This is a genomic window from Streptomyces sp. AM8-1-1, assembly GCF_032229325.1.
GTDB classification, from domain to species: domain Bacteria; phylum Actinomycetota; class Actinomycetes; order Streptomycetales; family Streptomycetaceae; genus Streptomyces; species Streptomyces achmelvichensis.
The window spans coordinates 4788987-4846657 of the sequence record NZ_CP135086.1 but is presented as its reverse complement, the minus strand read 5'-3'; the positions used below and the strand labels follow the sequence as shown (position 1 = coordinate 4846657).

Annotated in this window: 46 protein-coding genes, 1 tRNA gene and 1 pseudogene (2 of these 48 cut by a window edge); 19 read left to right on the top strand and 29 right to left on the bottom strand. The window is 70.6% G+C overall.

Translation table 11 applies throughout. The features are described 5' to 3' along the window. Positions 1-1951 carry the 3' portion of a site-specific integrase gene (locus RPQ07_RS21895; RefSeq protein WP_313945873.1) on the top strand. The gene continues 77 nt to the left of window position 1, outside the view, so 1951 of the gene's 2028 nt are visible here — the last part of the coding sequence; the start codon falls outside the window, past its left edge; its stop codon occupies positions 1949-1951. Next, the gene (locus RPQ07_RS21890; protein WP_313945872.1) at positions 1948-2547 is read left to right on the top strand and encodes a DUF6262 family protein; all 600 of its coding nucleotides are present in this window, start codon (positions 1948-1950) and stop codon (positions 2545-2547) included. Before RPQ07_RS21895 ends, RPQ07_RS21890 begins: the two co-directional genes overlap by 4 nt. 70 nt (positions 2548-2617) lie before the next feature. Here RPQ07_RS21890 and RPQ07_RS21885 read toward each other — a convergent pair whose 3' ends face one another. The 4 genes and pseudogenes from RPQ07_RS21885 to RPQ07_RS21870 all read right to left on the bottom strand — a co-directional run. Further along, a complete protein-coding gene (locus tag RPQ07_RS21885; protein ID WP_313945871.1) occupies positions 2618-3970 on the bottom strand; it encodes a hypothetical protein in 1353 nt (450 codons plus the stop codon). A 72-nt stretch (positions 3971-4042) separates the two neighbouring features. Further along, positions 4043-4813: an HNH endonuclease family protein gene (locus RPQ07_RS21880; RefSeq protein ID WP_413777763.1), complete on the bottom strand. Its 771-nt coding sequence runs from the start codon at positions 4811-4813 to the stop codon at positions 4043-4045. Between the two features lie 10 nt (positions 4814-4823). Then, on the bottom strand, positions 4824-5258 hold the full coding sequence (locus RPQ07_RS37810) for a hypothetical protein (protein WP_413777762.1): 435 nt from the start codon (positions 5256-5258) through the stop codon (positions 4824-4826). A gap of 118 nt (positions 5259-5376) precedes the next feature. Beyond that, positions 5377-5559 (bottom strand): annotated as a pseudogene (locus RPQ07_RS21870) (helix-turn-helix domain-containing protein); the annotation flags it as partial. A gap of 188 nt (positions 5560-5747) precedes the next feature. Between RPQ07_RS21870 and RPQ07_RS21865 the strand changes: the two are divergent. Continuing rightward, positions 5748-6248 (top strand): GNAT family N-acetyltransferase, encoded by a 501-nt coding sequence (locus RPQ07_RS21865; protein ID WP_313945869.1) that lies wholly within the window; start codon positions 5748-5750, stop codon positions 6246-6248. A gap of 51 nt (positions 6249-6299) precedes the next feature. On the opposite strand, the gene mfd is transcribed toward RPQ07_RS21865, so the two are convergent. The 3 genes from mfd to RPQ07_RS21850 form a co-directional block, all read right to left on the bottom strand. After that, complete coding sequence (gene mfd, locus RPQ07_RS21860) at positions 6300-9830, bottom strand: transcription-repair coupling factor (RefSeq protein WP_313945868.1); 3531 nt, start codon at positions 9828-9830, stop codon at positions 6300-6302. 535 nt (positions 9831-10365) lie between these two features. Next, positions 10366-12936 (bottom strand): ABC transporter permease, encoded by a 2571-nt coding sequence (locus tag RPQ07_RS21855; protein ID WP_313945867.1) that lies wholly within the window; start codon positions 12934-12936, stop codon positions 10366-10368. Next, positions 12933-13721: an ABC transporter ATP-binding protein gene (locus RPQ07_RS21850; protein ID WP_313945866.1), complete on the bottom strand. Its 789-nt coding sequence runs from the start codon at positions 13719-13721 to the stop codon at positions 12933-12935. Before RPQ07_RS21850 ends, RPQ07_RS21855 begins: the two co-directional genes overlap by 4 nt. Positions 13722-14065: 344 nt before the next feature. Between RPQ07_RS21850 and RPQ07_RS21845 the strand changes: the two genes are divergently transcribed. Continuing rightward, positions 14066-15628, top strand: a complete 1563-nt coding sequence (locus tag RPQ07_RS21845; protein WP_313945865.1) for an MFS transporter — start codon at positions 14066-14068, stop codon at positions 15626-15628. Positions 15629-15712: 84 nt separating this feature from the next. Here the strand turns inward: RPQ07_RS21845 and RPQ07_RS21840 are convergent, their stop codons facing one another. From RPQ07_RS21840 to RPQ07_RS21830, 3 genes are all read right to left on the bottom strand, one after another. Beyond that, positions 15713-16603 (bottom strand): cellulose-binding protein, encoded by an 891-nt coding sequence (locus RPQ07_RS21840; RefSeq protein ID WP_313945864.1) that lies wholly within the window; start codon positions 16601-16603, stop codon positions 15713-15715. Between the two features lie 154 nt (positions 16604-16757). After that, complete coding sequence (locus tag RPQ07_RS21835) at positions 16758-19319, bottom strand: SUKH-4 family immunity protein (RefSeq protein WP_313945863.1); 2562 nt, start codon at positions 19317-19319, stop codon at positions 16758-16760. A gap of 7 nt (positions 19320-19326) precedes the next feature. Beyond that, entirely contained in the window at positions 19327-20340 is a 1014-nt protein-coding gene (locus RPQ07_RS21830) for an SMI1/KNR4 family protein (RefSeq protein ID WP_313945862.1), read from the bottom strand. Positions 20341-20558: 218 nt separating this feature from the next. Here RPQ07_RS21830 and RPQ07_RS21825 point away from each other — a divergent pair, with 218 nt between their 5' ends. Further along, positions 20559-21083, top strand: a complete 525-nt coding sequence (locus RPQ07_RS21825; RefSeq protein ID WP_313945861.1) for a YwqJ-related putative deaminase — start codon at positions 20559-20561, stop codon at positions 21081-21083. A 10-nt stretch (positions 21084-21093) separates the two neighbouring features. After that, the gene (locus tag RPQ07_RS21820; RefSeq protein ID WP_313948974.1) at positions 21094-21585 is read left to right on the top strand and encodes an SUKH-3 domain-containing protein; all 492 of its coding nucleotides are present in this window, start codon (positions 21094-21096) and stop codon (positions 21583-21585) included. Between the two features lie 37 nt (positions 21586-21622). Here the strand turns inward: RPQ07_RS21820 and RPQ07_RS21815 are convergent, their stop codons facing one another. Further along, the gene (locus tag RPQ07_RS21815) at positions 21623-22978 is read right to left on the bottom strand and encodes a sensor histidine kinase (RefSeq protein ID WP_313945860.1); all 1356 of its coding nucleotides are present in this window, start codon (positions 22976-22978) and stop codon (positions 21623-21625) included. 154 nt (positions 22979-23132) lie between these two features. Between RPQ07_RS21815 and RPQ07_RS21810 the strand changes: the two genes are divergently transcribed. The 7 genes from RPQ07_RS21810 (at position 23133) to RPQ07_RS21780 (ending at position 28806) form a co-directional block, all read left to right on the top strand. Next, entirely contained in the window at positions 23133-23990 is an 858-nt protein-coding gene (locus tag RPQ07_RS21810) for a hypothetical protein (protein ID WP_313945859.1), read from the top strand. A 27-nt stretch (positions 23991-24017) separates the two neighbouring features. Then, positions 24018-24089: transfer RNA gene (locus RPQ07_RS21805), tRNA-Gln, on the top strand. Between the two features lie 104 nt (positions 24090-24193). Continuing rightward, entirely contained in the window at positions 24194-25639 is a 1446-nt protein-coding gene (gene glmU, locus RPQ07_RS21800) for a bifunctional UDP-N-acetylglucosamine diphosphorylase/glucosamine-1-phosphate N-acetyltransferase GlmU (RefSeq protein ID WP_313945858.1), read from the top strand. 109 nt (positions 25640-25748) lie between these two features. After that, entirely contained in the window at positions 25749-26726 is a 978-nt protein-coding gene (locus tag RPQ07_RS21795; protein WP_313945857.1) for a ribose-phosphate diphosphokinase, read from the top strand. Positions 26727-26966: 240 nt separating this feature from the next. Continuing rightward, the gene (locus tag RPQ07_RS21790) at positions 26967-27563 is read left to right on the top strand and encodes a 50S ribosomal protein L25/general stress protein Ctc (protein WP_313945856.1); all 597 of its coding nucleotides are present in this window, start codon (positions 26967-26969) and stop codon (positions 27561-27563) included. A gap of 132 nt (positions 27564-27695) precedes the next feature. Continuing rightward, complete coding sequence (gene pth / locus RPQ07_RS21785) at positions 27696-28289, top strand: aminoacyl-tRNA hydrolase (RefSeq protein WP_313945855.1); 594 nt, start codon at positions 27696-27698, stop codon at positions 28287-28289. Positions 28290-28344: 55 nt separating this feature from the next. Beyond that, positions 28345-28806 (top strand): hypothetical protein, encoded by a 462-nt coding sequence (locus RPQ07_RS21780; RefSeq protein ID WP_313945854.1) that lies wholly within the window; start codon positions 28345-28347, stop codon positions 28804-28806. 122 nt (positions 28807-28928) lie between these two features. On the opposite strand, the gene ppc is transcribed toward RPQ07_RS21780, so the two are convergent. Beyond that, entirely contained in the window at positions 28929-31658 is a 2730-nt protein-coding gene (gene ppc / locus RPQ07_RS21775) for a phosphoenolpyruvate carboxylase (RefSeq protein ID WP_313945853.1), read from the bottom strand. Positions 31659-31875: 217 nt separating this feature from the next. Between ppc and RPQ07_RS21770 the strand changes: the two genes are divergently transcribed. Continuing rightward, on the top strand, positions 31876-32856 hold the full coding sequence (locus tag RPQ07_RS21770) for an acyl-CoA desaturase (protein WP_313945852.1): 981 nt from the start codon (positions 31876-31878) through the stop codon (positions 32854-32856). Further along, on the top strand, positions 32853-33536 hold the full coding sequence (locus RPQ07_RS21765; RefSeq protein WP_313945851.1) for a TetR/AcrR family transcriptional regulator: 684 nt from the start codon (positions 32853-32855) through the stop codon (positions 33534-33536). The genes RPQ07_RS21770 and RPQ07_RS21765 overlap by 4 nt, the downstream gene beginning before the upstream one ends. 159 nt (positions 33537-33695) lie before the next feature. Here RPQ07_RS21765 and RPQ07_RS21760 read toward each other — a convergent pair whose 3' ends face one another. Further along, the gene (locus RPQ07_RS21760; protein WP_313945850.1) at positions 33696-34061 is read right to left on the bottom strand and encodes a VOC family protein; all 366 of its coding nucleotides are present in this window, start codon (positions 34059-34061) and stop codon (positions 33696-33698) included. Further along, complete coding sequence (locus RPQ07_RS21755) at positions 34061-34885, bottom strand: trans-aconitate 2-methyltransferase (RefSeq protein ID WP_313945849.1); 825 nt, start codon at positions 34883-34885, stop codon at positions 34061-34063. The genes RPQ07_RS21760 and RPQ07_RS21755 overlap by 1 nt, the downstream gene beginning before the upstream one ends. A gap of 131 nt (positions 34886-35016) precedes the next feature. On the opposite strand from RPQ07_RS21755, the gene tamR reads away from it, so the two are divergent. Further along, complete coding sequence (tamR, locus tag RPQ07_RS21750; RefSeq protein ID WP_313945848.1) at positions 35017-35514, top strand: MarR family transcriptional regulator TamR; 498 nt, start codon at positions 35017-35019, stop codon at positions 35512-35514. On the opposite strand, the gene RPQ07_RS21745 is transcribed toward tamR, so the two are convergent. From RPQ07_RS21745 to galT, 4 genes are all read right to left on the bottom strand, one after another. Next, the gene (locus RPQ07_RS21745; protein ID WP_313948973.1) at positions 35473-36261 is read right to left on the bottom strand and encodes a response regulator transcription factor; all 789 of its coding nucleotides are present in this window, start codon (positions 36259-36261) and stop codon (positions 35473-35475) included. The genes tamR and RPQ07_RS21745 overlap by 42 nt on opposite strands. 640 nt (positions 36262-36901) lie before the next feature. Continuing rightward, positions 36902-38008: a galactokinase gene (gene galK, locus RPQ07_RS21740; RefSeq protein WP_313945847.1), complete on the bottom strand. Its 1107-nt coding sequence runs from the start codon at positions 38006-38008 to the stop codon at positions 36902-36904. Then, positions 38005-38970: a UDP-glucose 4-epimerase GalE gene (gene galE, locus RPQ07_RS21735; RefSeq protein WP_313945846.1), complete on the bottom strand. Its 966-nt coding sequence runs from the start codon at positions 38968-38970 to the stop codon at positions 38005-38007. Before galE ends, galK begins: the two co-directional genes overlap by 4 nt. Then, positions 38967-40010, bottom strand: coding sequence for a galactose-1-phosphate uridylyltransferase (galT, locus tag RPQ07_RS21730; protein ID WP_313945845.1), 1044 nt, complete (start codon positions 40008-40010; stop codon positions 38967-38969). Before galT ends, galE begins: the two co-directional genes overlap by 4 nt. 211 nt (positions 40011-40221) lie before the next feature. Between galT and RPQ07_RS21725 the strand changes: the two genes are divergently transcribed. Together RPQ07_RS21725 and RPQ07_RS21720 are read left to right on the top strand one after the other, a co-directional pair. Then, a complete protein-coding gene (locus tag RPQ07_RS21725) occupies positions 40222-41892 on the top strand; it encodes a sodium:solute symporter family protein (RefSeq protein ID WP_313945844.1) in 1671 nt (556 codons plus the stop codon). A 21-nt stretch (positions 41893-41913) separates the two neighbouring features. Further along, the gene (locus RPQ07_RS21720) at positions 41914-42192 is read left to right on the top strand and encodes a hypothetical protein (RefSeq protein ID WP_313945843.1); all 279 of its coding nucleotides are present in this window, start codon (positions 41914-41916) and stop codon (positions 42190-42192) included. Positions 42193-42220: 28 nt separating this feature from the next. Here RPQ07_RS21720 and RPQ07_RS21715 read toward each other — a convergent pair whose 3' ends face one another. From RPQ07_RS21715 to rsmI, 11 genes are all read right to left on the bottom strand, one after another. After that, positions 42221-42961, bottom strand: coding sequence for a helix-turn-helix transcriptional regulator (locus RPQ07_RS21715; protein ID WP_313945842.1), 741 nt, complete (start codon positions 42959-42961; stop codon positions 42221-42223). 226 nt (positions 42962-43187) lie between these two features. Further along, positions 43188-44987 carry a PQQ-binding-like beta-propeller repeat protein gene (locus RPQ07_RS21710; RefSeq protein ID WP_313945841.1) on the bottom strand — a complete coding sequence of 600 codons (1800 nt, stop codon included), beginning with the start codon at positions 44985-44987 and terminating at the stop codon, positions 43188-43190. A 58-nt stretch (positions 44988-45045) separates the two neighbouring features. Continuing rightward, positions 45046-46794 (bottom strand): PQQ-binding-like beta-propeller repeat protein, encoded by a 1749-nt coding sequence (locus RPQ07_RS21705; RefSeq protein WP_313945840.1) that lies wholly within the window; start codon positions 46792-46794, stop codon positions 45046-45048. 565 nt (positions 46795-47359) lie between these two features. Next, positions 47360-49159, bottom strand: coding sequence for an ABC-F family ATP-binding cassette domain-containing protein (locus RPQ07_RS21700; RefSeq protein ID WP_313945839.1), 1800 nt, complete (start codon positions 49157-49159; stop codon positions 47360-47362). Between the two features lie 47 nt (positions 49160-49206). Then, the gene (locus tag RPQ07_RS21695) at positions 49207-50544 is read right to left on the bottom strand and encodes an acyltransferase (RefSeq protein ID WP_313945838.1); all 1338 of its coding nucleotides are present in this window, start codon (positions 50542-50544) and stop codon (positions 49207-49209) included. A gap of 137 nt (positions 50545-50681) precedes the next feature. Beyond that, entirely contained in the window at positions 50682-51593 is a 912-nt protein-coding gene (locus RPQ07_RS21690; protein WP_313945837.1) for a 4-(cytidine 5'-diphospho)-2-C-methyl-D-erythritol kinase, read from the bottom strand. Next, the gene (gene rsmA, locus RPQ07_RS21685; RefSeq protein WP_313945836.1) at positions 51590-52447 is read right to left on the bottom strand and encodes a 16S rRNA (adenine(1518)-N(6)/adenine(1519)-N(6))-dimethyltransferase RsmA; all 858 of its coding nucleotides are present in this window, start codon (positions 52445-52447) and stop codon (positions 51590-51592) included. Before rsmA ends, RPQ07_RS21690 begins: the two co-directional genes overlap by 4 nt. After that, on the bottom strand, positions 52444-53817 hold the full coding sequence (locus RPQ07_RS21680; protein ID WP_413777844.1) for a ubiquitin-like domain-containing protein: 1374 nt from the start codon (positions 53815-53817) through the stop codon (positions 52444-52446). Before RPQ07_RS21680 ends, rsmA begins: the two co-directional genes overlap by 4 nt. A gap of 429 nt (positions 53818-54246) precedes the next feature. Further along, positions 54247-55146 (bottom strand): TatD family hydrolase, encoded by a 900-nt coding sequence (locus RPQ07_RS21675; RefSeq protein WP_313945834.1) that lies wholly within the window; start codon positions 55144-55146, stop codon positions 54247-54249. 33 nt (positions 55147-55179) lie between these two features. Then, positions 55180-55608, bottom strand: a complete 429-nt coding sequence (locus tag RPQ07_RS21670) for a hypothetical protein (RefSeq protein WP_313945833.1) — start codon at positions 55606-55608, stop codon at positions 55180-55182. Positions 55609-55736: 128 nt separating this feature from the next. Continuing rightward, positions 55737-56624 (bottom strand): 16S rRNA (cytidine(1402)-2'-O)-methyltransferase, encoded by an 888-nt coding sequence (gene rsmI, locus RPQ07_RS21665; protein WP_313945832.1) that lies wholly within the window; start codon positions 56622-56624, stop codon positions 55737-55739. A 53-nt stretch (positions 56625-56677) separates the two neighbouring features. Between rsmI and RPQ07_RS21660 the strand changes: the two genes are divergently transcribed. Next, positions 56678-57671, top strand: the 5' portion of a protein-coding gene (locus tag RPQ07_RS21660) for a dolichyl-phosphate-mannose--protein mannosyltransferase (protein WP_313945831.1). The gene runs 728 nt beyond the window's last position; only the first 994 of its 1722 coding nucleotides appear in the window; its start codon is at positions 56678-56680; the stop codon falls past the right edge of the window.

The following is a 57671-nucleotide window of genomic DNA, read 5'->3' as shown; positions in this document are numbered from 1 at the left end:
GAACCCTGCGGACTTCGACACCACGCACACCCCGGATCCGTCTCGCCGCAGGCCCAACGCCTCCGCGAACGGGGTGATGCCCGGCGTCTCCCAGTTCTCGCTCTCGGGTGTGAGCCCCGCGGTCCGCCAGGAGCTCTTGTACGGGCTACAGCAGCGCGACGACGCCGGAATCAGCCTGGTCCCCCAGCGGGTACGCCGCATCGTGGCCGGCCTCCCCGCCGGACTCGGCTCGCTCCTCGACCTGGACGCCTCCTTCTCCTCCGGGCTTCCAGCCGCGACCTCCGGCGTCCTGAACGGTGTTCTCCAGCACGTCCGACGCGCACGCGTCGAGTTCGAGGGCACCGATCCGACCTCGGGCGACGTATGGGAGTGCGCTCTCATCGGGCTGACGGCGGGGCGCGGTCGCAGGTACACCGCTGTCCACGGCGACATCGACTTCCGCCCGGTGCGGCAGCGTTGGCTGCGGGAGCTGGTCAAGGAGTACGGCCGCACGGCGCGCCCCAACGTCATGGACCTACGGCAGACCGTCTACGCGGCGACCATCGCGTCCTCCGCGCTGGCAGGCCGCCCCCACGGGGATGAGCCGGGGTTCCTCGCCATGGCTGACATGAACGCCGTAGTGGACATGTTCCGCATCACCAAGCGGCCCGAGGACGGTCACGACTACTCCACCAGCCACCGCAGAGCCCTGCTCCGCCACTGGCGCACGTTTCTGGACTACGCCCGTCAGGCCGGGATGATGGATCACGTGCCCGGCGGGTTCGCGCTCAACCCCCGCTTCCACAGCATCGCCGCCGTGGAAGTGACCGAGGACGATCTCGGCCGTGCGATCCCCGAGCACGTCATCGCCCAGCTCGACGCGCACCTCGATCTGCTGGGCACCTCGACGGGGTACGCGAGCGGCGGCTGGGCAGCCGCCGACTTCGCGCGGATGTACCAGGTGGTCTACGCGGTCCTCCGGGACACCGGCCGGCGTCCGGGTGAGGTCACCAGCCTGCGCCGCGACTGCCTGGAGCGGGTCGACGGCAAACCGACGCTGATCTACGACAACCACAAACGGCGACGCCACGGCCGTCGGCTGCCGATCTCGGAGAGCACCGCCCAGCTGATCGAAACCTGGCAGAAGGAGCTCGATGCGCTACCGGCCGTACCGGCCTGCGCCCAGTGGCTGTTTCCCTCGCCCGGACAGCGCAACCGTCCGCGTCGCGGGCATCTGAACACTTCGCATTTCTGCAACCGGATCTTCCGGAACTGGATCGACGAACTGATCCCAGACCTTGTGGACGACCGGCTCGACGAGGACGGCGCCCCGCTCGCTTACGACCGGACCCAGGTCGTCCCGTACGGCTTCCGCCACGCTTACGCCCAGCGCCATGCGGACGCGGGCACTCGCCCCGACGTCCTGCGGGAACTCATGGACCACCGTTCACTGGACGTGACCATGGGGTATTACAAGGTCTCCCTCAGCCGAAAGCAGGAGGCCGTGCGCACTGTCGCGGCACTGGCCGTCGACCGGCACGGAGCAGCCCGCGGATTCGGCGATCCCCTCGCCTACCAGGTGGAGAGCGTCGGGGTTCCCTACGGCGGCTGCACCGAGCCGAGCAACGTCAAGGCCGGCGGCGGGCACTGCCGCATCCGTTTCCAATGCGCCGGATGCGACTTCTACCGCCCCGATCCCTCCTACCTGCCTGCGCTGGAACAGCAGGTCGCGGATCTGCGAGCCGACAAGGAGGCCGCCCTCGCGATGGAGGCCGCCGACTGGGTCGTACGCAATCTCGACGACCAGATCCGCGCCTATTCGAAGTCGGCCGACGAGATGCGGCGGAAGCTCGACGCCCTGCCCGCCGAGGAGCGGGCCGCCGTCGAATCCGCCTCGCGCGAGCTGCGTAAGGCCCGTTCGGCAGCGGCCTTCATCCCTCTGCAGGCGCTGACGACACGGAGCTCGGAATGAAGACTCCTGCTGCTTCCGGCGGCAACGACCGGAACGCCCGGGTCGAGCGGCTGCGCGTCAGCCGCGCCAAGGACAGCGAAGACAAGACCAGGCGTGCACTCGACGCCGTGGACGGCCTTCTCCGTTCGGGGCGACGGATCACCGTCGCCCAAGTAGCCCGGGAGGCCTCGGTATCCACGTGGTTCGTCTACAACCAACCTCAGGTGCACCAGGCCGTTCAGGACGGCATCACCGCCCAGCGAACGCGAGGTCGCCAGAACTCCCACACTCCAGAAGCGTCCCAGGTGTCTCCGGCCGGGTTGCGGACGGATCTCGCACTGGCCCGCGAAGAGATCAAGGACCTCAAGAAGGAGCGCGATCGGCTCCGTAACCGGGTCAGGCTGTCTCTGGGCGCCGAATTGGAGGGCGTGAACCAGCACGAGCTGGTCGAGCGGGTACAGGAGATCGAGCAGCGGAATACCGCGCTGGAGCAAGCTCTGTCAGGGGCGGGGGACCGGATCGCCGCCCTGGAGGACCAACTGCGTGAGGCGGAGGACGACCTCACCGCCGCACGAGCCAGTCTGCGCCGTGCCATGCGGGCTGTTCCGTCCCCGTAACTCGTGTTCCACCACCACCTGCGACTGTCCGGCCTGAGTGTCGTCTGCCGGGCAACCGTGAGAGGTGGAATCAGAACGGGGGATCGTTGAAGAACGAGCCAGTCCGGACAGGTGAGGCCGGCTCGGCATCGCGCTGCTGAAGGAGTGCAACGGCGTCGTTGACGCGCCCCAGGTCGACGAGGTGGCCGGCAAGTTCGTTGCTGTTCGCGGAGGCGTGCTGTTCGAGAACGGCAACAGCCTCCTCGGTGCGTCCGGCGCCGACGAGCAGCTCGGCGATGTGCGGCGCCGCGTACGAGGTGGATCCCTCGGGGTGGGAGCAGGCCTGTGCGACCGCTGCATCGACGCCATCGCTGGCGGCGATGAGCGGCAACCGTATCCAGTACAGGTCCCAGTCCTCCTCGCCCCCGCGGGTGGCGGCGAGGGCGTCGAGGTGCGCCAGGCCGTCCTCGGGGCAACCCTGTGCGAGGCACAGGTTGGACCACGTATGCAGGATCCAGTCGTCACCGTTGTGGGCCTCGGCCAGGACTCGCATCACATCGACCGCTTCGCCCCCTCGGCCATGCCGTGCCAGGAGCTCCGCCAGTCGCACCGTGCCGTGGCACCGGAAGTCCTGCGAGTCGCCCGACTGCCGGTACACGGCGATCGCGCCTTCCACGTCACCGCGCTCCTCCAGTGCCTCAGCCAGACGCTGCGCGGCGTGACCGAGACGATCGGTCACCGCGTACGCGCGCAGTTCCTCGATCCGACCGTGTCTCGCCAGCAGGTCGGCCAGCTGATCCCGGTTGTTGACCGAGGTGATGTACCGGGTGCGCAGCAGGACGATCGCCTCGGCGACGCGGCCCTGGCGTTCGCGGATCGTGGCAAGGAGCCCGATGGCGTCGTCGGGGTCGAGACCGTGGCAGCACCATGGACTGTCACAGCGGTGCTGGTCCGGGATACGGGCAGCCAGCAGCGCGGCGACGTCTTCGTCCCGGCCTGCTCCCTCGGCGATGTCGACCAGAGCGGCGGCAAGAAGCCGGTCCTCAATTCCTGCGCCCAGCCGAGTAACTGCCTCGTCCGTACGACCGTGCCGCGCCAGCAGGCGCGCGAAATACTCCAACACGAGCCCTCCCGTGCTCGCGTACGGCAGGGCCAGCGCAATCGCTTCCTCTGCCCGCCCCCAGCTCTCCAGCAGCTCCGCCTGGGTCCGTGCTGCCGGCCACCAGCCAGTGGCAACGTACGGAGAAAGCACCTCCAGCGCCTCGGATTGCCGACTCTGGTCACTGAGCAGCTGCGCCCAGGCCCGCGCGCAGAACCATTCCCCGCGACGGGCTTGGGCCTCCACCTCGTCACTGTGGCCGAGCTCAAGAAGCCGGGAGACCAGGAGTGGAGGAATGCAGCCGGACAGAGTCCGGGCCTGACGGTCGAGATCGGCAGCGTCCATGACTGCGAACCTTAGCCACCACGTCCGAGAGGGGCCCCGCGCCCCGAAACCGGGGCACCCATGGGGTTCCGGTCAGCCCTGGCACTGTTTCAGCATCATCGCCTTGTCCGCCGTCGTCACCGGGAGCTCGTACTTGTCGGCGACCTGCGCGAACCGCACCGCGTACGAGCACCGGATCTTCTTGTTCGGCGGCAGCCAGGACGCGGGCCCCGAGTCACTCTTCGCCGAGTTGGCGCGCCCTTCGACTGGAAGCAGATTGAGCACGTCGTTCGCCAGTTGCTTGCGCTTGCTCTCCGGCCATCGGGCGGCGCCCATCTGCCAGCTGTAGGACAGCGGGACCACGTGGTCTATCTGCACCTCGGCGGCCTTGGCCTTCTTCCAGGCGATGTCCTTGCCGGTGTACGGGTCGTACAGGTCCATCGCAACGACCACGCAGTCGGACCCTGAACGGAACTTCACGTGTTGCCCATGGAGTTTCAACAAGTCGTTCCGCGTGTCACAACCATTCCTCGCCAGCGGCACCCCATCCGCCGTGTCCATCCACGCGTAGCCGAACTTGTCCCGCTCATAGTCCGTCTTCGGCCCACGGCCCTTCGTGGTGAGTCCTTGGATGAGCTTGCGTGCGTCGACCTTGTCCGCCTCCGACGTGAGCTCAGCGAGCCCCGGCTTCGTCCCGTCGGGATTCGCCAATGGGCTCACCACGCGGCCGGGAGCGGCGTCCGGTCCAGATCCTGGGGCAGGGGTGCCCGACTGCAGGTCATCACATCCGGTGACAAGCACAGCGGAAATGGCGGCCGTAATCATGGCCTTCCTCCCGCCTGTCCGCAGGAGCCTGTGACTCATGTGCCTCTCCCTACGCACAGCCGACCACACCCTGCACACGCTGCGAGAACAGATCCATCACGGCACGAACCATAGAGATAATGCGGGTGTCGCAGCCGTTGCGGGCGAGCGGGACACCGTCGGCGCTGTCCATCCAGGCGTAGCCGAAGCGGTCCCGGTCGTACCCCGTCCTGGGGCCCCGGCCCTTCGTGGCCACCTTCTCGATCAGCCGGCGGGCGGTGGCCCGGTCGCCTTCGGAACTGATGGGGGCGAGCCCCGGCTTGGTGCCGTCGGGGTTGGCGAGCGGGCTGGTGCCGGATCCCGTGCCGGGTACGACGGCCGATTCGGTGGCCTTGGGGTCCCCGGGCAGCGCGGTGCCCTCGCAGGAGGTGAGCAGTGCGGCGGCGACGGCGGCGGTGAGGCCGGCGGCGAGTGTGCGCGATATACGGCCCCGGGTTCTGTTCACGTCCGTAGGGTACTGACCCGGTCTCACGTCGCGGAGGGAGCAGCCCGGTTCCTGCCGCACGATCCGCTGCGCGCCGGAGCGGGCGGGGTTCGCGGGGCGCGAGGGAGGGCCGGGCCGCTCACACCTTGCCGATGCCGAGGGTGGTCTCGCCCGGCAGCAGACCGGAACCCAACACCCTTACCCACAGCGGGCCGAGCAGCTCGGCCAGCCGGTCACGCTCCTCGTCGCCGACCGTTCTCCACGGCACGGCGGCCAGTTCGTCCGTACGGTGCTCGATCTCGGCCCGCAGCGCCCGCCCGGAGAAGAGGCGTTCCGGGCGCTGACGAGCGTGATGTTCGGCCGCTGACGCCCCGGGTCCACGGGGCAGGCCCAGCGCGTGCCCCGTGCACCTGAACCTGCACCGTGCCGGGCGGTGCGCGGAAGCCGCCCGGCAACTGCTCACCCGTTAATCAGGCCCGGTCGGGGCGCGCGGCTGCGTACCGTACCCCCATGCCCGAACTCCAGCGCCTGCGCGCCGACCACGCCCCCGCTCTGCTCGCCTTCGAGCTGGAGAACCGGGACTACTTCGCCGCCTCCGTACCCGACCGCGGCGACGACTACTTCGCGCAGTTCGACGCACGGCACGCGGCACTGCTCGCCGATCAGGCCGCCGGGCTGGACCACTTCCATCTGCTGGTCGGCGCCGACGGGGAGGTGTTGGGGCGGGTCAACCTGGTCGACGTGACGGACGGGTCCGCCGAACTCGGCTTCCGGATCGCCAAGAGCGCCGCCCGCCAGGGCCTCGCCACCTCCGCCGTCCGCCGGATCTGCGTGCTGGCCGCCGGCGAGTACGGGCTGACGAGCCTGCGGGCCCGGGCGACGCACGACAACGCGGGCTCGCGGGCCGTGCTGACCCGCGCCGGTTTCGTACCCACCGGCGAGATCACCCTGTCCGGGCAGCCGGGAACGAGCTACGTACGCCAGCTGACCGCGGCCGACGCCGCCGGGTGACGGGACCCCGCGCCGGCGCCGGGGAGCAGCCGCCCCGGCGCCGGACTCGACCTAGGACCCCAGAATCGTCGTCAGGAACTCCCCGGTCCAGCTCAGCAGTTCGCGTCCCACCACCGGCTTCCCGCCGATCTTGCCCGTCGTCGGCCGCGGTACCAGGATCTGGTGGATCGCCGGCTTGATGATCGTGCGCGGGTACAGACGCTTGAGGCGCAGCTCCTGCGACTCCCTCAGCTCCACCGGGGCGAAGCGGATGTTCGGGCCCTGGAGCACGATCTCGCCGACGCCGCACGCGCGTGCCAGCATCCGCAGGCCCGCCACCAGCAGCAGGTTCTCGACCGGCTCGGGCAACTTGCCGTAGCGGTCGGTGAGTTCCTCGCGGACCGCCGTGATGTCCTCCTCCGAGTTCGCGGAGGCGATCGCGCGGTACGCCTGGAGCCGCAGGCGCTCGCCGGGGGCGTAGTCGTGCGGGACGTGGGCGTCGACCGGGAGCTCGATCTTGACCTCCAGCGGCGGTTCCTCCTCCACGCCGCCGTCCAGCGAGGCACGGTAGTCCGCCACCGCCTCGCCGACCATGCGCACGTACAGGTCGAATCCGACTCCGGCGATGTGACCGGACTGCTCGCCGCCGAGCAGATTGCCCGCGCCGCGGATCTCCAGGTCCTTCATCGCCACGTACATGCCCGCGCCCATCTCGGTGTGCTGGGCGATCGTCGCGAGACGCTCGTGCGCGGTCTCGGTGAGCGGCTTCTCCGGCGGGTAGAGGAAGTAGGCGTAACCGCGCTCGCGGCCACGGCCGACCCGGCCGCGCAGCTGGTGCAGCTGCGAGAGACCGAAGTTGTCACCGCGCTCCACGATCAGGGTGTTGGCGTTGGAGATGTCGATGCCCGACTCGACGATCGTGGTGGACACGAGGACGTCGAACTTCTTCTCCCAGAAGTCCACGACGACCTGCTCCAGCGCCGACTCGCCCATCTGACCGTGCGCCGTCGCGATCCGCGCCTCGGGGACGATCTCCCGCAGCCGGGCCGCGGCCCGGTCGATGGACTCGACGCGGTTGTGGATGTAGAAGACCTGGCCCTCGCGCAGCAGTTCACGCCGGACGGCCGCGCCGATCTGCTTCTGCTCGTAGGGGCCGACGAAGGTCAGCACCGGGTGCCGCTCCTCCGGCGGGGTGGTGATCGTCGACATCTCGCGGATGCCGGTGACCGCCATCTCCAGCGTTCGCGGGATCGGAGTCGCCGACATCGTCAGGACGTCGACGTTGGCGCGGAGCTTCTTCAGCTGCTCCTTGTGCTCGACGCCGAAGCGCTGCTCCTCGTCCACCACGACCAGGCCCAGGTCCTTGAACTTGGTCTCGGAGGAGAACAGCCGGTGCGTGCCGATGACGATGTCGACCGAGCCGTCCCGCAGCCCTTCCAGGGTCGCCTTGGCCTCGGTGTCGGACTGGAAGCGGGACAGGGCGCGTACGTTCACCGGGAACTGGGAGTAGCGCTCGGAGAACGTCCCGAAGTGCTGCTGCACCAGCAGCGTCGTCGGCACCAGCACGGCGACCTGCTTGCCGTCCTGGACCGCCTTGAACGCGGCGCGCACCGCGATCTCCGTCTTGCCGTAACCGACGTCGCCGCAGATCAGCCGGTCCATCGGGACCGTCTTCTCCATGTCCTCCTTGACCTCGGCGATCGTGGAGAGCTGGTCGGGCGTCTCCACGTACGCGAACGCGTCCTCCAGCTCGCGCTGCCAGGGCGTGTCCGCCCCGAAGGCGTGGCCGGGCGCGGCCATGCGGGCGCTGTAGAGCTTGATGAGGTCCGCGGCGATCTCCTTGACCGCCTTCTTCGCGCGCGCCTTCGTCTTCGTCCAGTCCGCGCCGCCGAGCCGGTGCAGCGTGGGCGCCTCGCCGCCGACGTACTTGGTCACCTGCTCCAGCTGGTCGGTGGGGATGTAGAGCCGGTCGCCGGGCTGGCCGCGCTTGGCGGGGGCGTACTCGACGAGCAGATACTCGCGGGTCGCGCCCTGGACGGTGCGCTGGACCATCTCGATGTAGCGGCCCACACCGTGCTGCTCGTGGACGATGTAGTCGCCCGCCTCCAGCGTGAGCGGGTCGATGGTCTTGCGCCGCTTCGCCGGCATCCGCCGGCCGTCCTTGCCGGCCGCCTTCTGGCCGGACAGGTCGGTCTCGGTGAGGACCGCGAGCCGCAGGCCCGGGTCGATGAAGCCGTAGTCGATCGAGCCGCACGCGACATGGACGACGGACGGCGAGATGTCGGTCAGCGCCGAGTCCAGGCGGGCGGGAATGCCCTCGCCGCCGAGCACCTCGACGGTGCGGGCCGCCGGGCCGTGCGCCTCGGTCACATAGACCGTGCGCCAGCCGTCCGCCAGCCAGCCCTTGGTGTCGGCGAGGGCCCGCGCGGTGTCGCCGCGGTAGGTCTCCGGAGCGTGCATGCCCAGCTTGAGGGTGTCGTCCGACAGTTCCTCGTCGGCGGCGAACTGCGAGACCGACCACCACATCATGCCGAGCTCGCGGGCCCGGTCCCGGACATCGGCGATGCCCCACAGCGATGCCGCGCCGACATCGATCGGCGCCTCGCCGCCGCCCGCCGTCGCCGCCCACGACGCCTGGAGGAACTCCTGCGAGGTGGCCACCAGGTCGGCGGCGCGGGTCCGCACCCGCTCCGGGTCGCACACGACGGTCATCGCGCCCTGCGGCAGCACGTCCAGGAGCAGTTCCATCTCGTCCACGAGGACGGGCGCGAGGGACTCCATGCCCTCGACCGCGATGCCCTCGGCGATCTTGTTCAGCAGCTCGCCGAGCTCCGGGTGCCGCTCGGCGAGAACCGCCGCCCGCCGGCGCACCTCGTCGGTCAGCAGCAGCTCGCGGCAGGGCGGCGCCCACAGTCCGTGCTCGGCAATCTCCAGCGAACGCTGGTCGGCGATCTTGAAGTACCGGATCTCCTCGACGTCGTCGCCCCAGAACTCCACCCGCAGCGGGTGCTCCTCGGTCGGCGGGAAGACGTCCAGGATGCCGCCGCGCACGGCGAACTCGCCGCGCTTCTCGACCAGCTCCACCCGGGAGTAGGCAGCGGCCGCGAGCGCGTCCACGATCTCGTTCAGATCGGCCTGCTGCCCGGTGCGCAGCGCCACCGGCTCCAGCTCGCCGAGGCCCTTGACCTGCGGCTGGAGCACGGAGCGGATCGGTGCGACGACGACCGAGACCGGGCCCGCGGCCGGATCGTCCTTCGACGGGTGGGTCAGCCTGCGCAGCACCGCGAGCCGGCGGCCCACAGTGTCGGAGCGGGGCGAGAGCCGCTCGTGCGGCAGCGTCTCCCACGAGGGGTACTCGGCGATGCCCTCCTCCGGCAGCAGCGAGCGCAGCGCCGCCGCCAGGTCCTCCGCCTCCCGCCCCGTCGCGGTGACGGCGAGCACCGGACGTCCGGCCTCGCGGGCCAGCGCCGCCACGGCGAAGGGGCGCGCCGCCGGCGGTCCGACCAGGTCCAGATGCATACGGTTGGCATCCCGTGCGGCCCGCACCGCTTCGGCGAGCGCAGGGTCGGTGACGACGGCATCGAGCAGACCGTGCAGGCTCATCAAGGGCTTCCATCCCGGGGAGTGGGCAACGCGAATAACCCGGCTCGTCTGTCGCGCCCCACTGTCGAGGGCAGGGGGAGGGCCGGGGGTCTCCAGCGTACGACGCTGCTCCGACACTCGCGTCCGGAATCCACGCTGCGCGGTGCGGCCCGGACCGGGGTGACCAGGCGTGTCCGCACCGCCGGGCCCGGCCGCCCGGCGCCGGAGCCGCGTTGACCGGCGCGAGGACTCCCCGCGGGCCGCCCGCACCGGCTGCCGGCTACCGGCTGCCGGCCGGCGACCCGCTACCCGCTACCTGCTGCCTGCTGCCTGCCGCCGGGAGTCCCGCCGGCCCGCCCCGCGCAAGGCGATCACCGTGGAGACCGCGAGGCGATCACCGTCGAGACACGGCCCTGGACCGCAGCCCCGCGAGCGCAGCCCCGGACCGCCGCCCCCGGCCGCCCGACCCGACCCGCCCGGCACACACCGCGGCCCCGGAGTGTCCGGTGGACACCCCGGGGCCGCCCCCCGTTCCATGCGCCCGGAGGCCGTGGTGCTACTCCGTGGCGATGGCGTTGAGGACGTTCATCCGTCCCGCGCGGAAGGCGGGGACCAGGGCCGCGAACAGCCCCACGAACGCCGACCCGACGAACACGGTCAGGATCGTCGGCCACGGGATCTCCAGGACCCCCAGGCCCTCCAGTGCCAGCAGCTTCTGGGCCGCCGTGCCCCAGCCCATGCCCAGACCGAGGCCGAGCAGCGCACCGAAGAGGGCGATGACCACGGACTCCAGCCGGATCATGCGGCGCAGCTGACGCCGGGAGAGACCGATCGCCCGCAGCAGGCCGATCTCACGGGTCCGCTCGACCACCGAGAGCGCCAGGGTGTTCACCACCCCGAGCACCGCGACGATGATCGCGAGGGCGAGCAGACCGTAGACGATGTTCAGCAGCTGGCCGACCTGGTCCTTCAGGTCCTGCTTGAAGTCGGTCTGGTCCTGCACCTTGTACTGCGGGTACGCGGCGAGCGAGGACTTGAGCGCCGTGTAGGCCTCCTTCTCCTTGCCGTCGTCGGCGGAGGCGAACAGGATCAGGTTCTTCGGCAGCTTGTCGGCCGGGATGTACTGCTCGGCCGTGGCCGTGCTGGTGTACTTCACGCCCTTGTCGACGTTGCCGTCGTCGGAGGTGATGGCCGCGACCTTCAGCTTCGCGCTCTCGCCGCCCTTGAAGGCGACGGTGAGCGTGTCGCCCACCTTCACGCCGTGCTCCTCGGCGTAGGTGTCGCCCACCGACATGGCGTTCTTGCCGTACGCGGCGGACAGTTCGCCGCCCACGGTCTTGCGGCGCAGGTCCTGGGCGTACGTGGCGTCGGCGGCGACCAGTTCGTCGTCGACGGTCTTGCCGTCGGGCGAGGTGATCTTCGCGTTGACACCCTTGTACTGGGTGACGTGCGCGATGCCGGGCGTCTTCTCCAGCGCCTTCTGCGCCTGCGGCACGATCGGCTGGCCGTTGGAGGACTGGACGATGAAGTCCGCGCCGACCGACTTGTCGAGCTCGTCCGTCGCGGAGGCGACCATCGAGGAGCCGACCACCGACAGGCAGGCCACCAGGGCGAGCCCGATCATCAGGGCGGCACCGGTCGCTCCCGTACGGCGCGGGTTGCGCAGCGCGTTGCGCTCGGCCATCCGCCCGACCGGGCCGAACATCCGCAGCACGAGCGCGCTGATCACCCGGACCACGACACCGGCGAGCAGCGGTCCGACGACCACGAAGCCGATGAGCGAGAGGACCACACCGAGGCCGAGGAACATCGAGCCCTCGGCGGCCTTGTCGGCCTGCGTCGCGACCAGCAGGGCCGCGGCGCCGGCGCCGGTCAGGAGCAGTCCGATCGCGGCCCGGACCTTGCCCGCCCTGCCGTCGGCCGGGGTTCCGGCGTCACGCAGCGCGGCCATCGGGGAGACCTTGCCGGCGCGCCGGGCCGGCACATAGGCGGCGACGACGGTGACGACGATGCCGAGGACCATGCCGACGACCGGGGTCGTCACCTTCACCGTCAGATCGTCGGTGGACAGGTTCATGCCCATGGAGCCCATGAGCTTCATCAGTCCGACGGCGAGGCCGACACCGGCCGCGATGCCCGCGACCGAGCCGACGATGCCGAGGAAGAGCGCCTCGATCAGGACGGAGCGGTTCACCTGGCGGCGGCTGGAGCCGATGGCCCGCATCAGACCGATCTCGCGGGTGCGCTGGGCGACCAGCATCGAGAAGGTGTTGACGATCAGGAAGATGCCGACGAGGAGGGCGATCCCGGCGAAGCCGAGCATCGCGTACTTCATGACGTCGAGGAAGGAGCCGACCTCCTCACGGCCCGCGTCGGCGGCCTCCTTCGCGGTCTGCAGCTTGTAGGGGGCGTCGAGCGTGGCGGCGATGTTCTTCTTGAGCTGCTCGTCGGTGACCCCGTCGGCCGCCGTGACCGAGATCCCGGTGAACAGGCCTTCGCGGCCGAGGAGTTCACGCTGCGCGGTGGCGGTGTCGAAGTAGACGATCGTGGCGCCCGGGTTGGTCACCTTGAAGGAGGCGATACCGGAGATCTTCGCCTTGAAGTCGCCGGTGACCGCGATGGTGCGCAGTTCGTCGCCGATCTTCAGATGGTGCTTGTCGGCGGTGTCGGCGTCGACCATCATCTCGGTGGGTCCGCGCGGCGCGTGGCCGGAGGTGATCTCCATCGACTTGAGGTCGTTGTCGCTCCAGCCGCCGGCGATGGTCGGGGCGCCGTTGGTGGCGCCGACGTCCTTGTTCTTCGCGTTGACGACGGTGACGCTCATGCTGGAGACGCCGCCGTCGGCGGCCTTGACGCCCTCGGCGGTCTTGACCTTCTCGACGAGGGACGCGGGCAGCGTCTCGGGCCGGCCGGTCTGCGGTGCGTCGTCGTCATCGGCGCCCCGGGGGCTGACGGTGACGTCGGAGGCGGTGCTGGCGAAGAGCTTGTCGAAGGTGGTGTTCATGGTGTCGGTGAACACCAGCGTCCCCGACACGAAGGCCACGGACAGCAGCACCGCCACGGCCGAGAGCGCCATCCGCCCCTTGTGCGCGAGGAAGTTGCGCAGGGAGGTCCTGAAGACGGTCACGACGTACGCCCCCGAGCGTCGAAGTCCTTCATGCGGTCGAGTACGGCGTCGGCGGTGGGACGGAACATCTCGTCCACGATCCGGCCGTCGGCGAGGTAGAGGACCCGGTCCGCGTACGAGGCGGCCACCGGGTCGTGGGTGACCATCACGATGGTCTGGCCGAGCTCGTCCACCGAGCGGCGCAGGAAGCTGAGAACCTCAGCGCCCGCGCGGGAGTCGAGGTTTCCGGTCGGCTCGTCACCGAAGATGATCTCGGGCCGGGCGGCGAGCGCCCTGGCCACGGCGACGCGTTGCTGCTGACCACCGGAGAGCTGGGTGGGCCGGTGCTTCAGCCGGTCGGACAGGCCCACCGTCTCGACGACCCGGTTCAGCCAGCCGGCGTCCGGCTTGCGGCCGGCGATGTCCATGGGGAGCGTGATGTTCTCCAGGGCGTTGAGCGTCGGCAGCAGGTTGAAGGCCTGGAAGATGAAGCCGATCCGGTCCCGGCGCAGCTGCGTGAGCTTCTTGTCCTTGAGACCGGTGATCTCGGTGTCGTCGAGGTAGATCTGCCCCGAGGTGACGGTGTCGAGCCCGGCCAGGCAGTGCATGAGGGTGGACTTGCCGGAACCCGAGGGGCCCATGATCGCGGTGTACTGCCCGCGGGCGATGTCCACGTCGACGTGGTCGAGTGCGACGACGCGGGTCTCGCCGCTGCCGTACGCCTTGACGACCTGCCGTCCACGCGCGGCGACGGCCGTACGCCCTCCGGTGTCCCCGTGCGGGGGAATGGTCACAGCCGTTGTCACGGTAAGTCTCCTATGTCGGTGAGGTGAGGGTGTCGCCGCGTGCGGTTCGAGTCTGTCGGCGGAAGCGCTCCGGCGCGCTGGTGCGAGGCGCAGTCTTCGACCGGGGGTTTTCCCCACCCCCCGGTGGTGCGGCCCCGGTTGCGGCCGTAAGAACAACTTAAGGACGCGCGGCCGCCGCTTCGTCGTCCCCCGGAACGAAAGCCCCCTGGCCACAAGTAGGGAGGTCCCCCTAGGGGCCTCCACCCGCGGGTGGAGGCCGACCCGCTCAGGCTGCACCCTCCCGCAGCGTCAGCCTCAAGTGAGAAGGTGTGGGGAAAATAGATGCAGGGGGAAAGGATCCAGCGGTGACGGAGACACCGGAGACGGAACCGCGAGGGCCCGTCTCCCCCACGAACGGCGGCGACGCCGGCACGGCAGCCCCTACGGGCCGCGGCCCCGTGGCCGCCGCTCTCATGCTCGGCATGGCGCTCGCCGCGCTCGACGGCACCATCGTGTCCACCGCCGTACCGCAGATCGTCGGCGACCTCGGCGGCTTCTCCGTCTTCTCCTGGCTCTTCTCCGGCTATCTGCTCGCCGTCACCGTCACCCTGCCGGTGTACGGGAAGCTCTCCGACACCTTCGGCCGCAAGCCCGTCCTCATCGCCGGCATCATCCTCTTCCTGCTCGGCTCCGTCCTGTGCGCGGCCGCCTGGAACATGGGCGCGCTGATCGCCTTCCGCGTCGTCCAGGGCCTCGGCGGCGGCGCGCTCCAGGGCACCGTGCAGACCATCGCCGCCGACCTCTACCCCCTGAAGGAACGGCCGAAGATCCAGGCGCGGCTGTCCACCGTGTGGGCCGTCTCCGCCGTAGCCGGCCCCGCGATCGGCGGACTGCTCGCCTCGTACGCCGACTGGCGCTGGATCTTCCTGATCAACCTCCCCGTCGGCGCCGTCGCCCTCTGGCTGGTCGTCCGCCATCTGCGCGAACCCTCCCGCACCCGGCCGGCGGCACGCCCCCGCATCGACTGGCCCGGCGCGCTCGCCATCTTCGGCGCGGGCGTGCTGCTGCTCACCGCGCTCGTCCAGGGCGGCATCGCCTGGCCCTGGCTGTCCGCGCCCTCACTCGCCCTGCTCGGCGGCAGCGCCGTCCTCATCGCCGTCACCGTCGTCGTCGAACGGCGGGCCGCCGAGCCGATCATCCCGGGCTGGGTCTGGCGCAGGCGCACCATCGCCGCCGTGAACCTCGCCCTCGGCGCCCTGGGTCTGCTGATGGTGGCCCCGACCGTCTTCCTGCCCACCTACGCCCAGTCCGTCCTCGGCCTCGGACCGATCGCCGCCGGCTTCGTGCTGTCCGTGATGACCCTGAGCTGGCCCGTCAGCGCGGCCCTGTCCAACCACGTCTACAACCGCATCGGCTTCCGGCACACCGCGATGATCGGCATCACCCTCGCCGGCCTGATCCTCGCGGCCTTCCCCCTGCTGCCCTACCCGGGCGCCCCCTGGCAGCCCGCCCTGCTCATGCTGCTGCTCGGCGGGGCGCTCGGGCTCTTCCAACTCCCCCTGATCGTCGGCGTCCAGTCCACCGTGGGCTGGGCCGAACGCGGCACGACGACCGCGTCCGTCCTCTTCTGCCGCCAGGTCGGCCAGAGCATGGGCGCCGCACTCTTCGGCGCCGTGGCCAACGGGGTCCTCGCCGCCCGCCTCGGCAGCGCGGGCGACCTGGACTCCGTCTCGCACGCCCTGGAGAACCCCGCGGCCCTCACCGCCGACGCGGCGGACCAACTGCGCCGGGCGGTGGACGCGGCGGTCGACCATGTCTACCTCGGCGCTGCGGTCGCGGCCGGGCTGTCGCTGCTGGTGCTGCTGTTCGTAGCCCCCCGGCGCTTTCCCGTACTGGACGACAACGAGCAGCCGGCGCCGAAGAGTTAGACCGGGCACCCCCCGAGCTGCGCCCGTTCCACGGGCCGGATCTCCGCTGCGGCGCGATGCCGCCCGTTCGCCCGGGGCGGTCTCTCAGCCCTCCGCCGCCGCGCGGCCCGTCAGCGTCGCCAGGCTGTTGCGGATGTGCGCCATGGTCGCGTTCATCTCCTCGCGTGCCTCCTCGTGCTCGCGCAGCATCCGCTCCGTCTCGCGCGCCGTGCGCTCCTCCTGCATCCGCGCCTGGGCGAGCAGGTCGGCGGCCTGCGCCTCCGCGCCCTCCTGGCCGTGGCGGGCGTACTCCTCCGCCTGGGCGAAGGTGCGTTCGGCCTCGACGAGAGCGGCCTCCGCAACCGCGGTCCGCTCTGCGTGCTCGGCCTCGAACGCCCCCTCACGCTCGGCGAGTTCACGCTCCACCGTCTCCCAGCGCCCGGCCTGCTCCCCCTCCAGCTCGGCGAGCATGCCCTCCGCACGGCGGCGCATCTCCCGCCATGCGCCCATCACCTCGCCGCGCTGCTCCTTCATCTCGCCGCGCGCCTCCGCACGGGCCTCGTCGGCCGCCGCCTGCGCCGCGAGCAGGATCTGCCGGGCGCGCTCCTCGGCGTCGGCCCGCAGCCCGTCCGCCTCCTCGCGTGCCTTGTCCCGCAGCCGCTCCGCCTCCGCCTGTGCGGCATCCGCCTCCGCCTGCGCCTCGTTGCGCGCCGACGCCCGTACGTCCTCGGCCTCCTCCTCGGTCAGCGCGAGGAGGTACTGGGCACGGCGGCTGAACGTCTCGTACGTCTGAGGGACGAGCGTCGTGACGACCTCACGCAGCCGGCCCGCCTCCGCCTCCATGTCCTTGGCGAGGACGGTCAGCCGCGCGGCACGCTCCCAGGCGTCGTCGCGGTCCTGCGACAGGGCGGTGACGTAGGCGTCGGTCTCCTCCATGCGGTAGCCCCGGCCACGGACGGCGGCGAAGCCGTGGGGTGACACCGATGCAGCGCTCATCCTTCAAGCCCCTCTCCGACAGAAAACGCGATTGTGCGCATATCCTGATGGATGCGGGCGAAACGCTCATAACGCGACACTCCCTGGGGAGACAGCAAAGAGGGGCGCCCGGTCCGACCACCGACCGAGCGCCCCAATTGTCGTACTAACGGCCTTACAGCAGACCGTCCCACATCTGCTCGAGCAGGACCGACCACCAGCTCTCCGGCGACGACAACGCCGCCGGGTCCAGCGCGGCGAGCTGCGCCTGGAAGTCGACCGTCCAGCGGCCCGCCTGCTCCGGATTGAGACCGAAGCGCAGCCGCCACATCCGGCCCAGCAACGCCAGCGAGCGCACGAACTCCGGCAGCCCGCTGTTCACGAACTGCGGCGCCACCGCCTGACCACCGGGACCGGCCTCCACCGGCACCGCCACGATGTGCGCCGTGCCGTACTGAACACAGATCGCCCGGCCGAAGTCGCTGCCCACCACCAGATACGACCCCGCGTCCACCGCGGGCTGCACCTGACGCTGCGCCGCGAGCTCGGCCAGCGTCGGAACGACCGGCTGAGCGGGCTGCGCCCAGAAGAACGGGTTGAAGTCACCCGGCAGACCGGCCCACACCAGCGTGGCACCGACCACCTCCGGCACGCCCTGACGCGACACGGCCCGCTGGTCGAACCGGCAGATGCCCTGCGGCCCGAAGGCCGCCACCAGCTCCTGCGCGATCGCCTGCGGCGGGACCGGAGGCACGGCCTGCACGGGCGGCAGCGGCATCCGCACCGGCGCGGGGCGCGCCGGGCCGTCCGCGACCTGATGCAACTCGCCCTGATGCGTGACCAGTTGCTGCATGCCCTGCTGACGGCTCGCGTGATCCCTGCCGTACGGCGCGATGTTGGTGATCCGCGCCTGCGGCCAGGTCTCGCGGATCATCCGGGCGCAGTAACCACCCGGCAGCTCGCACGACTCCAGCTCGGTGTGCAGCTCCAGCACCTGCTGCGGCGGCACGTTCATGGCCCGCAGCTCATGCAGGATCTGCCACTCCGGATGCGGAGTACCGGGCGCGGAGCGGCGGATCAGCTGGGCCTCGGAACCGTCGGGCGCGCGGTAGCGCAGCACCGCCTGGTAGCCGGGACCGACCGTCGGCTGCCCGGGCGGCTGCGGCGGATAGCCGTACGCGGGCGGCCGGCCACCCTGCTGCGGCGGACCGGGAGGCACGGCCCCCGGAGGCGCACCGGGCGGACCGGGCGGCTGCGGAGCACCGGGACCCATGGGGTTGGGGCCGGCCAGCATGGTCGCGGCATGGTGAACACCGCCACCGGGAGGCGGCGTCGAGCCGGGCGGACCGGGAGGACCAGGGGGCTGCGGAGCGCCGGGGGCACCCGGGGCACCGGGCGGACCAGGAGGCTGCGGAGCACCAGGACCCGCCTGACCCGGATCGGCGAACATCGTCGCCGCATGATGAACCCCGCCACCAGGAGGCGGCGTCGAACCGGGAGGACCAGGAGGCCCGGGAGGACCAGGGGGCTGCGGAGCACCCGGAGCACCCGGCGGACCGGGAGGCTGCGGTCCCTGCGGACCCGCCTGCGAGACGAGCTGCGTCGGCAGATACCCGCCCGCCGGCGCACCCGGAGCACCCGGCCCCGACGGCGGCGGCGTCGCACCCGGCCGCGCACCCGGAGTACCGGGCGCGCCGGGCGGCGGCGGAGTCGTCGACCCTCCTCCGCGGGGAGAACGTGCCCCCCGCGGCGGAGCCTGCGCCTTGCTCGTCGCCGCGTCCGCTATGTCGGCGGCACCCTGCTGCGGCTGGCCCACCGCAGGCGCCACCGCAGTCCGCGGCAGCTGACTGCCCCCGGACATCAGCGCGGTCGGCGCATCCGCGCCCACCACCGGCGGCGGAGTGTCGTCGTCGTCACGGCCGGAGAGCGGCGGCGCGAACACCGTCGCCGGAAGCGGCACGGACGCGTCATCACCGCCCGCGGCACTCGTGTCCGTCCACGGCGTACCACCCGTCCGCGACGACGGCGCATCGTCCCCAGCGGGCGGCTCGTCGCCGTCCGAACCCGCGCTCGGCCACACCGACCCACCCCGCGACGCATCCGCGCCCGAGGACCCGGCCTCCGGCCAGGACGAACCACCGAGCGACGAACTCCCGGCCGCCTGCGACGCGTTGGCCCCACCCGACCCCGAAGAAGCGTCCGCCAGAGACCAGTCGGACCCGGCCGACGGCGTACCGGCAGCTGCCGGAGCCACCGGTGCCGAAGGAGCCGCCGGCGCCGGCGGGACAGCATCCGCAGGCGCAGAAGCCGCAGGCGCAGAAGCCGCAGGCGCAGCCGGCTCGTCCGCCGACGGCCGCCGGTCGGGAATCCCCAGCTTGTCCGCCGCGTCCTGCAACCACTCCGGCGGACTCAGCAGGAACGACGTCTGATGCAGATCGATCCTCTGCGGCTGCTCCGGCACCACGGCCGGCGCGTCCTGGATCCCGTACTCCTCCTCGTACCGGCGGATCACCTCACCCACCGGCAGCCCGGGCCACAGCGTCGCCTCGCCACTGTCCCGCGCAATCACGAGCCGCTGCCGGCCGCCGTCCGAGCGGGCACCGCCCTCGCGGTCCTCCGCCCACACCACGAACCCGAGCTCGAACTCCCGCACCCGCACCTCGCGGTGCTGGTAACCGGGCACATCGCCGTTGACCCACTCTTCCGCGCGCTCCTGCGCCTGCGCAAAAGTCACCATCGGAGCGTCACCCCTCGTCCGCAACGGGGACGGCACGCGCGAAGCCGCCGTCCACCATCAGATTCGCCACGGTCTCCAGCTCCGGCGGATTGCCCGCCAGCCGCTGCAGGAAGGCGTCGAAATCCTCGCCGCACGGCAACAACAGCCGGTCCACGCGCTCCTGGACATTCCACCCGTCCTGGTCACGCGCGTCGTCATAGGCACAGAACCACACCGAACCGACACCCGAGCCCCTGACCTTCACCGCCAGAATCCCGCCCTGGACGAACGCCACACCCAGGAAGTCCTTCGTCAGATGGTCCCGCAGGCACTTGTTGACGTACACCAGATCATTGACCGCCGCCTCGTCGCGCACCGTGAAGAACGGCTGGTCCACCAGCAGCCCCAGCTCCGCGTCGAGCGCCGCACCCACCGGCGCACAGCCGCCCGCCGCCTTCAGGAAGGAGCGGTACGCGCCAGGCAACCGGTAGCCCAGATCCTCTTCCACGCCCAGCAACTGCTGCTCGGACACCGACACCGAACCCTTCGGCAGCCCGAAGTGCGCCGGCCGGGTCTCCTGCAACGGGCGCGTACCCCGCTTGTCCCCGTCGACCGCCGTCGTCGCCAGCCCGCCGTGGTGCCGCAGCAGCGCCTTCACCTCGACCGGCACCAGCTCCAGCCGGCGCGTCCCCGCCACGTGGTGCCACGTCCAGCCGTGCGGAGTCGCCACCGCGGGAATCGTGTCCCACAGCTCATGGCCGTCCGCGTGCAGCGCCGCGTTCGCCGACACATAGTCGGTCAGCCGCAGCTCATCGACACCGAAGCCCTCCGGCGGCTCCGCGATCTCCGCGGCGGCACGCGCATACGGCGAGAACACCGGAAATCCGTTCTCGTCCACCCGCACACCCCGAGGGTGGCGCGAAGCCCGAACCGGGTCCGGGAAGTTCACGACCTGACCGGCGTAGGCCGCATTCGGTGGCGCGACGTGTCCCCCGGCCCGGGGGCCGGGAGGTGCTCCCAGCCCTTGCCGACCTGTCGTCATGGCGATCTGCCCCCTGCTGCTTCTGACTCGTTCAGGACAGACTATGCGGTGCTGCAATAGGCAGTACCGGCCCTCCGGTTCCGTCACCAACTGTCACAACCGAGTGACCGAACGACGACGGACCGACACGTTTCAGTGCCCCCGCTTCCCCACCCAAGCGCCCATTTGGCAGGCTGTCCCGCAACTCGGGGGAGTGCACGGGAGGGGACTACAGCACCATGCACACAGCGCAACCACGTACGTCAGACACGTCAGGTGATCCTCGTCTCAGCTGGAGCAGCACGGAAACAGCCCGCACGCCCGCACTGAACCACCGGCGCGACGGCATCCTGCCCGCCGTCGCGGCAGCACTCTCCGTACGCGGCGAAACCCTCACCAGCACCGCCGGAAAGGGTGATCAGCCACCCGTACTCCACCCACTCGTACAGGACTTCCTCGACACCCTCACGAGTGGCCAGCGCGAACGCTTCACCGGCCGCTGCCCCGAAGCCATCCTGCTCTCCCGGCACCTCACCGCCGCCGAGAACCAGCGCTCCAAGCGGGCCCAGCGAAAACCCCTCACCCACAGCGAGGCCAAACGCGCCCTCAAACAGGGGAAGTTGACGGCACGTAGGATCCGCGAGGACGGCGACCCGCTGCACGGCAGCTACGCGCCGCCCTGCCGTTCCTGTACGGCGATGCTCGACCACTTCGGTGTCCGGGCAGTGGATCCGACCGCCGCCGGCACCTCCGAGAATGGCTGAACCAGCACTGATGCCCGACCACCTCAGCACCACCCGGTTCCCGGTGGCCGTCGACGCCGCCCTGCGCGACGCGGGCTGGCAGCCCGGCCGCTGGGACATCAAACTCGCCGAACACTGGGCCGACACCCTCCGCTCCCACGCCTCACCCGCCGGCCACCGGCACACCGTCTTCCCCGCGGCCGTCGAAGCCTGGGCGGAATTCGGCGGACTGCACATCACCGCATCAGGCCCCGGCCGGCAGACCGCGCCGACAACCCTGCACATCGACCCGCTCGCCGGACTCCACCTCGCCCGCACCTTCGCCGACCTCGGACGCGCCCTCGACACCGAGGTCTCACCACTCGGCATGGAAGGGGACCAGCAGGCCGTCCTCGCCATCGACAGCGAGGGACGCGTCTACAGCCTCGACCACACCGGCGACTGGTACCTCGGACCCGACATCGACCAGGCGCTCGCCACCCTCGTCAACGGCGTCCAGCCCACGCGGCTCACCCTCGGCTGACCCGCCTCCGCCGCAGAACGCCGGCGCCCGCCGGACGTCAGAGACTCACCGACGCCGGAAGCTCCTGACCCGCCGACGGATCCCGGTCGGGCAACACCGCGGACACCCGGAAACCCCCCGAGTCCGTCGGCCCCGACACGAACACCCCGCCCAACGCCAGCACCCGCTCCCGCATCCCCACCAGACCGTTGCCCCCGCTCGGCAGCCGCGCGACCCCCGCCTCACCGGCAGCATCCGGCGCACCGTTCTCCACCTGCATGGCCACCTCGGCGTCACGGTGCGCGAGCCGCACCATCACCTTCGACCCCGCCGCATGCTTGTGCACATTCGTCAGCGCCTCCTGGACCACGCGATAGGCGGTCTGCTCCACCTCCGGCGCATACACCCGCACCTCACCCTGCACCGCGAGCTCCACCACCATCCCCGCCTGCCGCGACTGACCCACCAGATCCTCGACATCGGCGATGCACGGCCCGTCCTCCGCAGCCGCCTCGGCCGCCGCCGCGGCAGCCGCGGCCACCGCCGCCAACGGCACCGGAGCCACCCGCCGCTGCTCGTCGTCCCCCGCCCGCAGCACACCCAGCATCTCGCGCAACTCCGTCAGCGCCTGCCGGCCCATGTCCCCCACCAGCGCCGCGTTCTTCACCGCCTTCTGCGGATCCTTCAACGCCACCGCCTGCAACGCCGCGGAATGCACCACCATCAGACTCACCCGGTGCGCCACCACGTCGTGCATCTCGCGCGCGATCCGGGTCCGCTCCTCCGTCCGCGCCCACTGCGCCCGCTGCTCCGCCCGGTCCGCCAGCAGCGACAGCTCCTGCTCCAGACTGTCGGCGCGCTCCCGCAGGCTCTCCATCAGCCGGCGCCGGGCACCTATGTAGAGCCCGAAGAGCACCGGCGGGGCGGTCAGGCCCACCGACATGAAGCCGGCCATCGTCGGTACGTACCACGCCCCCGGCTCCGGATCGAAGCCCGCGGACTGCACGTCCTGACGGACCCGCACGAACGTCACGATGAGCGTCGCCGTCAGCGACATGCCCGCCAGCAGCGCGGTGATACGGCGCGGAACCTCGGACGCGGCGAGCGTGTACAGCCCGACGACACCCATGAGATAGCCCATCTCGGCCGGCGTGATCGCGATCGACACCAGCACGACGGCGATCGGCCAGCGCCGCCGCAGCACCAGCACGGATCCGACGACCAGCCCGAACAGCACCCCGATCGGCACCGGGATGGCGGCCTGCTCCGCGAACCCCACACCCTCCAGCGCGCATTCCAGGGCGGAGAACAGCCCGAGCCCCACGTCCAGCGCGACACTCCGCCGCCGTCCCCACCACAGCCAGGTACGGGCGGTCGTGCCCGTGCCGTCCTGGTGTGCCCCCGTTGTGGTCATGTCTTCCAGCCTACGGGCGGGTGTACGTCATTTTCTCGGGAGTATCGGAGCGCGGGCGAGTCGCCCCTGGCACGGAATGCACCAGAACCGCTCGAACTGGTGAATCGGCCAGAGTTTCGACCCGGACGTCCGCATTCCGGACGACGCTCGCCGCATGACGGAATCACCCGGCAGGTACGCCGACTTCGAAACCCTCCGCGAACAGGCCCTCACCCTGCGCCGGGAGGGCCTCAGCCGCCGCCAGATCCGCGACCGGCTCCACGTCCACAACAACGACATCCTCAACCGCCTCCTCGAGGGAGAGCCCCCACCGGAGTGGACGAAGCGCCCGAACGCGAAGGACGACCTGCGGGCACGGGCGCGGGAGCTGCGCCTGGAGGGCATGACGTACGACGCGATCCAGTTGGAGCTGGGGTGCTCGAAGAGTTCGATCTCGCTGTGGGTGCGGGATCTACCGAAGCCGGAACCGCGGTACACGGACGAGGAGCGCATGGCACTCATGAACTCCGGCCTGGCCCACCTGCGTGAAGCCCAGGAGGCGCAACGACAGAGGACGAAGCGCTCGGCCCACGACTCCATCGGACGCCTCTCCGACCGGGAGCTGTTCATCGCCGGCGTGACCCTGTACTGGGCCGAAGGCGCCAAGGACAAGCCGTACCGCCGATGCGAAGTCCTTCAGTTCATCAACAGCGACCCCAACGTGATCAGGGTCTACCTCCGCTGGCTCGAACTTCTCGACGTCCCGCGGGACCGCATGCACTTCCGGGTCAGCATCCACGAGTCGGCCGATGTCGCCGAGGCCGAACGATTCTGGGCAGACATGGCAGGCGTCGATGCCTCCACCTTCCAACGAGCCACCCTGAAGAAGCACAATCCCCGGACGACCCGGAAAAACGTCGGCGAGGCCTACAGGGGCTGCCTGGTCGTGTACGTCACGCAGAGCGCTGATCTGTACCGTCGCATGGAGGGCGCCTGGTACGGCATAGTGTTTGGTGCAGATCCGGCGACCTGACCGAATGTCCGGTTTAGTCGGGTTTCATCCCCTGTGGTGTAATTGGCAGCACTGAGGCTTTTGGTGCCTTATGTCCGGGTTCAAGTCCTGGCAGGGGAGCACTTCGGGTCCTGACGTTCACCGTCAGGACCCGCCCTCATTTCACCCCCGAAACCCCCCGGTATCCTTCGGATGTCCACCACCCGAAGCCGAAGGGCATTCCCGTGAGCGCCAACCGCCCGGCAGCCGTCGTCGTCCTCGCAGCGGGTGAGGGCACCCGCATGAAGTCGAAGACCCCCAAGGTCCTGCACGAAATCTGCGGGCGTTCGCTCGTCGGTCACGTCGTCTCCGCCGCGCGTGAGCTGGACCCCGAGCACCTCGTCGTGGTGGTCGGCCACGCGAGTGAGCAGGTCAAGGGCCATCTCACCGAGACGTACGCCGGTACCCGCACCGCATTCCAGGCCGAGCAGAACGGCACCGGGCACGCCGTCCGGATGGCGCTCGAGGAGCTCGGGCAGGGCATCGACGGGACCGTGGTCGTCGTCTGCGGCGACACTCCCCTTCTCTCCGGCGAGACGCTGACCGCCCTCGCCTCCACGCACTCCGCCGACGGCAACGCCGTGACCGTGCTGACCGCCGAGGTCCCGGACTCGACCGGCTACGGCCGGATCGTCCGCGACGGCACCGGCGCCGTGACCGGGATCGTCGAGCACAAGGACGCCACCGACGAGCAGCGCGCGATCCGGGAGATCAATTCCGGTGTGTTCGCCTTCGACGGGCAGCTGCTCGCGGATGCTCTGGGCAAGGTGCGTACGGACAACAGCCAGGGCGAGGAGTACCTCACCGATGTGCTCGGCATCCTGCGCGAGGCCGGTCACCGGGTGGGTGCGTCGGTCGCCGGTGATCATCGCGAGATCCTCGGGATCAACAACCGGGTGCAGCTGGCCGAGGCGCGCCGGCTGCTGAACGAGCGCCTGCTGGAGCGGGCGATGCTGGCGGGTGTGACGGTCGTCGATCCGGGGTCGGTGCTGATCGATGTGACCGCCACGTTCGAGCCGGACGCGGTCATTCATCCCGGTACGCAGCTGCTGGGGGCCACGCATCTGGCCGAGGGTGCCGAGGTGGGCCCGAATTCGCGTCTGACGGACACGGTCGTCGGCCGGAACGCGCGCGTGGACAACGCGGTCGCGGTCTCGGCGGAGATCGGCGAGGGCGCTTCGGTGGGTCCGTACGCGTATCTGCGTCCCGGTAGCCGGCTCGGTACGAAGGCCAAGGCGGGTACGTACGTGGAGATGAAGAACGCGACGATCGGTGAGGGGACGAAGGTTCCGCATCTGTCGTACGTGGGCGATGCGACGATCGGCGAGTACTCGAACATCGGTGCGGCGAGTGTGTTCGTGAACTACGACGGCGAGGCGAAGCACCACACGACGATCGGTTCGCACTGCAAGACGGGTTCGGACAACATGTTTGTGGCTCCTGTCACGGTCGGGGACGGCGCGTACACCGCTGCGGGGTCGGTCATCACGAAGGACGTGCCGGCGGGTTCGCTGGCCGTCGCCCGCGGCCAGCAGCGGAATATCGAGGGCTGGGTGGCTCGAAAGCGTCCCGGAAGTGCTGCCGCGCAGGCGGCCGCGGCGGCAACGGAGCAGGTCGCCGACGGGAACTGACCGGAAACAGGTGCGTCGGACTCGGCGTACGGTGATACGTGCACACAAATTCGGCTGGCTCGCGCTTCGTGTCTTCGCGGCCAGAGAACACGTCTGAGGAGACAGTGCTGTGACCGGGATCAAGACGACCGGCGAGAAGAAGCTGATGCTCTTCTCCGGCCGCGCCCACCCCGAGCTGGCCGAGGAGGTTGCGCACCAGTTGGGTGTGGGCCTCGTGCCGACGAAGGCCTTCGACTTCGCGAACGGTGAGATCTACGTCCGTTTCCAGGAGTCGGCCCGTGGAGCGGACTGCTTCCTGATGCAGAGCCACACGGCTCCCATCAACAAGTGGATCATGGAACAGCTGATCATGATCGATGCGCTGAAGCGGGCCTCGGCCCGGAGCATCACCGTGATCATTCCGTCGTACGGCTATGCCCGTCAGGACAAGAAGCACCGTGGCCGTGAGCCCATCTCGGCCCGTCTGGTCGCCGACCTTCTGAAGACCGCGGGTGCGCACCGCATCCTCACGGTGGACCTGCACACCGACCAGATCCAGGGCTTCTTCGACGGCCCGGTGGATCATCTGTCGGCGCTGCCGGTGCTGGCGGACTACGTGGGTGCGAAGGTCGACCGCAACAAGCTGACGGTCGTCTCCCCGGACGCGGGCCGGGTTCGGGTCGCCGACCGCTGGTGCGACCGTCTGGACGCGCCGCTGGCGATCGTGCACAAGCGCCGTGACAAGGACGTCGCGAACCAGGTGACGGTGCACGAGGTCGTCGGTGAGGTCGAGGGCCGGGTCTGTGTGCTGGTGGACGACATGATCGACACGGGTGGCACGATCTGCGCCGCGGCGGACGCGCTGTTCGCGCACGGTGCGGAGGACGTCATCGTCACGGCGACGCACGGCATCCTGTCGGGTCCGGCGGCCGACCGTCTGAAGAACTCGAAGGTCAGTGAGTTCGTCCTGACGAACACGCTGCCGACGCCGGGTGAGCTGGAACTCGACAAGATCAAGGTGCTGTCGATCGCGCCGACGATCGCGCGTGCGGTGCGTGAGGTGTTCGAGGACGGTTCGGTGACGAGCCTCTTCGAGGAGCAGGCCTGACGGTCTGCCGGTAGTCGCCAAGAGGGCCGCACCCCGTGGTGGGTGCGGCCCTTTCGCATGCCCGCGTACCGGTCCCCGATGATCGATTGGGTGGGAGGGGCGGTGTTGCGTAGACTGTCGAAGTTGCTCGGCGAGGGAGGCCGCACTTTCGGTGCGGCTGTCCGTTATCGACGCGCTCTTCGTAGCAGGCCTGTCGTGGCCGGGTGACCACCACAATGTCTGCCTTGACGAGGAGTGCACATGTCCGAGGTGAAGCTCGCCGCCGCGACCCGTACGGAGTTCGGCAAGGGTGCCGCCCGCCGCGTCCGCCGTGACAACCGGGTTCCGGGTGTCCTTTACGGCCACGGCACCGACCCGGTCCACATCACGCTTCCGGGCCACGAGCTGCTGCTCGCCCTGCGTACGCCGAACGTCCTGATCGCCCTGGACATCGAGGGCAAGAACGAGCTCGCGATCCCGAAGGCCGTCCAGCGTGACCCGCTGAAGGGCTTCATCGAGCACGTCGACCTGCTGCTCGTGAAGCGCGGCGAGAAGGTCACGGTCGAGATCCCCGTGCACACCGAGGGCGAGCTCGCCCCGGGCGCCTTCCTCCTCGAGCACGTGCTGAACGCGCTGCCCGTCGAGGCCGAGGCCACGCACATCCCCGAGTCGGTCACGGTGTCCATCGAGGGCCTGGAGGCCGGTGCCGCCATCCTGGCGAAGGACATCGCGCTGCCGAAGGGCACGACGCTGGCTGTCGAGGACGACACCGTCGTGCTCCAGATCCTGGCCGCGCAGGCCGAGGAGCCGTCGGGCGAGGAAGAGGCCGCCGAGGGCGACGAGTCGGCCGAGGTCTGAGCCGTAGGCTCTGTGTGACGGGGTGGCGGGCCTGGCCCGCCACCCCGTTTCCCTGTCTGTAGGTCGTGCCGCGGCAGTTGTGCCGGCCGTACGTGGCGCGAGCTGTTGGTCATACGAGGAGACGCAGCGCAGATGTCGGACGCGAACGCCCCGTGGCTCGTCGTGGGCCTCGGCAACCCGGGTCCCGGGTATGCCGCCAATCGTCACAATGTGGGTTTCATGGTGGCCGATCTGCTCGCGGAGCGTATCGGCGGCAGTTTCAAGCGGGCGCAGAAGGCGCAGGCTCAGGTCCTTGAGTGCCGGGTGGGACCGCCGGGTCCGATGGGGCGGCGGGTGGTGCTGGCGAAGCCGCTGTCGTACATGAATCTGTCGGGCGGTCCGGTGACGGCGCTGCGGGATTTCTACAAGGTGCCGACGGCGAACATCGTGGCGATCCATGACGAGTTGGACATCGACTACGGGATGCTGCGGCTGAAGCTGGGTGGCGGGGACAACGGCCACAACGGTCTGAAGTCGATGACGAAGTCGATGGGCCCGGACTATCACCGGGTGCGTTTCGGGATCGGCCGTCCGCCGGGTCGTATGCAGGTGGCGGATTTCGTGCTGAAGGACTTCTCGTCGGTGGAGCGCAAGGAGCTGGGCTACTTCGTGGACCGGGCGGCGGACTCGGTGGAGTGTCTGGTGACGGAGGGCCTGGAGCGGGCCCAGAGTACGTACAACTCCTGACAAGTTCAGGCCTCAGGTTGACCGAGCGCGGTCGTATGGCCAAGGATCGCGCCCTATGAAGCGGACTGACCTGCTCCTCTACGCCCGCCGTGCCGCGATGGGATGTGTCGCCGTACTGCTGCTGGTGGCCGGTTTCTGGTCGTCGTGGGGCACGGCGCAGCATGTCCTGCTGGCCAAGGGCCGCGAGCACGGCACGCTCAGGGTCGACCGCTGCGGCGAGGAGACCTGTACCGGACGCTACAAGCCGGAGGGTTCACTGCCTGCCCGCGGCGGCATGACGATCGAGAAGTCGGTCGCGGTGAAGAAGGGCGCCGAGCTGCCCGTGGTGGTGAAGCCGGGTTCCAGCGAACTGGTTCGTACCGGCGCGGGTGGTGCGCTGCACGCGTGGGTTCCGCTCGGTGGGGCGCTGGTGCTGGCGGCGCTGGTCATCGGGGGTGGACTGCGGATGACGCGTCTGGCCTGGTCGGCGGCGGCGCTGGGCGGCGCGCTGCTGGTGGGGGCCTTCTTCACGCTGTAGACGAGCTTCACGCTGTGGTCGGGCTTCACGCCGTGGTCGGGCTTCACGCTGTGGTCGAGGCCGGCGCCGGGACCTGCGCGTCGTCGCGCAGGGCCCGGTCCCCTGTCGTCAGCCGGTTGTCGTCAGCCGGTGTTGCGCAGACCTGCCGCCACGCCGTTCACCGTCAGCAGCAGGGCCCTCGCCAGCAGCGGGTCGGGCTCTTCCCCCTTCTCGGCCGCCTTGCGCTGGCGTGCCAGCAGCGAGACCTGGAGGTAGGAGATCGGGTCGAGGTAGGCGTCACGGATGCCGAACGTCTGCCGCAGCACCGGGTTGGAGCCGAGCAGTTCGGTGCCGCCGGTGACCTTGAGGACCTCGCTGACCGTCAGCGCGTGCTCTGCCTCGATGGTGGCGAAGACGTGCTTGAGGTCGTCGGGCACGAGGGTGTCGACGTAGTGGCGGGCGATCCGCAGGTCGGTCTTCGCGAGGGTCATCTCGACGTTCGCGATGAAGTTGCGGAAGAAGTGCCACTGTTCGTGCATCTCGTCGAGGACCGTGTCGAGCCCCGCTTCGCGCAGGGCCTTCAGGCCGGAGCCGACGCCGAACCAGCCGGGCACGATCTGCCGGGACTGGGTCCAGCCGAAGACCCACGGGATGGCGCGCAGTCCGTCGAGTCCGGCGCCGCTGTCGGGCCGGCGGGAGGGCCGGGAGCCGAGGTGGAGGTCGGCGAGCTGGTCGACGGGGGTGGCCGCGAAGAAGTACGCGGGCAGGTCCGGGTCCTCGACGAGCCGCCGGTAGGCGTCGTGCGCCGCGTCCGAGACGGTGTCCATCGCCGCGTCCCAGCGCGACAGTGCCTCGTCGGACTGCCGCGGGGCGGTGTGCAGGGCGGATGCCTGGAGGGTCGCGGCGACGGTGAGTTCCAGGTTCTCCCTGGCCAGGGAGGGGATCAGATACTTGTCGGAGATGACCTCGCCCTGTTCGGTCACCTTGATCTCGCCCTCGAGCGTGCCCCAGGGCTGGGCCAGGATGGCGTCGTGCGAGGGGCCGCCGCCGCGGCCGACGGTGCCGCCGCGGCCGTGGAAGAGCCGCAGCCGGACCCCGTAGCGGTGGGCGACGTCGCGCAGCCGGCGCTGGGCGCGGTGGATCTCCCACTGGGAGGTGGTGATGCCGCCGAACTTGGAGGAGTCGGAGTAGCCGAGCATGACCTCCTGAACGTCGCCGCGCAGGGAGACGAGGCGCCGGTAGGAGGGGTCGGCGAGCATGCCGTCGAGGATGACGTCGGCGGCCTTGAGCTCGTCGGTGGTCTCCAGCAGGGGCACGATGCCGATCTTGGCCCAGCCGGCGTGGAGGTCGAGGAGGCCTGCCTCGCGGGCCAGGACGGCCGCGGCGAAGACGTCGTCGGCGCCCTGGCACATCGAGATGATGTACGACTCGATGACTTCGGGGCCGAAGCGCTCGAAGGCTTCCTTGACGGTGGCGAAGACGCCGAGGGTCTTCTGCCCGGCCGCGTCCAGCGGGGCGGGGGTGGGCGCGAGCGGCCTGCGGGAGCGCAGCTCCTTGGCGAGCAGCTTCTGCCGGTAGTCGCGGGGCATGTCGGCGTAGCGCCAGGACTCCTCGCCGAGCCGGTCGAAGAGCTGGCCGAGGGCGTGGTGGTGGGCGTCGGCGTGCTCGCGTACGTCCATGGTGGCGAGCTGGAGGCCGAACGCCGCGAGGGTGCGGATGGTGCGGTCGAGGCGTCCGTCGGCGAAGAGGCCGCCGCGGTGTTCGCGCAGGGACGTCTGGATCAGGGTGAGGTCGGCGATGAGCTCGGTGGTGCCGAGGTAGTCGCGGCCGCTCTGGTGCCGGGTGCCCTTGGCGAGGCGCTCGCGGGTGTTGACGAGCTTCTGCCGGATGCAGGTGGCCTTGAGCCGGTAGGGCTCCTCGGCGTTGAGGCGCTTGTAGCGGGGGCTGATCTCCGGCAGGAGGTCGAGGTCGTTCTGCAGGGAGGTGAGGAGTTCCTCGGTGGCGCCGGCGTAGCGGATGGAGTTGGAGAGCAGTCCGCGCAGCTGGTCGATGACCTCGATGGCATCGGTGATGCCGTGTTCGTGCTGGAGGATCAGGACGTCCCAGGTCACGGACGGGGTGACGTTGGGGTTGCCGTCGCGGTCGCCGCCGATCCAGGTGCCGAAGGTCAGCGGGCGGGTGCCGGCGGGCAGCTCGACGCCGACGCGTTCGAGCTCGGCGGCGAGGTCCTCCAGGACGTCGCCGACGGCGCCGGCGTGCAGTTCGTCGAGGTAGTAGATGGCGTTGCGGGCCTCGTCGGCGGGCTCGGGCCGTACGACGCGCAGCTCGTCGGTCTGCCAGATGAGGTCGATGTTCTCGGCGAGCCGCAGGTCGTGCCGGCGACGGTCGGAGGCGACGACGGGGCTTTCGAGCAGTTCGGCGATGCGCCGCAGCTTGTTCAGTACGGAGCGCCGGGCGGCCTCGGTGGGGTGCGCGGTGAACACGGGGCGGACGTTGAGGTTCTTGACCGTCTCGCGCAGGTGCTGGGGGTCGGCGTCCTTGAGCCGGTCCGCGGTGCGGGCCAGCAGGCCGCCCTCGGCGGCGCGCCGCTCGCGCATCTCGTGGCCGCGGTGCACCTGCTCGGTGACGTTGGCCAGGTGGAAGTAGGTGGAGAACGCGCGGACGAGCTTGGCCGCGGTCTCCAGGTCGGTGTCGCCCAGCAGCTCTGCTGCGGCCTCGCCGTCGCTGCGCGTGAGCGCGCGGACCTTCTCCACGAGTTCGAGCAGGTCAGGGCCTTCCTGGCGGACGATGGTCTCGCCCAGGAGGTCGCCCAGTCGGCGGATGTCGGCTCGCAGTTCGGCGTTGGCCGTGGGGTTCTGGTCGGCACTGCTCACAGGTGCGGCTCCTTGCAGTGTTTGAGCACGTCTGGAGGGGTACTGGAGGCTGCGGACCGCGCTGTCCGACGAGACCCAGGATAGGTGTCCATTTCCCTGGCGTTGTCCACAGGTCTCTTGCCGCGAGGCTCCTCACTGCCATACTTACGATGCCGTAGGTTACGCATCCGTAGCCCGGCCCTCACCGTGCATCTCTCACCCCCCAGGGGACCCCAAAATGACGACAAGCCCCGATCTGCTCGACGACACCCCGAAGCCGACCGCCACTGACGCTCCCTCCGCGACCCTCGGTGGCGACAGCAAGAGGTCCATCGAACAGATCACCCTGCTGCTCTTCATCACGGTTCCCTTCATCGCCCTGCTGGCCGCGGTGCCGCTGGCCTGGGGCTGGGGCGTGAGCTGGCTGGATCTGGGTCTGCTGGTGGCGATGTACTACATCGGCTGCCACGGCATCACGATCGGCTTCCACCGCTACTTCACGCACGGCGCCTTCAAGGCCAAGCGGCCGCTGCGGATCGCCCTGGCGATCATGGGATCGCTGGCGGTGGAGGGGCCGCTGGTGCGCTGGGTGGCCGACCACCGCAAGCACCACAAGTTCTCGGACGCCGAGGGCGACCCGCACTCGCCGTGGCGGTTCGGCGAGACGCTGCCGGCGCTGATGAAGGGCCTGTGGTGGGCCCACATCGCGTGGATGTTCGACGAGGAGCGCACGTCGCAGACCAAGTACGCCCCGGACCTGATCAAGGACAAGGCCCTGGTGCGGATCTCGCGCGACTTCATCTTCTGGACCATGCTCTCGCTCGCCATCCCGCCGATCGTGGGCGGTCTGGTGACGATGTCGTGGTGGGGCGCGTTCACCGCCTTCTTCTGGGGCTCGCTGGTCCGCGTGGCGCTGCTGCACCACGTGACCTGGTCGATCAACTCGATCTGCCATGCGGTCGGCAAGCGCCCCTTCAAGTCGCGTGACCGCTCGGGCAACGTGTGGTGGCTCGCGGTGCTGTCGTGCGGCGAGTCCTGGCACAACCTGCACCACGCGGACCCGACCTGTGCACGTCACGGCGTGCTGCGCGGCCAGCTCGACTCCAGCGCGCGCCTGATCCGCTGGTTCGAGAAGCTCGGCTGGGCCTACGACGTCCGGTGGCCCAGTGCGTCCCGTATCGACGCCCGGCGCAAGGGCGAGCCCGTAGACGCGGCATGATTGACGACGTGGCGATCGACGGCGGCAGCAGCGGTACGGAGAAGAACCGGTCATCCAGGCGGGCCCGCCGGGTGCGGATGACCGGGGCGCAGCGTCGCGAACAGCTGCTGGACATCGGTCGCACCTTGTTCGCCGAGAAGGGCTTCGAGGGCACGTCGGTCGAGGAGATCGCGGCGAAGGCCGGTGTTTCCAAGCCGGTGGTCTACGAGCACTTCGGCGGCAAGGAGGGGCTGTACGCGGTGGTGGTGGACCGCGAGATGCGTCAGCTGCTCGACATGGTGACCGGCGCGCTGACCGCCGGTCACCCCCGTGAGCTGCTGGAACAGGCGGCGTTCGCCCTTCTCGACTACATCGAGACCTACACGGACGGGTTCCGCATTCTGGTGCGGGACTCCCCCGTGGCCCAGTCGACGGGCACGTTCGCCTCGCTCATCAGCGACATCGCCACCCAGGTCGAGGACATCCTGGGGATGGAGTTCAAGAACCGGGGGTTCGACCCGAAGCTGGCTCCGCTCTACGCCCAGGCGCTGGTGGGCATGGTGGCGCTGACGGGTCAGTGGTGGCTGGACGCGCGCCGTCCCAAGAAGGCCGAGGTCGCCGCGCATCTGGTGAATCTTGCTTGGCATGGACTTGACGGTCTGGAGCCGAAGCCGCGGTTGATAGGGCACCGGAAGAGCTGATCGGCCCGCCCGAAACCGCCGGGCCCGGAACCGCCCGGCCCGAATCCGCCCGCCCGGAACCGCCGGCCCGGAACCGCACCGCCTTCGATCACGCCGAAGGGCTGATCCCTACGCCCCGTCGCCCCGTCACCGGACAGGGCTGACGGGGCGCCGCGGTTTCTACGGGGTGACCGGTTGCAGGAATTCCAGCCGGTTGCCGACGGGGTCCTCGGAGTAGAAGCGCCCGTGGCCGGGGAGCGCGTCGTCCCAGACCACCGCCGCGCCGTGCTCCTCCAGGCGCGCGGCGTACGCCTCGATGTCCGACACCCGCAGACCGGGATGGGCCTTGCGGGCGGGGCGGAAGTCCGCCTCGATGCCCAGGTGCAGCTGGACGGCGCCCCGTGCGAACCAGCAGCCGCCGCGGGCGGCGAGCACCGGCGGCTTGGGGATCTCCGTCATGCCGAGGGCATCCGTGTAATAGGTGCGCAGCGCGTCCTCGGAGCCGGGCGGCGCGGCCAGTTGGACATGGTCGACGGCGGTGAGCATTACAGGGCCTTCCGGGCGACGGCGAAGATGCGGCGGAAGGGGAACACCGTGCCGTGCGGGCCCGGCGGGTAGGCCTTGCGGAGCAGGTCGCGGTACTGGGCAAGGAATTCATGAGCGGCGTTCGCGTCATCGGCGAGCTCGGTGAGGACCGGTCGCAGGGCGGTGCCCTTGACCCAGTCAAGGACCGGGTCCTCTCCGGCGAGGAGTTGGAAGTAGGTCGTCTCCCAGGTATCCGTCTCACAGCCGAGGTCTGCCAGTCGCGAGAGATAGTCGGCCGGTTCCAGGATGTGGACGAAGCGCCGTCCGTGGTCGCCGAGCCGGCTGCGCCACTGCGGGGTGTCGCAGAGTTCGCCGAGGAGGGCGTGGCTGGGCGAGGTGAAGTTGCCGGGGACCTGGAAGGCGAGGGTGCCGCCGGGGTTCAGGCCCTCGATCCAGCGCGGAAACGATTCGGGATGGTTGGGCACCCATTGCAGTGCGGCGTTGGAGACGATCAGGTCGTACGGCTCCTCGGGGATCCAGTGCGCCGCGTCCGCGGGCCGGAAGTCCAGCCAGCCGCCGCCCGAGGTGGTGCCGGCGTGGTCCTTCTGCGCCAGGGCGAGCATCTCGGGCGACAGGTCGAAGCCCGTGATGTGGGCGTCGGGCCAGCGGTCGGCGAGCAGCGTGGTGACATTGCCGGGGCCGCATCCGACGTCCGCGATGCGGGCGGGCCTGCCGTCGCCGCGGGGCAGGTCGGGTATACGGGCGAGGAGATCCAGGAACGGGCGGGTACGGTGCCCGGAGTGGCGAAGGTACTGGTGCGGATCCCACGTTGGTGCGGAATGCATGATCGAGCCCCCTTGCTGGAACGGTGTGCCGAACCGGAACTGAGGTCCGGCCCGACCATGCCCAATCGTCCAGCAGATTATATCTTGACGTCAAGAGACTTCACGTCGACAGACCCTCTACACTGATCGACATGGAGGACGAGGTCGATCGACTGGTCGCAGCATGGCGCCGTGAGCGCCCGGACCTCGACGTGGAACCGCTCGAGGTTCTCAGTCGCGTCTCCAGACTCGCCCGCCACCTCGACCGCGCCCGCCGGCTCGCCTTCTCCGAGCACCAGTTGGAGCCGTGGGAGTTCGACGTCCTCACCTCGCTGCGGCGCGCGGGCGCCCCGTACCAGCTCTCGCCCGGTCAGCTGCTCACCCAGACACTGGTCACCTCGGGCACGATGACCAATCGCATCGACAGGCTGGCCAAGAAAGACCTGGTGGAGCGGCTTCCGGATCCCAGCGACCGGCGTGGGGTACTGGTGCGGCTGACCCCCGAGGGACGGGACCGGGCGGACCAGGCGCTCGCCGGGCTGCTCGCCCAGGAGCGGGCGATCCTCGCCGAACTCTCCCGCGCCCAGCGCGGGGAACTGGCCGCTCTGCTACGCCAGTTGACCGCCCCGTTCGACAACATCCCCGGCTAGTTCGGCCGGGCCGACCCCGGCTCGGCGGGCGAGGGCTACCGCGGCGAGCGTCGAGTGCACCCCGAGCTTCCCGAGGACGTTCTGCATATGCGTCCGGACGGTGTGCGGTGACAGAAAGAGGCGCTCGGCGACTGCTTTGCGCCCCAGGCCGGCGACCATGCACCGCAGCACTTCCCGCTCGCGCGGGGTGAGGGACTCGACGAGCCGCTCGCTCTCGGTGCGGTGCTTGCGGGCCGCGGTCAGCTCGCGCAGCACGCCGGTGAGCAGTGCGGGCGGCAGATGCGTCTCGTCCCGCAGGACGCCCCGGATCACCGCGAGCAGCCGCTGGAGCGAGCAGTCCTTGGCCACCCAGCCCGAGGCGCCTGCCTGCAGCGCGAGTGCGGCGCGGCGCGGGTCGTCCTTCTCGGCGAGCACGACGCTGCGGACGGACGACTGGCCCGAACGGACGCCCGCGACCAGGGAGATGCCGTCGACGAGGCCGTCCTCGCCGTCGTCCGACACGGCGCGCGGCGCGATGACGGCGTGGGTGCCGGGGCGGTTCGGGACCGCGGCCGTGCCGAGGTCGGCGTCGACGAGCATGACGTCGAACCGGCGGCCCTCGGACGCGGCGCGCTCCAGACATCGCAGCGCCGCGGGGCCGCTGCCGGCCGCGGAGACGTCGACGTCGGGCTCGGCCGCGAGGGCGGCAGCGAGCGACTCGGCGAAGATGCGGTGGTCGTCCACCACCAGGACCCGGATACGAACCACAGACACCCCCAGGTTCGGAGGACGGACCGGCGCGGGTACGGCGCCCGGAAAGGAGGGGTGGTACAGCGGTTGCTCGGCCGCCGCCGTGCTGTGACTGTTACCCCACCCCGGGCGTCGTACCCGACTGTCTCGCCCCCTGATCAACACCGGCCCCCACCGGTGCTGAGCATCAGCGTACGGGCGGGGGGCCGGAGGGGAAGGTTATTTGCAGAACTGATGGCTCACCCTGTGCAGGGTGAGCCGGATGTTTCGTCGTGAGACAGAAGTCGACGCAGTTCGGCGCGGACTGCCCGCTTCACGGCCCCGGACGGCAGAGATCCTGCTGGCGCAGGACGTGGGGGCGCGAGGAGGCACTCTCCGGAACGGGGGGCGGAGCGTGCGCGCGGACGCGCGCCGGGGCGCGGGCGGTGACGGACGGCCTTCCGGACGCAAAGGGCGGACGCATGGTCGCGTGGCACATGCGCGGCCCGGTCGGCCGGGACCCGCGGGGCCCCCGTCCGCCGGTGCCTGCCGGACCCGTCCGCCGACACTCACGAAGCCCCGTCCGCCCGGGTGCCTGCCCGGCCCGTCCCCCGAACACCCGCGAGGCCCAGCCCGCCGACGCCTCCACTACCCGTCCGCCCATGTCCCCGGACCGGTGTCAGGACAGCCGCCGCGCGCCTCCCGACGGTGTCGTCGAGAAGATCCGCGGCTGCTTCCACGACGCCGAAGTGAACGCCTCCTGGACCGACTTCGTCAGCGCGGGCGTCAGCGCGACCTCGGTGAGGACGATCGCCGAGCCGCCGAAGCCGCCGCCCGTCATCCTCGCGCCGAGCGCGCCCGCCGCCAGGGCCGTGTCGACCACCAGGTCCAACTCGGGGCACGAGATGCGGAAGTCGTCGCGCAGTGAGGCGTGCCCCTCGGTGAGGACGGGGCCCGTGGCGCGGATGTCGCCCGCCTCCAGGTGGGCGATCACCCGTTCCACCCGGTGGTTCTCCGTGACGATGTGCCTGGCCAGCGCCCGGATCTCGGGGTCGGGCAGCCGGTCGAGGGCCTCGGGGAGCGCGTCGTGGGCGATGTCGCGGAGCGCGGGTACGCCCAGGGCCGCCGCCGCCGACTCGCAGCCCGCCCGGCGCTTGCCGTACTCGCCGTCGCTGTGCGCGTGCTTGACCCGCGTGTCGACCACGAGGAGTTCGAGGCCCTGTCCGGCCAGGTCGAGCGGTATCTGGCGCTGGGACAGGTCGCGGGTGTCCAGGTGCAGCGCGTGGCCCTCGGTGCAGCACGCCGACGCCGTCTGGTCCATGATCCCGGTCGGCGCCCCGACGTAGATGTTCTCGGCGCGCTGGCACAGGCGCGCCATCCGGCCGCGCTCCAGGCCCAGTTCGTACAGGTCGTTCAGGGCCAGCGCGGTGACGACCTCCAGTGCGGCGGAGGACGACAGGCCCGCGCCCGTCGGCACGGTCGACTCGTAGTGGATGTCCGCGCCGCCCACCGCGTGGCCCGCCTCGCGCAGGGCCCACACGACGCCGGCGGGGTAGTCGGTCCAGCCCCGCGGCCCGTGCCCGGGCGCGAGTTCGGTGACGCGCAGTTCGGTGGCGGCGCCCGGGGCGCCCGCCGAGTGCAGCCGCAGGACGCCGTCGTCGCGCCGTGACACCGTCGCGATTGTGGTGTGCGGCAGCGCGAAAGGCATCACGAAACCGTCGTTGTAGTCGGTGTGTTCACCGATCAGATTGACCCGCCCGGGCGCCGCCCACACACCGTCGCTCATGAAGCGTTCTCCCTCTCCCGGGCAAAGGCCCACGCGTCCGACACGATGCCCGCGAGGTCCGCGCGGGACGGCTGCCAGCCAAGGCGCTCGCGCGCGGTCCGCGCCGATGCGACCAGCACCGCCGGATCGCCGCCGCGCCGCGGGGCCACGACCTCCGGCACCGGGTGCCCGGTGACGCGGCGCACGGTGTCGACGACCTCGCGCACCGAGAACCCGTTGCCGTTGCCGAGGTTGCAGATCAGGTGTTCGCCGGGTGCCGCGGCGTCCAGCGCCAGCAGATGGGCCTCGGCGAGGTCCGCGACATGGATATAGTCCCGGACGCAGGTGCCGTCGGGGGTCGGGTAGTCGTCGCCGAACACGGAGATCGACTCCCGCTTGCCGAGCGCCACCTGGAGGACCAGCGGGATGAGGTGCGACTCGGGCTCGTGGCGCTCGCCGCAGGAGCCGTACGCCCCGGCCACGTTGAAGTAGCGCAGTGAGACCGCGGCGAGTCCGTGGGCCGCCGCCTCGCCGGTGATCATGTGGTCGACGGCGAGCTTGGAGGCGCCGTACGGGCTGGTCGGCGCGGTCGGGTCGGTCTCGGTGATCGGCGTGGAGACCGGCTCGCCGTAGGTGGCCGCGGTGGAGGAGAAGACGAGCGTGCGCACCCCGGCCGACCGCATCGCCGCGAGCAGGGCCATCGTGCCGCCGACGTTGTTGTCCCAGTACTTCTCGGGCTTCAGCACCGACTCGCCGACCTGCGAGAACGCGGCGAAGTGCAGCACGGCGTCGAAGGAGTCGTCCAGCCACTTGGCGGCGTCGCGGATGTCGCCCTCGACGAAGGCGGCGCCCGCCGGGACGCCCTCCCGGAAGCCGGTCGACAGGTTGTCGAGGACGGTGACCTCGTGCCCCGCTTCCAGCAGGTGCTGCGCCACCACGCTGCCGACGTATCCGGCCCCGCCCGTCACCAGGTACTTGCTCACTCGCTCGCTACCTCTCGCAGTCGCTCGGCCGCGGTTTCCGGCGGCACATCGTTGATGAACACGCTCATACCGGACTCGGAACCGGCGAGGAACTTCAGCTTGCCGGAAGTGCGTCGGATGGTGAAAAGCTCGAGATGGAGCCCGAAGTCCTCCCGTCCGGGCTCGCTGAACGGCGCCTGGTGCCAGGCCGAGATGTACGGCGTCGGCGGCTCGCCCTCCCCGAAGATCCGGTCGAAGCGCCTCAACAGTTCCAGATACAGCTGTGGGAACTCTGTGCGCGCCGCGTCGTCCAGGGCCCGCAGGTCGGGCACGCGCCGCCGCGGGTAGAGGTGCACCTCGTACGGCCAGTGCGCGGCGTACGGCACGAGGGCGACCCAGTGCTCACCGGTGAGGACCACCCGCGAGCCGTCGGCCAGTTCACGTTCGACGACGTCGTCGAAGAGGTTGCGGCCCGTCGTCTCCCGGTGCTCGGCGGCCGAGCGCAGCATGAGCTCCGTGCGCGGGGTGACGAAGGGGTATCCGTAGATCTGGCCGTGCGGGTGGCCGAGGGTGACGCCGATCTCGGCGCCCCGGTTCTCGAAGCAGAAGACCTGTTCCACCTGCGGGAGTTCGGCGAGTTCGGCGGTGCGGTCGGTCCAGGCCTCCAGGACGAGCGCGGCCTGGTCCTCGTCGAGGTCGGCGAAGGACGCGTCGTGGTCGGAGGTGAAGCAGACGACCTCGCAGCGGCCGGAGCCGCCGGCGAGCGAGGGGAAGCGGTTCTCGAAGACGACGACGTCGTAGTCGGACGCCGGGATCTCGCTGAGGCGGCCGTCGCGTGAGGGGCACAGCGGGCACTCGTCGGCGGGCGGGTGGTAGGTGCGGCCCTGGCGGTGCGAGGCGATGGCGACCGAGTCGCCGAGCAGGGGGTCCCGGCGGATCTCGGAGCTGGTGGCGACAGGGTCGAGCGGGCGCCGGTCCACGGCGTCGCGGACGGTGTCGTCCCGGGAGTCGAAGTAGAGCAGTTCACGACCGTCGGCGAGCCGGGTCGACGTCTTCTTCACTGTGGCACTCCCTCACCCTCCCAAACAGAACCGCACATAACAAATCACAAGCCAACAGGCGTCGTCAATGGGCATGCAGCATGCACCTACCTCGGACATTTCCACCAGCTCGATCACGATCAAACAAAGAACACCAACAAAACTGTTCAGTTATTGAACACGGACGCGTAGGTTCCGCAGGGATCAGTTCGCGCGACGAAGCGAGTACTTCATGCAATACCTGGCCGAAGGGCTTCGGCTCCCCACCAACGGACTCGACTACGCAATCCTGGCGATCTACTTCGCCGTCGTCCTGGGCATCGGCTTCGCCGCGCGGGCGAGCGTCAAGACCAGTCTCGACTTCTTCCTCTCCGGGCGCTCGCTGCCCGCCTGGGTCACCGGCCTGGCCTTCGTCGCCGCCAACCTGGGCGCCACCGAGATCCTCGGCATGGCCGCCACCGGCGCGCAGTACGGCGTCGCCGTCGTGCACTGGTACTGGATCGGCGCCATCCCGGCGATGGTCTTCCTGGGCCTGGTGATGATGCCGTTCTACTACGGCTCCAAGGTCCGGTCCGTCCCCGAGTTCCTGCTCCAGCGGTTCGACAAATCCGCACACCTGCTGAGCTCGGTCCTCTTCGCCTTCGCCGCGATCCTCATCGCCGGCGTCAACCTCTACGCCCTGTCGATCGTGGTGGAGGCGCTGCTGGGCTGGCCGCAGTGGGTCTCCATCGCCGTCGCCGGCTTCTTCGTCCTCGCGTACATCACCGTCGGCGGGCTCTCCTCGGCGATCTACAACGAGGTCCTCCAGTTCTTCGTCATCCTCGCCGCGCTCATACCCCTGACCTTCCTCGGTCTCAAGCGCGTCGGCGGCTGGGACGGTCTGAGCGACTCGCTCACCGCGAGCCACGGCGACGACTTCCTCACCGCCTGGGGCGGCACCGGCATCGGCGACGCCAATCCGCTCGGCGCCAACTGGCTCACCATCGTCCTCGGCCTCGGCTTCGTGCTCTCCTTCGGCTACTGGACCACCAACTTCGCCGAGGTCCAGCGGGCCCTGTCCGCGAAGAACCTGTCCGCCGCCAAGCGCACCCCGCTGATCGCCGCCTTCCCGAAGATCTTCATCGTCTTCCTGGTGATGATCCCGGGCCTGGTCGCCGCCGTCCTCGTACCGAAGATCGGCACGGCGGGCTCCGACCTCACCTACAACGACGCCATCCCGCTGCTGATGCAGGAACTGCTGCCCAACGGCGTCCTCGGCATCGCGGTGACCGGACTGCTCGCCGCTTTCATGGCCGGCATGGCGGCGAACGTCTCGTCCTTCAACACCGTGTTCACGTACGACATCTGGGCGAAGTACGTGAAGCAGGGCCGCGAGGACCGCTACTACCTGCGCTTCGGCCGGCTGATCACCGCGATCGGCGTGCTGTGCTCCATCGGCACCGCCTTCCTCGCCTCCAGCTTCAGCAACATCATGGGCTACCTCCAGACGCTGTTCTCGTTCTTCAACGTCCCGATGTTCGTGGTCTTCATCATCGGCATGTTCTGGAAGCGGGCCTCGATGAAGTCCGGCGCCTGGGGCCTCTTCGCGGGCACGTCGGCCGCGATGGTCAACTACTTCTGGATCTACAAGCAGGGCGTCATCGACATCCCGACCGACCAGGGCGCCAACTTCGTCTCCGCGATCGTCGCCTTCGTCGCCGGCGCGCTCGTGATGGTGGTCGTCACCCTGTTCACCGCGCCGAAGCCCGAGGCCGAACTGGCCGGTCTGGTCTACGGAACCACCTCACCGGGCATGGAGGAGGCGCCGGAGGAGGGCGACAGCGCCTGGTACCGCAGGCCCGCCCTGCTGGGCTGGGGCGCGATCGTGCTCGCCGCCGCCTGCTACATCCCCTTCTCCTTCTGACCCGATCGGAGGCACCCCCACATGTCCGAACTGCAGCGTGAAGTCTCCGAGCTGGAGCGCAAGTCCGCCACCGCGGCCCGTCTCTTCGACATCCGGCTCATCATCGGCGGCCTGTTCACCCTCTACGGGATCATCGTCACGATCGCCGGGATCCTCGCGTCCGACGCGGATCTCAAGAAGGCCGAGGGCGTCAACATCAATCTCTGGACCGGCCTCGGCATGCTCGCCCTGGGGCTGTTCTTCCTTCTCTGGCTGAAGCTGCGCCCCATCGCGCCGCCGACCCCCGCCGAGGACGCCTGACGCCGGGCACCATGCCGAGGGCGCTGAGCTACTGCTCCGATGGAGGAGGCGGGTCGGAGAGACCGGCCGCCCCCGGGTAACCGGGCAACGGGCCGGGTGGTGAGGCGATCGCCGCCCGGTCCAGCAGTCCGGTACGCGCCGCGAGCGCGGCGGCCTCCAGCCGGGAGCCCACCCCCAGCTTCATCAGCACCCGCTGCACATGGGTACGGGCCGTGCTCGGCGCGATGCCCATACCGGCCGCGATCAGCCGGGTGTCCTCGCCCTCCGCCACCCTGACCAGTACCTCGACCTCGCGCGGGGTGAGCAGTTGCAGCAGCCGCTGCCCCTCGTCGTCCGGCTGGACCGCGGGGTTGAGCAGTTCGGCGAACGCGCCCTGGAGCAGCTGCGGGGCCACCACCGCCTCACCCGCACGCGCCTTGACCATGGCGCGCTCCACGCCCTCGATGCGCTCGTCGTGGCGCACATAACCGGAGGCGCCGGCCGCGAAGGCCGCGGCGATTCCGCGGGGGCTCGGCACCGGGCCCAGCACCACCACCGCCACCTGGGGCCGCTCACGTTTGATCTTCACGATCGGGTCGAACGCGCCGGGCTCGGCGGGTGTCGCGGTGCCCAGCAGACAGACCTCGGGCGCCCTGCTGACGACGAGATCGGCGGCGCCTGCCGCGGGAGCCGCGGCGGCGAGCACCCGGTGTCCCCGCAGCTTCAGGGCCGAGGCGAGCGCCTCCGCGAGCAGTCGGTGATCGTCCAGCACCATGAGCCGCACGCCCATCGAGCAACCCCCATCCCCCGCCGCGGATGACCCCCCGGCCTTCTGACCCGGCAAGCTACACGCTTGTTCGACTTTGCGCGCCCCTAACTCGGCAGAAGCCCCCCAAGGTGCCGAATTCTTCGCCAAACGGGGCTACTTGTGACCAGGGCCCGGCACATCGGTTCTCCGATGTGCCGGGCCCTTGATCATGTGCGGTCGCCGGACGGCCGGCGACGGGGTGGTGCGATCAGTCCGCCGTGGTGAAGGCGACCGCCAGATACTTCTTGCCGAACGACGACGAGGTCGAGGTCGGCTTGCTCATCAGGGTGGCGCCGATGTAGAACCGCCCGTTCGCGTACCGGTAGTCGGCGCTGTCGGCGACGAAGCTGGTCTCCGCCTCGCGCACCGACTTGTCGGAGGGGTTCTCCATGAGCACCGTCTGCTTGAAGGTGGCGCCGTCGATGCTGACGACCTGGCCGCCCTTGTCGTACGGAGGCCACTTGTACGCGATCAGGTTTCCACCGTCCATGCGCAGCGGGAACATCGTGTACCGGTCGCCCGCGTCCGCACGGTCGCTGGTCGGCTTTCCGGTGCCGAGGTCGAAGGAGACGATCTCGTTGGTGTCGCCGTACTCCCCCGTGCCCTCGTGGTCGGCGGTCGGCAGATAGATCCGCCCGTTGCCCACCGTGACCTTCGTGCAGGACTCGACCTCCGTGGAGCGGCAGCGCGCCTGGAACTTGTCGCCGGTCGCGGAGATCTTGGTCTTGAGGACGCCCTTGTCGTCGACCGAGAAGAAGTCCGAGATACCGAACGAACCGGTGTCGCCGACGTCGGCGGCGACCACCAGCGGCTTGGAGTTGACGATGCTCGCCCACTCCACGCCGGCGGGCATCTTGAACGAGTACAGCGGGGTGCCGTTGTCCGGGTTCACGCCCTGGATGACGACCTGCCGGTTGTCGTACGAGCCGCACTTGCGGACCGCGACGATCGCCGCGCCGCCGCCGTAGCCCATGTCGTAGCAGCCGTCGGCGCCGATGTCGGGCTTCCAGCGGATGGCGCCGGTGTTGATGTCGAAGGCGGCGCCGCCGTCGGTGCCGCCCACGGCGACCGTGGTCCCGCTCTGGGTGACCTCGGTGAACTTGGCCTTGCCGTCACCGCTCTGGGTGCCGGTGACGGACTTGTGCCACTTCAGCGTGCCGGTGTTGAGGTCGACGACGCCGACCTCCGTGCACGGCTCGTAGTTCCGCGGCGGCTTGCGCTTGGCGGCCTCGAAGACGACGCCGACCTTGTTGTCCGTGGACTGGTGGCGGGAGGTGGCACAGACCTGGCCGGGCAGCGGCAGGGTCCACAGCGGGGTGCCCTTGGCCACGTCGTAGCCGACGATCGAGTTCACGCCGGGCTTGACGAAGGCCTTGTCGGTGACCCAGGCGCCCTTGACGTTGGTGAGGTCGGTGCGGGCCGGCTCCGGAAGCTGGAAGGCGACCTTGGAGTTGACGTTCGCAGGCGCCTTCTCCTTGCCGGGTCCGTCGGCCGCCTTGCCGCCGGTGGCCCCGGTGGTGCCCTCCGACGAGCCGCCGGAGCTGTTCTTCGCCTCGTCCTTCTTGCTCTCGCCGTCGTCCTTGGTGGAGGCGAACCAGACGCCGCCGCCGACGATCAGCAGCACCGCGACGGCCGCCGCGATGATGATCTGCATCTGCGTGTTCAGCTTCTTGCCGCCACCGCCGCCCGGGTGCGGCGGCATGTACTGCGGCTGCACGGGCTGCGTCGGGTACCCGTAGCCGGGCTGGGTGGGCGGCTGCTGTCCCGGCGGGGTCTGCGGATAGCCGTAGCCCGGTGCCTGGCCCGGGGCCTGCGGGTAGCCGTAGCCGGGCTGTCCCGGCGGCGGCGCCTGCGGCGGGCCGGCCGGCGGGGTCTGCGGATAGCCGTACGAGGGGTCCTGCGGCGGCGGGGTCGGAGCTCCGAAGCCTCCGGCCGGAGGCTCCTGGGGCGCGCCGAACCCTCCCCCCTGCGGGGGCTGGTTCGGTGGCGGCGGTGGCGGCTGCGTCATGGCGTGCGTACCTCGGATGAAAGGGGATGCGGGGCGGCGGTCAGATGCTCGGACGCGGTCACTTGCCGAAGGCCATCATGGTCTTCGTCTCCTTCTCCTCGGCGTCGTTGCTCGCGCTGACCCGGCCCGCGGCGAGGAAGAACCTGCCGTCGGCGTAGACCATGTGCGGGGAGTAGAAGGTGTTCTCGATCTCCGCGGTCGACTCCGGGTGCTGGAGCAGCACCTTCGGGGCACCGCCGGTCGGAGCGATCGAGGCGATGGCGCCGCCGGCGTCGTAGGACGCCTCGCGGTAGACGATGACGTTGCCGCTCTCCATCTTCAGCGGCGTCATCTGGCTGTCGCCGCCCGAGGGCGAGCGCCACTTGGCCTTACCGGTGTCCAGGTTGAACGCGACGACCTCGTTTGCCTTGCCGGCCTGGGCGGGCTCGGTGGCCATGTAGAAGGTGTTCGCGTCGGCGGCGACACCGGTGCAGCCCTCGAGGTTCTGTCCGAAGATCACGAACGAGCCGCCGCAGCGGGGCTGGAACTTGTCCTTGCCGCCGTCGATCTGCGAGCGGGGCGTGCCGTTGTCCTTGAGCGCGACGATGGACCACTTCTTCGGCTCGCGCTGGGTGAGCGAGATGACGAGCGGGCTGGTGGAGTAGACCTTGTCGATCTCCCAGCCCACGGGCGCGTTGTACGTCCACTTCGGCTTGCCGGTGGCCGGGTCGACCTCCGACAGCTGGTGCTTGGGCTTGTTGTAGTCCGAGGTGGGGCAGCTGGCGGCGGCGATCAGCTTGGGGCCGCCGGCGAAGGCGAACGGCTTGCAGCCGCTGCTCGGGCCCTGGAAGATCTGCTTTCCGTCGGCCATGGAGAAGCCGTAGGAGTTACCGGTGCCGCCCGCGGCGAGGGTGTTGCCGCTGATCGACAGGGTGAAGTCGGACAGGCCCCCGAAACCGCTGACCTTCGGGATGGACTTCTTCCAGCCCGCCTTGCCGGTCTTGAGGTCGATCATCTGCAGGTTGAGGCACTTGGCCTTCTCGGTGAGACCGTCCTTGACGCCGATGACGATCCGGCCGTCGGTGGTGGTCTGCGCGGGCGCCGAGCACACCTCGGCCGGCAGCGTCAGCGTCCACTTCTTCTTGCCGTCGGTCGCCGAGTAGCCGACGACCTCCTTGTACATGGCCTTGACGACGGTGTCGCCGGCCACCCACGGGCCGAACGTCTCCGCGCCGTTGCGGGGCAGGTCGACGTCGTTCTTCGTGAGGAACAGGACCTTCGCCTCACCCGGCTTGCGCCCGGCGTTGAGGTCGTCGTTGCCTTCCTGGCCGGTGCCGTTGCCGTCGCCCTGGTCGATGGACTCGGAGGTGGACGGCTTCGGGTCTTCGCTCTTGCTGACGTTCTTCTGCTTGTCGTCCTTGTCGTCGCCGCTGAGGGCGAACCAGGTACCGCCGCCGATCACCAGGAGCCCGGCGACCGCCGCGCCGATGATGACACCGGGCTTGCCCTTGAAGAAGCCTCCGCCGCCGTTGCCGGGCGGGGTGGGCATACCCGGGTACTGCGGCTGGGTCGGGTAGCCGCCGTAGGGACCGGGCTGCTGGCCGTACGGACCCGGCTGCTGGTTGTACGGGCCGGGCTGCTGGTTGTACGGACCCGGCTGCCCCGGAGGCTGCTGCGGGTAGCCGTAACCGGGCTGGGTGGGCGGCTGCTGCGGGTAGCCGTAGCCGGGCGCACCGGCGGGCGGGCCCTGCGGCGGCTGCGCCGGGGGCTGCGGGGCACCGTACGGAGGCTGGTTCGGCGGCTGGTTGGGCGGCGGCGGCTGTGTCATTTGTCTACCTCTGGAAGTGGGGAGATGGGAGAAGGGTTGGGGATGTCCGAAGGATCCGAATGACTCAGAACGCGGTCACTTGCCAAAGGCCATCATCGTTTTCGTCTCCCTCTCTTCCGCGTCGTCGAGGCTGTGCGAAAGCCGGCGCCTGCCGGGCCGGGCGTGTGCACCGTCGTGCTGCGGCGGCGGCGCGGGAGGCCCGCCGTACGGAGCGGGCGGCCGGGCCGGCTGGGGAGGAACCGCTTGCTGCGTGCCCCGCGAAACGCCGGAGCCCCCGTGCGGCTGTTGCTGCCCGGGCGGCTGAGTCATCTGCACTTCCCCCTTGTGCGGTCCTGCTGCCCGAGCCGCTCGCCTCGGTGATCCGGCGAGCGCCCCACCTCCGCGAGGAAGCGTTTCGGACATGAAATCCGCTGTCCTGTACCAGTCGAGCGGTGCTTCTTTCTATCACTCAGGGGGTGTCGAACAAGGGGCCGGTCCGCCCCTGTTCCCAAGGGAGGACCGGCCCGTGATGCCGTTGTTACGAGACCTGCACGCGCTCTCTACGCGGACCTGGAAGGCGTTCGGACTACGCGTCGTCGGCCAGCTCCAGCCAGCGCATCTCCAACTCCTCGCGCTCACCGACCAGTTCCCTGAGCTCCGCGTCCAGTTTGGCCACCTTCTCGAAGTCCGTGGCGTTATCGGCGATTTGGGAGTGCAGTCGCGTCTCCTTGTCGGAGAGCTTGTCGAGCTGACGCTCGATCTTCTGGAGCTCCTTCTTCGCGACGCGGGCGTCCCCCGACGTCTTCTCCCTGACCGCCGGGGCGGGCGCGGGCGCGGGGGCCGCGGTCTCGATCATCCGGCGGCGGCGCTCCAGGTACTCCTCGATACCGCGCGGCAGCATCCGCAGCGTGGAGTCGCCGAGCAGCGCGAACGTCCGGTCGGTCGTCCGCTCGATGAAGAACCGGTCGTGGGAGATCACGACCATCGTGCCCGGCCAGCCGTCGAGCAGGTCCTCGAGCTGGGTGAGGGTCTCGATGTCGAGGTCGTTGGTGGGCTCGTCGAGGAAAAGGACGTTCGGCTCGGCCATCAGCAGCCGCAGCAGCTGGAGCCTGCGGCGCTCACCGCCGGACAGGTCCCCCACCGGGGTCCACTGCTTCTCCTTGCCGAAGCCGAACTGCTCGCACAGCTGGCCCGCGGTCATCTCCCGGCCCTTGCCGAGGTCGACCCGGTCGCGGATCTGCTGGACGGCCTCCAGCACGCGCAGCGCCGGCGGAAGCTCGGTGACGTCCTGCGACAGATACGCCAGCCGGACCGTCTTGCCGACGACGACCCGCCCGGCAGCGGGCTGCTGCTCGCCGTCGCTCACCGCGGCGTCGGCCAGCGCGCGCAGCAGCGAGGTCTTGCCCGCGCCGTTGACCCCGACCAGACCGATCCGGTCACCCGGGCCGAGCTGCCAGGTCAGGTGCTTGAGCAGCACCTTCGCACCGGCCTGGACGGTCACGTCCTCCAGGTCGAAGACCGTCTTGCCGAGCCGGGCGCTGGCGAACTTCATCAGCTCGCTGGTGTCCCGCGGCGGCGGCACGTCGGCGATCAGTTCGTTCGCCGCCTCGATGCGGTACCGCGGCTTGGACGTACGGGCGGGGGCGCCCCGCCGCAGCCAGGCCAGCTCCTTGCGCATCAGGTTCTGCCGCTTGGACTCCTCGGTGGCGGCGATGCGCTCGCGCTCGGCGCGGGCGAAGACGTAGTCGCTGTAGCCGCCCTCGTACTCGAAGACCGATCCGCGCTGGACGTCCCACATCCGGGTGCAGACCTGGTCGAGGAACCAGCGGTCGTGGGTGACGCAGACGAGGGCCGAGCGCCGGGCCTGGAGGTGCTGCGCCAGCCAGGCGATGCCCTCCACGTCGAGATGGTTGGTCGGCTCGTCGAGGACGATCAGGTCCTGCTCGGCGATGAGCAGCTTGGCCAGCGCGACCCGGCGGCGCTCGCCGCCGGACAGCGGGGCGATGACGGTGTCCAGCCCCTGCGGGAAGCCGGGCATGTCCAGCCCGCCGAACAGTCCGGTGAGCACGTCACGGATCTTGGCGCTGCCCGCCCACTCGTGGTCGGCGAGGTCCCCGATCACCTCGTGCCGCACGGTGGCCTCGGGGTCGAGCGAGTCGTGCTGCGTGAGCACGCCGAGGCGCAGGCCGCTGTTCTGGGTGACCCGCCCGGTGTCGGGCTCCTCCAGCTTGGCGAGCATGCGGATCAGCGTCGTCTTGCCGTCGCCGTTGCGGCCGACGACGCCGATGCGATCGCCCTCGGAGACGCCGAGGGAGACTCCGTCGAGCAGGGCACGGGTTCCGTACACCTTGCTGACTGCCTCGACATTGACCAGATTGACGGCCATTTTTCTCCTGTACGGGGGGACGGATCGACGTCCCAGCGTAGTCGCCGTCAGCGACTCGGGTTCCGGCGTCCCGCCCGCTCGACCAGGAACCAGCCGGCGAGCGCCGTCGCGACGGCGGCCGGGGCCGTGACCCGTACGGCGATCAGCACCGCCGACCTGCCCTCCAGCATGCCGCCGAAGCCGACCATGGACAGCCCGAGGACCCCGAAGAGGCACAGCGTGATCCCGAGGGCGGCGACCGGGCCGCCGGACCTGCCGCCCGTGGACGCGGCGGGAGCGGTCGCGGGGGCGCTCGCGGCCGGGCGCTCGAAGGTGCGGAAGGCGGCCACGAGGACCGCGGTCAGCCCGGCGGCCAGTACGAGACGGACCGGGACCTGCGCCCACCAGGCGCCGGAGGCCGGTTCCGGCAGAGCCACGTCGAGCGCGAGGAAGGCGCCGTAGACGCCGAGCATGGCGGTCAGGTGCCACAGGAACGCCGTCATCGCGATGCCGTTCGCGGCGACGACTCCCCGCCACACCCGGGCACGCTCGGCGAAGCGGGTGCCCGGGCCGCGCAGCAGCTCGACGGCGCCGACGAGCCAGAGCCCGTGGCACAGGAGCGCCAGGGTGGGCGGGGCCATGTTGGAGACCTTCTCGCCGGGCATCCCGACCATGGACAGCGGGTACGGCCCGTACACGACCAGGGCGACGGCGGCGGCGAGCCCGCCGGCCGCGAGGGCGGCGGGGACGCGGATACGGCCGTCGGCGCGCAGGAAGCCGAGCTGGTGGACGGCGAGCCAGACGAACGCGAAGTTGAGGAACTCGACGAAGGGCACACCGAACGCGAACCGTGCCACGTCGACGGCCACGGCACCCGCCACGAGCGCCGCGAAGGCGGCCCAGCCGTAGCGCTCGTGCAGCTTCAGCAGGGGCGGGGTGAACGCCACCATCGCGAGGTAGATGCCGATGAACCAGAGCGGCTGCGCGACCAGGCGCAGGGCGACACCGGTCAGCCCGCCGTCCCCGCCGAGGAGCTGTACCACGAGCGCGGCGGCGCCCCAGACCAGGATGAACACCATCGTGGGCCGCAGCAGTCGCTGGAGCCGCGCCCGCAGGAAGGCGGAGTAGACGGAGCCCTCGGGGTGCCGGCGGCGCAGGGAGCGGTAGGAGAGCGCGTGCGAGAACCCGCCGACGAAGAAGAAGACGGGCATGATCTGCAAGGCCCAGGTGAGCAGTTGGAGCTCGGGCACGACGGCGAGGAGATTGCCCACGCCGTCGTCGGTGACGACGGCCATCAGCCAGTGCCCCAGCACGACGGTCCCGAGGGAGGCGACCCGCAGCAGGTCTATGTACCGGTCCCGGTCCCCGGGTGTGGCGGCGGCGAGCTCACGAACGCTTGATCCCATGGCTCCACGGTCCCGTGGAGCCGGCCCGCCCGGTGAGGGTGCGGATACTCAACTCGGCCCTGAGTACGTGCCCCCGGCCGGCCGCTCCAACGGGACGCGGGCGCCGGAGCGCGGCCCGCACCCCGAGTCGCCGCGGCCTACAGGACCACCGCACCGCCGGCCGGCGACACCGCCACCCGCGCCGCGCGGCAGGTCGCGGACGACCGCAGCGCCTGCGCCACGGACTCGGCCGTGTCCTCGTCCTTCACCAGGAACGCCGTCGTCGGCCCCGAGCCCGAGACGAGCGCCGCCAGCGCACCGGCCGCGAGCCCCGTGTCCAGCGTCGTGCGCAGCGACGGACGCAGCGAAAGGGCCGCCGGCTGGAGGTCGTTGGAGAGCGCGGCCGCCAGCGCGGACGCGTCTCCCGTACGCAGGGCTTCGAGCAGCGCCCCGGACGCCTCGGGTGCGGGGACCGGCACTCCCTCGTGGAGACGGTCGAACTCCCCGTACACCGCGGGGGTCGACAGCCCGCCGTCCGCGACCGCGAACACCCAGTGGAAGGTGCCGCCGACCGTCAGCTCCGTGAGCTGTTCGCCGCGGCCGGTGCCGAGCGCCGCACCGCCGACCAGGCTGAACGGCACATCACTGCCCAACTCCGCGCAGATGGCGAGCAGTTCGGCGCGGGACGAGCCCAGCCCCCACAGCGCGTCGCAGGCGAGCAGGGCTCCGGCGCCGTCCGCGCTGCCGCCCGCCATGCCGCCGGCGACGGGGATGTCCTTGGCGATGTGGATGTGGACGTCGGGCGACAGTCCGTGGCGCGCCGCGAGCAGTTCCGCGGCCCGCGCCGCCAGATTCGTCCGGTCCAGCGGGACCTGGCCGGCGTCCGGGCCCTCGCAGGTCACCGTCAGCTCGGCCGCGGGGCGGACCGTGACCTCGTCGTACAGCGACACGGCGAGGAAGACGTTGGCCAGGTCGTGGAACCCGTCGGCCCGCGCGCCGCCCACCGCCAGCTGGACGTTGACCTTCGCGGGGACGCGTACCGTCACCGGCCCGGGGTTCGTGACGCTCACGCCTTGGCCTCCGCGATCCGTGCGAACTCCTCCACCGTCAGGGCCTCGCCGCGCGCCTGCGGCGAGATGCCCGCGGCGACCAGGGCCGTCTCGGCCGCGGCCGGCGATCCCGCCCATCCGGCGAGCGCGGCCCGCAGGGTCTTGCGGCGCTGGGCGAACGCTGCGTCGACGACGGCGAAGACCTCACGCTTCGTCGCGGTGGTCTTCGGGGGGTCCCTGCGGACCAGGGACACCAGACCGGAGTCCACATTGGGCGCCGGCCAGAAGACGTTGCGCCCGATGGATCCGGCCCGCTTCACCTCGGCGTACCAGTTCGCCTTCACGGAGGGGACACCGTAGACCTTGTTGCCGGGTGCGGCCGCGAGCCGGTCGGCGACCTCCGCCTGCACCATCACCAGCGTCCGCTCGATGGTCGGGAAGCGGTCCAGCATGTGCAGGAGGACCGGTACGGCGACGTTGTACGGAAGGTTGGCGACCAGCGCGGTCGGCTCCACGCCGGGCAGTTCGTCGACGAGCATGGCGTCGGAGTGCACCAGCGAGAAGTTCGCGACCCGCTCGGGCAGCCGGGCCACGATCGTCGAGGGCAGCGCCGCCGCCAGGACGTCGTCGATCTCCACCGCCACGACCCGGTCGGCCGCCTCCAGCAGCGCCAGGGTCAGCGACCCGAGCCCCGGCCCGACCTCGACGACCACGTCGTCCTCGCGGACGCCTGCCGTGCGGACGATCCGGCGGACGGTGTTCGCGTCGATGACGAAGTTCTGGCCGCGCTGCTTGGTGGGGCGTACGCCCAGCGCGGCGGCCAGTTCACGGATGTCGGCGGGGCCGAGGAGGGCGTCGGGCTCAGTGGTGCTCACCGATACAGCCTACGGCCGCAGTGCGGCCACGGACTCGCCCCCCTTTGCACGTAGAGCTTCTTGGCCCGGAAGGTCTGTTCCGACGAGGAGGCGTCCTGGGGCCGTCCGCTCCCGCCGAGGGCTTGCCAGGTCCCGGTGTCGAACTGGTAGAGCCCGCCGTACGTCCCCGACGCGTCCACCGCACCCGACCGTCCGCCGGACTCGCAGTGCGCGAGGGCTCCCCAGTCCAGCCCGTCCGCGCCCTGCACGGAGTCCGGCAGCTGCCGGGTGCCGACCCTGACCCGCTGGGTCACCGGCTGCCGCACCATCTCCTCGGCGATCCTGCGGGGCTTCTGCTTCACACCGTTGACGGTCCGCAGCGCGTAGGTGACACGGCGCACACCGGGCCTGCCCTGCTGCTCGACGACCTCCGTCCCGGCGAAGAGGGCGGAGTCCCGGGTCCGCACGACGTCGTAGCCGACGGGCTCCTCGCGCACCTGCTGGGTGCCGGTGATGCGCATGACGGTGACGGTCTGCCCGTCACGGGGGAAGCTGCCGAGCGGTACGGAGGTGGTGTCCTGGCCGCCGAGCGCGATGCCCGCGTCGTGGAGCGCCGCCTGGACGGTGGCGGCGTTCGTCCGGACGGTCCGCTCGCGGCCGTCGGCCATGAAGGTCACGGTCCGCTCGGTCCGTACGTCCAGGGCGAGACCGGTGCGGGAGATGACCGAGGAGCGCGAGACGGACATGTAGGCGCCCTCGGCCCGCACGCCGAGCTGGCGCAGCGCCTCGTCGACGGTACGGGCGGTGGTCCACACCTGGCGGCGCTGTCCGTCGAGGGTGAGGATGACGGGCCGGCCGTAGCGGACGACGATGTCGTCGCCGCTGGCGAGATCGGCGCCGGGGCCGGGCGCGACGATGTCGTGCCGGCCGACGGCCAGCCCCTCGTCGTCGAGCAGCTCCTGCACATCGTCGGCGAAGGTGTGCAGGGTGCGGGGCACCCCGTCGACGGTGAGGCGTACGTCCTTGTCGCTCGCGACGAACGCAGACGTCCCGCCCGCCAGGAAGGCGACGACGAGGGCCTGGGGCACGAGCTTGCGGAAGGTGTCGGGCCGGTCGGAGGTCTTCCGCCGCCGCGCCGCCCTGCGGGCCTCGGCCCGGCCGGAGGGCGGCATCCCTCCGGCGGGCCCGGGAGGTTCGGGGACGCCCGCGGGGCGGACGGCGGAGTTCTGGCGCGGCAGTGCAAGGGCGGGCACGGTCGGCGCGTAGGCGGCGGCGTACGCGTCGGCCGACCCTCCGCCGGGCTCCCCGGGCGGGGGGATCTCGTACGGGCCTGGTGGACGAGGGCCGGTCACCGCCGCGTCGTACGGTCCCGGGCTCCCGGCCCGCGTCACCGCCGCGTCGTACGGTCCCGGGCTCCCGGCCCGCGTCACCGCCGCGTCGTACGGTCCCGGGCTCCCGGCCCGCGTCACCGCCGCGTCGTACGGTCCCGGCCCTCCGCCCGGGGAGCCCCCCGGCGCCGGTCCGACGTACGTGGGCGTCCAGCCTGCCACCGTGCGGTCCTGCGGGAACGACGGCTTCGTGGGGCCGGGTGGTTCGTACGGTTCGGCGGCTCTGGTCGCAGCGCGGCGAACGCCTCGTGCGGCACGGTGACTGCCCTGCGAATTGCTCACGACGCTCCGTAAGGTCCGGTTCCGGTCCGCCCGATGGCGTTGCGGCCCGGGACACTATCGGAGCTGCGGTCACTCTCCAAAGCGACTCGGCTACCCAGTGTCGCGTCGACACCCTGTGCGAGGCCTACGGCGGCCTCGGCCCGTTATCCGTCAGTAACCGAACGCCTCGGCGGTGTTGGCGGAGACAGCGGCCGCCAGGGTGTCCTCGTCGAGCCCCTTCACCGCGGCCATGGCGCGCAGCGTGACCGGAATGAGATACGGCGCGTTAGGCCGTCCGCGGTAGGGCACCGGCGTGAGAAACGGCGCATCCGTTTCGACGAGCACGAGCTCTCGGGGCGCGACGGCGAGCGCGTCCCGCAGCGGCTGCGCGTTCTTGAAGGTCACATTGCCGGCGAAGGACATGTAGTAGCCCGCGGCCGCGCAGATCTCCGCCATTTCCGCGTCGCCGGAATAGCAGTGGAAGACGGTCCGTGCGGGTGCGCCTTCCTCGGCGAGAATGCGCAGCACATCGGCGTGCGCCTCGCGGTCGTGGATCACGAGGGCCTTGTCGTGCCTTTTCGCGATCTCGATATGCGCGCGGAAGGAGCGTTCCTGGGCGGCGATTCCGTCGGGGCCCGTGCGGTAGTAGTCCAGTCCGGTCTCGCCGACCGCGCGCACCTGCGGCAGCGCGGCGAGCGCGTCGATCTCGGCGAGCGCCTCGTCGAGCGCGCTGTCACCGCCGCCCTCGCGCGCACCCTGCCGCGACCAGCCTCCCCCAGCCCCAGGGGGCTGGGAGGTGCCCCCATGCTCCCCCAGCACGATCCGGGGCGCCTCGTTGGGGTGGAGCGCGACGGCGGCGTGCACCGCGTCGTGGTCGGCTGCCGTCTGCGCGGCCCAGCGCGAGCCCTTGATGTCGCAGCCGACCTGCACGACCGCCGTCACTCCCACCGCGGCCGCCCTGGCCAGGGCCTCCTCGACCGTGCCCTCCTGCATGTCCAGGTGGGTGTGGGAATCGGCGACCGGGACCCGCAGGGGGTCGGGCAGCGGCGGCGGGTCGGACTTCGCACTCATGGGCGCGATCCTACGAGGCCCGCGCCCGCGAGCTCACTTGCGGTGGAACGGGTGGAGCAGATCGGAGAGATGCCAGTGGTGCGCCGGCTTCTCGGGGCTCGCCGCCTGCTGCACGACCGTGCTGTCCGGCTGCTGCACCCCGTCCCCCTCCGCCGATGCCTTCCGGGCGGAACGTGCGGACTTCGCGGGGCGTGGTGCGGCGGGACGCGCCATCAGGTCGAGTACCGAGGAGACCTGTCCGGACCGCATGATCCTGACGACATGCCCCCCGCAGTTGGTGCAGGTCGGGCTCGAGAGCGGCGACGGCACCCGCACCCCGTCCGCCTTGTAGACGATGAATTCCTGGCCGGCGCCGTCCACATGGTGCTCTATTTCGTAGGACTGCTCCCAGCCGTGCCCACAGCGCATGCAGCAGAACGCGTATGCCTCATGGACCTTGGCGGTGCCTGTGACCTCACTCATGCCAGCTCCTCTCCACCGATCCAGTGGACGCCTTTGACGGCGGGAGCGCATCAGCGCCTGTCGATTAATGGATTGGTCTTGGGTCTTCCCATGCACAAAGGGGCAGGACACGGTCTGCGCTTTGCCTTTTACGATAGTCCTTTGCCGTCCCCGGGGGCCGGACGATCCGCATTCTTTGCCGCCACGACGGCATCGAACACCTCGCGTTTGGGCACGCCTGCTTCGACGGCGACCGCCGCGATGGCCTCCTTGCGCCGCTCCCCCGCCTCCTCGCGCACCCGCACCCTGCGCACCAGCTCCTCGGCGTCGAGATCTCCGGGTCCGGCGGCCGGCGCACCCTCCACCACGACCGTGATCTCGCCGCGTACGCCCTCGGCCGCCCAGGCCGCCAGTTCTCCCAGGCCGCCGCGCTTGACCTCTTCGTACGTCTTGGTCAGCTCGCGGCAGACCGCGGCCCGGCGCTCGGGGCCGAAGACCTCGGCCATCGCGGCGAGGGTGTCGTCCAGACGGTGGGGCGCCTCGAAGTAGACGAGCGTGCGCCGCTCGGACTCGACCTCGCGCAGCCGGCCGAGCCGTTCACCGGCCTTGCGCGGCAGGAACCCCTCGAAGCAGAAGCGGTCGACCGGCAGTCCCGACAGGGCGAGCGCGGTGAGAACGGCGGACGGCCCGGGGACCGCGGTGACCTTGATGTCCTTCTCGACGGCCGCGGCGACCAGCCGGTAGCCGGGGTCGGAGACCGAGGGCATGCCGGCGTCGGTGACCAGCAGCACCCGGGCGCCGCCGGCGAGTGCCTCGACGAGCTCCGGCGTACGGGCGGTCTCGTTGCCCTCGAAGTAGGACACGACCCGCCCCGTGGTGTGCACACCGAGGGCCTGGGTGAGGCGGCGGAGCCGCCGGGTGTCCTCGGCGGCGACGATGTCGGCGCCCTCCAGCTCGGCGGCGAGCCGGGGCGGCGCGTCCGCCACATCGCCGATGGGCGTCCCTGCGAGTACCAGCGTTCCTGTCACACGGGCCATCCTCCCAGGGCCGTGCGCACGACTCGCACAGTGGCGTTCCCTACGATGGCGCGGTGACCAGTACCGCGCCGAAGACCCTTCAGGGCAAGGACGCCGATCAGCAGCCCGCCGACTGGCAGCAACGGCTGCGCAGATTCGGCTACGCGCCCCGGCCCGTGATCGGGCTGCGCGAACGCCTGGTGCCGCCCTACACTCGCCCCTCCGAACGGCTGTGGCCGGTGTTCGGCATCCCTCCGGCCGTGGTGAACCCGCTGCTGCGGACGGCGGCCTGGGGCGGACCGCTGCTGGTCGCGCTGGTCGCGGGCGTGCTCCGGTTCTGGAACCTGGGCTCGCCGAAGGCGGTGATATTCGACGAGACCTACTACGCCAAGGACGCCTGGGCCCTGATCAACCAGGGGTACGAGGGCAGCTGGCCGAAGGACATCGACAAGTCGATCCTGCGGGACCCCTCGTCCGTCCCGATCCCCACGGACCCCGGCTATGTGGTCCATCCGCCGGTCGGCAAGTGGGTCATCGGCATCGGTGAGCAGCTGTTCGGCTTCACGCCCTTCGGCTGGCGCTTCATGGTGGCGGTGCTCGGCACGCTGTCGGTGCTGATGCTCTGCCGCATCGGCCGCCGGCTGTTCCGGTCCACGTTCCTCGGCTGCCTCGCGGGAGCACTGCTCGCCGTGGACGGTCTGCACTTCGTGATGAGCCGTACGGCTCTGCTCGACCTGGTGCTGATGTTCTTCGTGCTCGCGGCCTTCGGAGCGCTGGTCGTCGACCGGGACTGGGCGCGCCGCAGACTCGCGGCCGCGCTGCCGGTGGACGAGGACGGCGTGCTGCGGCCGGACGCCACGGTCGCCGAGACCCTGCGGCTCGGCTGGCGGCCGTGGCGGCTGACGGCGGGCCTGATGCTCGGCCTGGCCGCCGCCACCAAGTGGAACGGCCTCTATGTGATGGCCGCGTTCGGTCTGCTGACGGTGCTGTGGGACGTGGGCGCCCGCCGCACGGCCGGCGCGGTGCAGCCGTACAGGGCGGTGCTGAAGAAGGACCTGGTACCCGCCT

Excerpts from the sequence above, each read along its gene's own strand:
- RPQ07_RS21765 (WP_313945851.1), top strand. The coding sequence starts at position 32,853 with ATGATTGACGACGTGGCGATCGACGGCGGCAGCAGCGGTACGGAGAAG.
- RPQ07_RS21705 (WP_313945840.1), bottom strand. The coding sequence starts at position 46,794 with ATGACACAGCCGCCGCCGCCCAACCAGCCGCCGAACCAGCCTCCGTAC.
- RPQ07_RS21885 (WP_313945871.1), bottom strand. The coding sequence starts at position 3,970 with ATGGACGCTGCCGATCTCGACCGTCAGGCCCGGACTCTGTCCGGCTGC.
- RPQ07_RS21710 (WP_313945841.1), bottom strand. The coding sequence starts at position 44,987 with ATGACGCAGCCGCCACCGCCGCCACCGAACCAGCCCCCGCAGGGGGGA.
- RPQ07_RS21880 (WP_413777763.1), bottom strand. The coding sequence starts at position 4,813 with ATGAGTCACAGGCTCCTGCGGACAGGCGGGAGGAAGGCCATGATTACG.
- RPQ07_RS21720 (WP_313945843.1), top strand. The coding sequence starts at position 41,914 with ATGTCCGAACTGCAGCGTGAAGTCTCCGAGCTGGAGCGCAAGTCCGCC.
- mfd (WP_313945868.1), bottom strand. The coding sequence starts at position 9,830 with ATGAGCCTGCACGGTCTGCTCGATGCCGTCGTCACCGACCCTGCGCTC.
- RPQ07_RS21815 (WP_313945860.1), bottom strand. The coding sequence starts at position 22,978 with ATGACCACAACGGGGGCACACCAGGACGGCACGGGCACGACCGCCCGT.
- RPQ07_RS21755 (WP_313945849.1), bottom strand. The coding sequence starts at position 34,885 with ATGCATTCCGCACCAACGTGGGATCCGCACCAGTACCTTCGCCACTCC.
- RPQ07_RS21760 (WP_313945850.1), bottom strand. The coding sequence starts at position 34,061 with ATGCTCACCGCCGTCGACCATGTCCAACTGGCCGCGCCGCCCGGCTCC.
- RPQ07_RS21770 (WP_313945852.1), top strand. The coding sequence starts at position 31,876 with ATGACGACAAGCCCCGATCTGCTCGACGACACCCCGAAGCCGACCGCC.
- RPQ07_RS21820 (WP_313948974.1), top strand. The coding sequence starts at position 21,094 with ATGCCCGACCACCTCAGCACCACCCGGTTCCCGGTGGCCGTCGACGCC.
- RPQ07_RS21700 (WP_313945839.1), bottom strand. The coding sequence starts at position 49,159 with ATGGCCGTCAATCTGGTCAATGTCGAGGCAGTCAGCAAGGTGTACGGA.
- rsmI (WP_313945832.1), bottom strand. The coding sequence starts at position 56,624 with ATGGCCCGTGTGACAGGAACGCTGGTACTCGCAGGGACGCCCATCGGC.
- RPQ07_RS21865 (WP_313945869.1), top strand. The coding sequence starts at position 5,748 with ATGCCCGAACTCCAGCGCCTGCGCGCCGACCACGCCCCCGCTCTGCTC.
- RPQ07_RS21695 (WP_313945838.1), bottom strand. The coding sequence starts at position 50,544 with ATGGGATCAAGCGTTCGTGAGCTCGCCGCCGCCACACCCGGGGACCGG.
- RPQ07_RS21675 (WP_313945834.1), bottom strand. The coding sequence starts at position 55,146 with ATGAGTGCGAAGTCCGACCCGCCGCCGCTGCCCGACCCCCTGCGGGTC.
- galK (WP_313945847.1), bottom strand. The coding sequence starts at position 38,008 with ATGAGCGACGGTGTGTGGGCGGCGCCCGGGCGGGTCAATCTGATCGGT.
- RPQ07_RS21835 (WP_313945863.1), bottom strand. The coding sequence starts at position 19,319 with ATGGTGACTTTTGCGCAGGCGCAGGAGCGCGCGGAAGAGTGGGTCAAC.
- RPQ07_RS21825 (WP_313945861.1), top strand. The coding sequence starts at position 20,559 with ATGCACACAGCGCAACCACGTACGTCAGACACGTCAGGTGATCCTCGT.
- RPQ07_RS21715 (WP_313945842.1), bottom strand. The coding sequence starts at position 42,961 with ATGGGCGTGCGGCTCATGGTGCTGGACGATCACCGACTGCTCGCGGAG.
- RPQ07_RS21725 (WP_313945844.1), top strand. The coding sequence starts at position 40,222 with ATGCAATACCTGGCCGAAGGGCTTCGGCTCCCCACCAACGGACTCGAC.
- pth (WP_313945855.1), top strand. The coding sequence starts at position 27,696 with ATGTCGGACGCGAACGCCCCGTGGCTCGTCGTGGGCCTCGGCAACCCG.
- RPQ07_RS21780 (WP_313945854.1), top strand. The coding sequence starts at position 28,345 with ATGAAGCGGACTGACCTGCTCCTCTACGCCCGCCGTGCCGCGATGGGA.
- tamR (WP_313945848.1), top strand. The coding sequence starts at position 35,017 with ATGGAGGACGAGGTCGATCGACTGGTCGCAGCATGGCGCCGTGAGCGC.
- RPQ07_RS21670 (WP_313945833.1), bottom strand. The coding sequence starts at position 55,608 with ATGAGTGAGGTCACAGGCACCGCCAAGGTCCATGAGGCATACGCGTTC.
- RPQ07_RS21890 (WP_313945872.1), top strand. The coding sequence starts at position 1,948 with ATGAAGACTCCTGCTGCTTCCGGCGGCAACGACCGGAACGCCCGGGTC.
- RPQ07_RS21840 (WP_313945864.1), bottom strand. The coding sequence starts at position 16,603 with ATGAGCGCTGCATCGGTGTCACCCCACGGCTTCGCCGCCGTCCGTGGC.
- RPQ07_RS21810 (WP_313945859.1), top strand. The coding sequence starts at position 23,133 with ATGACGGAATCACCCGGCAGGTACGCCGACTTCGAAACCCTCCGCGAA.
- RPQ07_RS21790 (WP_313945856.1), top strand. The coding sequence starts at position 26,967 with ATGTCCGAGGTGAAGCTCGCCGCCGCGACCCGTACGGAGTTCGGCAAG.
- RPQ07_RS21830 (WP_313945862.1), bottom strand. The coding sequence starts at position 20,340 with ATGACGACAGGTCGGCAAGGGCTGGGAGCACCTCCCGGCCCCCGGGCC.